This window comes from Paenilisteria riparia FSL S10-1204, from assembly GCF_000525995.1.
Lineage (GTDB): Bacteria > Bacillota > Bacilli > Lactobacillales > Listeriaceae > Listeria_A > Listeria_A riparia.
On the sequence record NZ_AODL01000031.1, the window covers coordinates 1 to 44,239 of the forward strand.

Below are 44,239 nucleotides of genomic sequence, written 5' to 3' on the forward strand. Positions count from 1 at the left end.
TGGTGATATTGAGCTCCGCAGAAATATGCACCAATTCGTTCGCTAAGGCAATATTCACATCGCGGTACGTGTTTTCCATCAATTTTGACATTTCAGCTGTTGATGCTGTCGCTTCAATCAATTCGCCCTGCACGAAGGTACTATAGATTTTCTTTCCAGCTTCAGTACATGCCGGTGTGACACCACCAATAATACGGTTATTGTAGATTAATTCGTGGATAATTTGACCTGGTAGCACACGCTCAGGACAGTGAACAAGAAAGACATCCTTTCCTACAATGAGACCTGTACTTTCAATGAGTGGTAAAATGTGATCTTCAGTAGAGCGGGGAGCAATAGTAGACTCAATAATAATGGTATTTCCTTTTTGGAGAATCGGTAAAATATTGGTTACTGCGGATAAAACGTAGCTTAGATCACATGATTTCAAGGCGTCATTTTTGTTCGGTGTGGGAACCGATACGATAAATGTATCTGCCGGCTCTACAACCAAACCAGCCTTGAATGTACCATTTTGAACAGCTCTATCGAGTTCCGCTTGCAATCCTGGTTCTTCGATGTGGATCTTACCTGTATTCAATTCTTTAATCACTTTCTCATTCACATCAATTCCTAAAACATCTTGATTGTGATTGGCAAACATGATTGCGGTTGGAAGTCCAATATAACCTAATCCTATAACAACTAATTTCAATATATGACAACCCTTTCTGGTTGGTTTTTTTTACTTCGCTTCTGGAATTGTAATAGACCAGCTTGCTTGCTCTTTACCCATTGGGGCGTATAAGAGTGTTCCATTTTTCACATTTTTCGGCAGTTCGAAATAGGCTTTTCCTGTTAGTTTTTCATTTGGTTTGAACTCATCACCAAAGTTATTCCCTTGTGGGAAAATGTCATAAGTTTTGTCACCAGATTTAATTTTGAAATCACCAGCGCCAACACCTACTGGAGCACTATCATTATTTAAGAAGGACATCGCGATGCTGACCATATTTTTGTCTTTTTTCACACTTTCTGTGGTTTTGATGTCACCGATTTTCATATCGATATTGTTGACTGTTTTTGTTTTGAATGTTTGTTTGACTGTTTCTTCTGTTTTTGTCTGTTTAGCTTGATTGTCTTCTGTATTCCCACATGCGCCTGCAAATACGAGCGTTGAGGCTGTTATTCCTGCGATTAAAATTTTTTTTCATTTTTGGTGCACCTCATTCATTTAATGACATAAGGGGAGTAAAGCTCCCCCCCCTTATGCTTCTGTTATCTTATTGTGTAATTGTTACTGGAGTTGTATTAATTTGTCTACCACGGTTATCAAGTCCGATTACTTCTACAACGTCTGTTGGTTGTAGATTGAGGGCTTTGATGTAGTATTTGTAAGTTCCATCTGGTTGAACAAAGGCAACACTTGCTTGATCTGTACCGTTTACTTTTAATGTTACTTTATAAACGTCACCTGTAGCTGTTCCAGTTAGATAGCTATCACCAACTTTTACTCCGTTAGCTGCCACTGTTCCTGTTGCTACGTTAATTGTTACTGGTTTACTGTCTAATAATTTACCTGCTGCATCATAAACGTTTACTTTCACGTCGTCTGTCCCATCTTTTATTAAACCTGCCGCATAATAATGGATAACATTTCCGTTAGCTGGGATTTGGCTGTATTTAACTCCATTAACTTCCAATTCCACTTTAGATACATCACCAGTGTACGTACCATCAACATAGGAATGTGTACCGATTTTGAAAGCTTGTGGTGTGACAGTTCCTTTTGTTTCGTTAGTTGCTGGCTTGCTTACTTGTACAGTAGCTGTGTTAAGAACTTCGCCTATAGCATCATATGCAACAACTTCTACTACGTCTGTCTCTGAAGTAATGAGTGTTTTTGCGTAGTATTGGTATGATCCTGCCGTTGCTGGAATAGCTGATTTCACAACACCGTTCACTTTAAGTGCGACTTTAGCTACATCTCCAGTAACAACTCCTTTGACATATGCATCTGTTCCTAGGACAAATTCGTTCGCTGTCACTGTACCTTCCGTTGCGCTGATTAAGACCGTTTTCGAGCTTACTAGTACGCCAGCAGAATTGTAAGCGTTCAATTTTACTACATCTGTTGTAGAATTGATTTGTGGTTTCGCATAGTATTTAACCTTACCGCCTGTTACCTTAATTTTTTGTAGTTCTGTTCCGTTCACTTCTAGAGAAACTTTCGCTACATCACCAGTGTATGAACCTGTTACATAGCTGTCTTTACCAAGTTTGTATCTGTCTGCAATTACGTTTCCTGCTTGACCGTTGTTTTTTGTGACAGTTACTGGTTTTGTATCTAATACTTTACCTGTTGCATCATATGCAGTTACTGTTACAACGTCTGTAAGATTCAATATTTTATCTTTCGCATAGTATTGGAATGGTGATGTTGGTGTGTTAATTGTTTGTTTAACTACTCCATTCACTGTGATGCTCACTTTCGCTACGTCGCCTGTGAATGTTCCTTTAACATACGTATCAGTTCCTAAAACATATGCATTCGGTGTGATTGTTCCTGTTGTCACTGGTTCGGCTTTCACGTTTACTTTTGTTCTTTGTAGTACTTTACCTGTTGCATCATAACCGATGATATACACTTGATCGGTTGGTTTTGTGATGTTATTTTTTTAGCATAGTATTGGTATGTGCTACCAGATACATTGATTGTTGTGAATTTCTTTCCGTTCACTTCCAGTTGTGCTTTCACTACATCACCAGTTAAAGCACCTTTTACATATCTGTCCTTACCAATTGTATAATCGTTCGCTGTGATTGTTCCTTCGGTTATCTCTGTTTTTCCAACAGTCACTGTTGATACAGAACTTACTTGTCCATTTTTAGATTGAGTGGCATTAATGATATCTCCTTCTTTTATATCATTCAATACGAATGTCGCATTTCCATTCGAATCTGCCGCTTTTGATGTCTCTGTACCGTCTGGGAAAGTGAGTGTAATGGTTGCACCAGGTCTTCCACTCACTGTTACCGACTTATCACTTTCTTTGATTTCTGGAATAGTTGGCTTAGTAATTTCAACCTTTCTTTCATAGTTGTAGCTGCCTTGCCCACCTTCAGTTTGATAAGCTCTAATTTTCTCTCCAGCTACTAGTGAAGGGGTCGTAAAAATAACTTCCCCAGTAGCACCGGCTACTTTATTTAGTATAGTTCCATCTGGTAGAATCATTGAAACCATCGCACCAGGACTGGTATTTGTTATAGTGACTGTTGTATCTCCATCTTTCATTGACTGAACAACAGGCATTTTCGGTCTAACATTCACCTGGATTGTTTTAGTAGTAGTGTTACCACCACCATCTGTAACAGAATAAGTTACATTATAAGATCCACCTTTACTTGTATCTACATTATTATCAATGACTTTAATCTTATTAGTTATATCGCCGTCTTCAACGTCTGTAGCCGAAACCCCATCTAAAGGAGAAAAATTTTCACCAGCGTTAATGGTTTTGTCTGACGCATCAATTATTGGTTCCTTACCAGTATTGACAGTTAATGTTGGATTGTAAAGCACATGTGTATTAGTTCCTTCACCTATAACACCAGTGAATCCAATAATCGCCTCTGTCCCACCGAAAACTTTATCCATATCAGTGACTTTATAGCTTCTGACAATCCCACTATAATCATAGGATAGTGTCTGAGTAGAGGAATTCCAATTAATGGTTAAATCGTAATTACCTCCACTTGGAAAAGAATTAACATAGCCGAAGAATCCAGCATCTTTTGTATAGAAACTCACATTATTTCTTGCCGGAGAGTACCATGTTTGATGACGAAAAGCTATTCCTAGCGTATTAGAAACACCTTTAAGCCTCATATCATCCCCTATAGGCCCAAATGTAGGGGTGTTAGCATTTTGCATAAAAAATGAAATACCATCAGCTTTGGATGCTCCACCTCCAATACCAAGCTTAGTTTTTAAAGTAAAACTATTTTTCAAATTGATTTTTTGCTTTGTTACAATATATCCATTAGAAAAGACTCCATTTTGTGTCAAAGTAATTGCATCAGAATAGGTGGAGTAACCTAATTTAGCGCCATCACCGAGATTACTAATATCAATTAAATTTTTTTCCGTTAATGCTCGAGTATCTGTTGAACTTTTAGAAACTCCAACAGGCGCTATTTCATTTGTACTTGCTGCCATTGTGGTTAAAGGAGCAGATGCTAGTACATTAAATGCCACTAGACCTACTAATATTTTTTTTTGTTTTATTATTCATAATTTCCCTCTTTTACTATTTTTTTTGTTGATAAAGACCCTGTCTCTGTTTCTTACTCATCTGTCGTACCTATATATATATACTACTTTTTCAGCATCACCTCTTTCATTGGCACAAGACCAACTTCCTCTAAATTTAGGTTAAAAGAAAGCCTCTCTTTCTTTATTCATCTCGTCTACAATAGCTAATTCATAAACGGCGTTCTCTTTATTAACTTCAATATCCTGCCCGTCTTTTCCCAAAAAACCTTCTTCTTCTAGTTCTCTACAAATTTTATATACAGTTGTCGATGTTACATTTACAAAATTGGAAATTATCTTTTTAGTAAAAACTTTCGGCAAAATAATATGATGCTTATCTTCTTTCCCATACAGTTTCCCAAGATAAGCAATATTAACCTTAATCCTATCTTTCGCATCAGTAACTTGTAGTAAATCTCGTTGAATCATGTATTGGTTCATGATTTTTATATCGTTATATAAAAAGAAGAGACCTTCTTGTAGGTGAACCAGTTTTAACATCACATCTTCTTTTGTGAATCTCAATAACAAGCTGCCAGTTAAAGCTGTGACAGTAAAAGAAGATTCTTCATTTACTAAGATATTTGTCATACCAATCACCTCAGACTCCTTCAAAAAACCTTTGATTCGTCCTTCTTTCGCTACACTAAATAAGCCAGATTGGATGAAGTACATGTATTTGTGTCTATTACCCTCTTTCAAAATGACATCCTGCTTATTTACTCGGATTATTTCATGATTTATGGGGTATAAGTTGTTGCCTACTAACAATTTTAGTAGCTGGCAACTATTAAATTGTCGACCAATCACATGTTTATCAAATAACTTTTGATATGGCATTTTCTCACCTCCTTTTTTACAAATAAGCACAAGTCACCTCACTTGTTTATCTTAACACTTTTTTTTTTTCAAAAACATAAGTGGTTATGGTTCACATAGCAATATTTCGAACGTTTTGTGAACTTATATACTAACTGTATAGTTCAAATATTTAGTTTTCCTGTTCTTTTTTCTGTTTCTCTAACTTATATTATTATTGTACACACAAAACCTCTTCTCATATGTAAAAAAATAAAGATTAAAAACTAATAATTAATTTAAAATGCATCACTCAAGCGAAAAATTCTGTTGAAATGATATTTTTTGTAAAAAAATGTTAGAATGAATGAGAATGCTACGAATAATTTAGACATATTTATGAAAGGAGTTTTACACATGAATGCCTTATTCGACAAAGAAAAGAATAAAATGATTCAAATCATGCTGTACAGTTTAGACTCACCTAAAATAGCTTTTAAACAAATGTTACGTGATTTAGAGATAAGCACAGCTTCTGCCTACTCCTATTTAGAGCAATTGAATACATTCTTTATTAGCATTGATGATACATCGTATTTTAAAACCGAAAATCATATGTTGCTTTTTGTTCGCTCCAAAAATTTCACACTTCATAAACTTCTCATCCATTTATTTGAAACAAGCCTCTCTTCATTTATCTTCTTCAGTATTTTTTCAGAAGAACAATCATCTGTTTCCGATGTTGCTAAAAAAGCTTCTGTCAGTAGAGCCACCATTTATAATAAGATTAAACAGCTTAATAAATGGCTTATTCCAAAAGAATTGAAAATAATTTATAAACCACTTACAATCGTTGGTTCGGAACAAACAATCCGTCGCTTTTTTCACGAACTTTTTTGGACAATCTATAAATCTGAAAAAATCCCCCTACCAATCGAATATGACAAGGCAACGCTAGAAATTGAGATTATCGAGCGACAATTACACAACACGTTTTCTATCGTAGAGAAGTTATGGTTAATGCACTGGATTACCATACTAGCAAAGAGACGCTCGCAACATCGTTTTGTAGATGGCTTAGTGCCTCTCACTTTCACAAAACGTTCTAGACGTCATGTCATTGCTAAACGAGAGGAGATACCTGACTCTTTTTATCAAAATGAAGTTCATTTTGAGCTATCCATTATCGAAAGTTTTTTAGTGTCTGATCACCCTTTTTCCCCTTTTTTAAATGAATTTATTTTATTTCACCAGGCAAGACACACCGAAGAATGGTCTATCTTTCACGAGATTATGGATGCTCTTTTTCAGCATAATATTCCCAGCTTCATTAGTGGTAATACTTTACTTAAAGCGCGTGTGCTATCCCTAATCATACGTTCCTCTAACCCTCATTTCGATAGCACTGACTTTATTCCTCAACTAGAATCCCCACAAAAAAAATGCCTTTATCTTGGTTTATTTAACAATTTGGAAAAAGCTCTATCCTCTAGCAAATGTTCATCTTATTACTACAAGATTAGAAATAAAAAAGCTCTTGTACTTGGTATATATGATGCTCTCATCACTTGCTCTGAAATCAAAAATTACGAACCACCAATTTATATTAGAGTTGACGTGTTGAGTTGGGATAAGAAGGTACAGATTCAACATAAATTACGCACATCTTTCCCATATAACATCCTCTTTGACACAACAGATGCTTCACCCTTCACGCCGGATTTATTAATCAGCGATTTTTATTTGAGTGAATTTAGTAGTTATCCCTTTGAATACTATCTTGTTAATGAAGCTATCACAGACTTCGATAAAATAGAATTGGAAAAAATTATCTATTCTATACTTCATACAAAAATCAATTAATATACTGGAATGGTTATAACAAAATGGACATAAAAATTAAGAGCTTTTGAAAAAGGAAAAACTATTTGAAATAACTTAAATCTCAGGCTGTTAGGGGTAGAACCAGCATCTCCGAGCAAATCGGACATTACGTAATATTCTGACTATAATGAGTGGAATATCTTATGAATCGAGTTTCTTCTATTATTTACTATTGGCCACAATCTTAATAACGGATAGTGGCCTTATTTTTAATGCGAAGCAAGCTATGTCTACTGATCTTCTGTAGACATCGTGGCTAAGTCTTCTTTAATCCGATATCTCGTCGGTCTTGTTACTCGATTTTTCTCCGCAATGCGTTTGGTTGGCAAACCTTCTTCTAACATTCGCATAATCTGATGGTATACTGCCTGTTTTTGTGGATCTTTTGCATCTGCAGCGTATAAAATCGGCCGGCCTTTATAGACGCCTTTTTCCTTCGCTATCGCAATTCCCTGTGCTTGCCTTCTCTTACTTTCCATTCTTTCTCGTTCCGCAATCATCGCCAAGATTTAATGTGTATTTAACGTACAATGAAATAACGGCGAAAAACATGCTCTCCATACAAAAGCATATCTTTCACCGTTTACTATCATTTAGTCACCCATCAACTGTAAATATAGTTGGTAGTTTTTGTTGCCTCCAGACAAATTATAGACTGTTTGGAATCCCTTGTTTTTCAGTATGTTCTGGGCTGCATTGCCGGTTACGCCTTTATTACAGTAGGTTACTGTAATAACAGTGGGGTCAAGTAATGTTGCCTGTTCTCGGAGTTCGGACAAAGGAATGTGTATAGCATTCTTGACAGAAGATGCTTCAAATTGCTTTTTGGATCGTGTATCAATAATTTGCATTTTCTCGCCTTCGTTTTGCTTCCTAATGAGCATTTCAGGTGTTATCAATGGGTTATCATGTATCGCATTGTCCAAGGCCATCCCAGTATACAACACAGGATCTTTTGTTGTTGCAAATGGTGGAGCATACGCTAAATCTAAGTGAAATAGATCCGCTGCTGTTGCTTTAAAAGTGATGGCTGTTGCTAACACATCGATTCGTTTATCTACACCCTGTGTTCCTGTTATTTGAGCACCTAGAACACGTCCTGTTTTTCGATCAGCGATGGCTTTAATTGTGAGCTCTTTTCCACCAAGATAATCTGCTTTGTCAGGTTTGATATTGTAGAGCACTTCTATTTCAAAACCTTCGTCTCGTGCTTCCTGCTCGGTTAACCCGGTATAGGCAACGACCATATCAAAAACGCGTACAATCCCTGTACCCAGAATTCCACGGTGTTGTAATAATCCGCCAGTTAACGTATCTCCAGCAATCCGGCCCATTTTATTGGCTGTTGAACCTAAAGGTCGATATAACGGTTTTCCAGTGATTAAAGAGTAACTTTCTGCAATATCACCAACAGCTGATATATGCGGGATATTCGTTCGCATCTTTTCATCTATGGAAACAGCACGAGAGCTTCCAAGTGTTATATTGGTTCCATGTAATAAGCTCGTATTTGGTATTACACCAGCTGCTAGAATAATCATATCAGATTCTCTTTCGCATGCATGGTTATCTATCGTTGCCAAACGTTTTTCTTTATCTGTGCGCTTGATTTTCTCTATCGTTGTATTTAAAGTGATTTTGACACCCTGTTTCTCCAATACTTGTTGTACACGAAAAGCCATATCCCTATCAAGATGTTTCATTATTTGATTCCCACGCTGTATGATCGTCACATCGATACCACTCTGCTGTAACTGTTCGGCCATTTCTAGACCGATAAACCCAGCGCCGACAATGAGTGCTGTTTTCGGTTGCGTCTCCTTGATATAGTGGTGTATCGTGCTGGCGTCTTGAATATTTCTAACATGGAAAATATCCTTAGCATCTGTGAATGATTCAAAGGCAACAGGTGTCACTGGTTTTGCTCCCATGGCAAGTACCAATTCGTCGTAGAAATCTTCCACTGTTTCTCCTGTCTTCAGATTTAAAATATCAATTTTTTGTTGGTCAGGATGAATTTTCATGACACGATGCTCCGTATGAATCGCGACGTTATAGCGCTTTTGAAACCATGCTGCATTTCTTGGTGTTAGGGTATCTAATGTTGGAACTTCACCCCCAATATAATAAGGAATCCCACAAACAGAGTAGGATATATCGGTATCCTGATCGTATACCACAATCTCGTCTTCTTCCGTGTTTCTTCTTGCTTTTGCCGCCACACTTGTTCCTGCAGCGACGGAACCAATAATAATAATTTTCATAATACAAGCCTCCATTAATTCCAAATGAGTAGGGATAGATACAAACCTACGAGTGTGATAAATAGGACGGGAAGGGTGATAACAATACCAATTTTAAAATACATGCCCCAGCTTATCTTCACATTTTTTTGCGCTAAAACATGCAGCCATAAAAGGGTTGCCAAAGAACCGATAGGGGTTATCTTTGGACCTAAATCAGAGCCTATCACATTCGCGTAAATCATCGCTTCTTTCATGATTCCGTTAAAAGAAGTGTGATCGATAGCCAAGGCATTAATCATCACCGTAGGCATGTTATTCATAATCGATGACAGGATAGCTGCGATGAACCCCATGCCTATGGTGCCTGCAAATAAGCCATAATTTCCGATATGTTCCAAAGCACTTGCTAACACTTTTGTAATACCAACATTCTGTAAACCATACACCACAACATACATACCAATGGAGAAAAATACAATACTCCAAGGAGCGCCTTTTAAAACCGTTGTAGTATGGACTGCTTGACTATTTCTAGCAAGTAACAAGAAGGTTAGTGCTATGAATAAGGCGATAAAGGAAACTGGGATTTCCAAGAAACTACTTAAAAAATAGCCTGTAACTAGAACAGCTAATATTCCCCAAGAAATATGGAACATTTTCATGTCTTTGATTGCTGAAGCCGGTGTCACGAGTTCCGATGCATCGTATCTTTTCGGTAGCGCTCGTCGGAAATAAAGATACAATACAAGGATACTTGCAATTAAAGAAAAAAGATTGGGTATCCACATAATAAGCGCATATTGAGAAAACGTGATCCCAAAGAAATCTGCAGAAACGATATTTACTAGATTACTGACGACTAGTGGTAGTGATGTTGTGTCGGCAATAAATCCGCTAGCTATAATAAACGGAAATACCTTTTTTTCATCAAACTTAAGTGCACGTACCATGGCCAACACGATAGGTGTCAAAATTAGAGCGGCACCGTCATTCGCGAAGAACGCGGCTACCAAAGCTCCTAAAATGGCAATGAGTACAAACATTAAAATACCATTCCCTTTAGCGAGTCTTGCCATATGTAGCGCGGCCCACTCAAAAAAGCCAATCTCATCCAGGATAAGAGAAATGATGATAATAGCAATAAAAGCTAACGTCGCATTCCAGACAATACCTGTTACTGTTACGACATCTGTGAGCGTGACAACACCTACTAGTAGTGCGATAACAGCTCCTCCACATGCTGACCAGCCAATCGATAGATTTTTAGGCTGCCAGATAACAAATACGAGTGTGATTATAAAAACTAAAATAGCGAGTATGATTTGCATAATTCCCCCTTACTACTAGCGAAAAACAGATATTACTCGCTGGTGTGTTTCATTTATACTGAGTCATAGTTGGGATTCTCTCCAACCAAAATCAGTGGCTAGCATTAGCTTATAGGCTCTTTTTTCTTGTGTATGTTATTACAAACACACACTTCTTTTTCTTGCAAAAAAGAAGCTAGAACTTGTTGTACTTTCAATATAGATGCATCCCTTAAGGAATAGTAATGCCAGATTCCTGATTTTCTGCTTTGTACAATACCCGCTTGCATTAAAACTTTCATGTGATGAGATAATGTAGGTTGCGTGAAATCGAAATGTTCAAGCAAATCGCACGCACACAACTCCCCACAGGAAAGAATATCAATAATTTGAACTCTTTTAGGGTCGCTCATTGCCTTAAAAAGCCGAGCAGTTTCTTCATACGTCACAATAAACCTCCTTATAAATAGATACTTATCTATCTATAAATATAAACATCTGCAAGTGGAACGTCAAGCATTTCTATTCGTTTATGCGAAAAAACAGTCTATATCGTTCATTTTCAAGCAGCTTGTAGTATCTTTATTTATCTGGAAGTAACCTTTGCATACTTTCCTCTATTTGATATAATTTACACAATAAATCTTTGACCTAACAAAATGGATAGGGGAAACATCATGAAAAAAGAATGGACGATTGATGAGGAAATAGAAGCTTTTATATTGAGCGGTCGAGAAATGGCGTTTGTTACAGCGAAATACAGAGCTACGCGTATTGGGTTTGCTGTGATGCTAAAATATTTTCAGATGGAGCATCAATTCCCAGTAGAAAAGAAAGATATTCCACCTGATATGCCTTTGTTTATAGCGAAGCAGTTGCAACTGTCACCGGACGCTTTTACAACGTACCAATTTGATTCCAAAACCGCCTACCGGCAGCGACAGGAAATTTTACAATTTTGCGGTTTTCGAGAAGAAAATGAAGGGGATAGAAAATCATTGCAAGATTGGCTAGACGACAACATATACGAGTACAACCAAGATGTAGACTTGTTAAAAGAACAGATATATAGGAAATACCGCATAGAAAAAATAAGCATCCCTTCGGAATGGCAAATAGAAACGTTAGTACGTGGCCGTATTCGGCAAAAAGAGCAGCAGTTTTATCAAACAACCTACCAGCAACTTTCTGCTACTAGTTTGGAAAAGATGGATGCTTTACTAGCCTACTGGGGAGATTTAGAAGATGAGGAAAACGACAAAGAAGATACAACAAAAATCACATTTAGAAGATTAAGCTTAGGGCCTGGCCGCCTTAGTCAAGCCACCCTAGTCATGGAATTAAATAAACTGCAAACACTGCTCGACTTAGAGTTGCCAGATCATTTGTTTACGGATATTCCTGCTAAGATTTTGCAAAAATATAGACTACGGGCCACATCCGAAGATAAGACAGAAGTGAGTCGGCATAATGAGACTGTTCGCTATACATTACTGAGTGCTTTTTTCTGGCTAAAGATAAGGGAATTGCATGATAGCCTTGTAGAGTTACTCATTACACTCATCCATAAAATCGATGGTCGTGCGGAGAAAAAAGTGAAAATGGAATTAATACTAGAAGTAAAGAAAGTATTTGGTAAGAATAAAATATTGGTCCATTTATTGGAGAGTGCGCTCCAAAATCCCAATGGGATTATCAAAGACACGCTCTTTTCCGTAGCATCTCCAGAAATAGTAGGGGATATTGTCAAGGAATTAAAATATAAAAACTCCATTTATCAAGAGAAAGTACACTGGTGTATACGGAATTCCTATAGTAGTTCCTATCGTTCCGCTGTGACGAATATATTGCAACCGCTTCAATTTAAATCCAATAACCACCTGCACCAACCCGTCATTCAAGCGATTGACTTACTGCGGCAATATCATACATCCAAACAAATCACCTTTTCTTCTTCAGAAGATATTCCACTTGGTCCAGAAATTATCCCTAAGAAATGGTATGACTTGGTCATTAAAGAAGATAGCAATGGTGAGCTAAAAATCAATCGCATTAATTATGAAATATGTGTCTTACATGCGTTAAAAGATAAGTTGAAATGTCGTGAAATTTGGGTATCCTTCGCTTTTCGCTATCGAAATCCAGATGACTATTTGCCTGCTGACTTTGAAGAGAATCGTGTCCAGCACTATGAAACGCTTCAGCTGCCCTTAGATGGCGCAGAAAAAATAGACAGTTTACAGCAGCAGCTACGTGACAAGCTTCATCTACTGGACACAACGATGCCAGATAATAAGAAAGTGAACATATTGACAAAGAAAAACGGTTGGATTGCCGTCGCATCAAATGAATTAAGTCCGGATCCACATCAACTCACCTATCTGAAGAAAGAAATTACCGATCGTTGGTGGATGACGAATCTCATTGATATTATCAAAGAAACAGATTTACGAACAGGATTTTCGACGACGTTTCAAAGCCTTGCTACGTATGAACGTCTGGATCGAAAAACTGTTCAAAAACGGTTGTTGTTATGCTTATATGGTATTGGCACAAACACGGGAATACGACGTGTATCATCGGGTAGTCCGGACATCAGCTACAAAGATTTGCTGTATGTTAAACGGAAGTATATTCATACCGAAAATTTAAAAGCGGCCAACCAAAAAATTGTGAATGCCATTTTAACAGAACGTACAGAGAGTGTATGGGGCAAGGGTAGCACTTCTTGCGCTTCCGATTCTTCTCGTGTCGTAGCTTACGATCAAAATCTACGAACGCAATGGTTCCCAAGATATCGTGGTCCTGGCGTATCTGTTTATTGGCATATTGAAGAAAAATCCATGTGTATTCACTCGCAAGTGAATGCGCCAAAATCATCGGAAGTAGCAGCGATGCTGCATGGCTTACTTCATCATGGCACAGCAAAAGAAGTGGATCGCAATTATGTAGATACACATGGTCAAAGCGCTGTAGGGTTCGCATTTTGCCACTTGCTAGGCTATGAATTGTTATCACGTTTCAAAAATATACATGCGCAAAAGTTATATAAAGCATCGGCTAGTGATCGATATGAGCATATCTCCCCTGTTATTGCGAAGCGAGCCATCAACTGGGATCTTATTCACAGACAGTATAACGAAATGGTGAAGTATGCGACAGCGCTACGTATCAATACCGCAGATACCGAGGCTATTTTAAAGCAATTTTCCAAAAATAGTTCGCACCCTACCTATCTCGCTTTTCAAGAATTAGGTAAAGTGATAAAAACGATGTTTCTATGCGACTATCTCATGTCGGAAGAGCTACGAAAAGAAATTCATTCCGGTTTAAATACGGTGGAAAACTGGCATTCCGCAAGTGATTTCGTCTTTTTTGGCCAAGGTGGCGAAATTCGCCACAACCAATTGGAAGAACAAGAAATAGCGATGCTCAGTCTCCAACTCATACAGAATTGCATGATTTATATGAACACACTAAAAATCCAATCGGTGCTACGTAAAAAAGAATGGCAAAACAAGATGGAAGCTGAAGATTATCGGGCGCTAACGCCCATGATTTACAATCATATCAATCCATATGGAGAGTTTCATATTGATATGAACAAGAGAATACATTTATAATAAAAAGGCATGTCGGGCATCGCGTAGTATTCTGAATATTACGTAATGTCCGATTTACTCGGAGATGCTGGTTCTACCCCTTATAAGTATCAAATAGACCGCAAAACGTTCTATAGGCGAACACAAAAGGCTAACAAATATATAATCTTCGGTCTGAAAAGATACAGCGCTCGTGAGATTGAACATATTTTGCTTGATTCATTTTAAGAAAATGTACGTAATATAATGTATTACTAATATATTATATTACGTATTATTTCTATTTTGAACATTCCGGTCAATAAGACTGATTGAAAAATTAGTTGAATTCTAATTCACTTCTCTACGTAAATGGTGTATAATGGAATTATGATGTTGGCATATTCAGACGGGTTTATGCTACATTCTATGTGCTAGCAGCCAGTATTCTAGATACTGGCTTTTTTAATTGCATAGCAACTATTATTCGGCATTTAAGACGAAAAAGAACCAACGTTGCCGAGTATTGTTCGGATATTTTACGTATTTTGTCCGGCTGTAGCGTGCGATCGACCAGGAGAATTCCATCTAAACACGAACAATGCCCTTTTAAGCTTCGAACCATTTCTGAAACTTACGTTCTTCAACATAACGAATCGATTCTAATTCGATGACTTGAATATTCTCATTTGTTTGCACATGTAGCAAATCACCCTCGACGGCCGCAATCCGGCCAATAATATAAGGACCTGGCGATAAATCAGATGAATGCTGCTGAATAGCAAGTGTAGAACGATTTTGTATGACACTATTTAAGACTTGATAAACTAGTTCCTCGCTCATCACTTCTTCCCATTCATCTTCCACTTTTTCTAATTGCTCAATATGCTGGCTCAAAAAGAAACCACGCCATTTTTTCATATTATGATATTGTTTACCACTCATATTTTTCAGCCTCCAGTTCGAGATCCAATTCCAGCTGAATTCTATTTTCAGGATACCTAATTTCTACAATCTCTTTTGCCATAATTACACGATGATTGACTAGAAAAGATCTCAAGCTTTCATTGAGTAAAAATGCTTTTCCTCGGATAATTTCCTCATATGAGCCAATACATAAAACAAACTCTAGTATAGTATCCGCATGAATCGAATCTTTTACCAAGTTTTCCATTTCAGCCCATCGCTTTTCACTTAGGATTGGTGCCGTCGTTCTATAGTATTTTTTATCTCCCAAAACAATATAATCACTATTCCCCATATTTTCCAATCCTTTCGTAATTAACTGTTTCACCCTCTTATTATACAAACATACGTTCGCTTTTAGTAGTCACTAAAAGAACTATCTTTAGTGTGCCGCTCCTGAATCAAATCAGCTAACACTTTACCAATACAAAACATTTTAATCGCCTTAAAATGCGCCTATACAACACAAAAACTAGACACCTCTAAGGGTATCTAGCTCATTGGTTGCTTTTATGGCCATGTCGTTAAAACATTCTAGCGCTACGAATAACATTCTCAAAATCAGACGCATCATCCTGGCAAAGATATTTTCTCTCCTGAATCAACTTGGCCACGATAGCCTCCCCTGTTCGACTCTCAAAGGATTCATCTAGTTTTCGCTCCAGCTTTTGCATCGTGTGCTGCCATCCGTCAAAACTCGCATTTAATCGCTGGAGTTGTTGCCAATTTTCCTCTGCTATCAGATTCGTTCGCTTCTGCACCTGCTGCTGCATTCTCGCTTTTTGTCTGGCTCTTTCAATTTCCTTTTTATCTGCTTGTAGCGCATATGCCAAGCTACTTGCCCCTGTCTCAAAAGCTTTAGCTATTGCTTTATCTAATTCTTGTATTTGTCTATCCATCTTTACACCTTCCCAACGCTTGCCAACTGACTGCCTAATTCACTTGCTGATGCTTTCAGTGCGCCAACGGTTCCCCCGAGATACCGTGCTAAATCTTGGCCAGCTTCCTGATCATTTCGTTGCATTTCATACGCAGCACGACCGATTGCATCCGAAAACGTTAGCAATTCTTTTTGATGTGATTGCAAATTTTCGATTAGTTGGACCGTTAAATCATCGTTATGTAATCGATAAATCCCTTCGCGTTTGTGTACCGCGACCTCCTGAATCGCATCGTCTATTTCCGAAACCATCAACAAATCATACTCTCCGCCAAAGGTGGCATCTTCCAAATCACGCTGGAGCTTTTTCATATCCCTAGCTTCATCTTCTCGGAAGTCCTCTAGCGCTCGGATTACCTTCGTGATATCCTCGGCCATCGCGTGTAATTCCCGCGCGCTACGTTGAATGTCATCTGGAGATATTTTAAGCTTCACTGATCCGTTGCTATTGAATTGACCACGAAATCCGGTAGGCATGTGTGCATTGTACGGATCGCTACCACTCGCATTTTCACTGATAAATTGTTGATAAAAGACAAAGGCGCCTGGTGGCAGTGATCCAACGACATCGCCAGTATGTCTATAATCCTTAATCTGGTTGAAATAAGCACCATCACGTGCTTGTTGTTGTTCCTCTGCCGTTAATTTATTAAACGATCGCGCTGCGGCAAAAGTGGTGGCTTGCTTATTATATTTTACAGCACCATATTGTGCGAGTGCCCCACCTAGACTATGCCCTGTAAAGCTAAATTCTTCGGTATCATAGCTTCGCAATGTTCCTTTGATAAACTCCTGGTAATCAAAAAACTGATCCCCATACTCCGGCATTTTTTTTGTGGCCAAACTTGCATTGGTTTCCCAATCCGCCAATTCTTGCGATCCACGCGAAACAAAGACGATATTTTCAAATTTTTTTCAATTTCCCATTGCAAACATCGCGATACTCTTTTAAACGCACAACGGCTGCTGCCTGTAGCCCATTGTCTTTATCTACTGACTCTATTACTACCCAGCGAGACGCATCTTCTAAAATCATCGTTGTCAATTTCTCTTCCCGTTCTTTCGTTAATGGAGCCACAACATTGACTTTCAAATATTTATGTTTATAGATATTATCTGACAAGCCAAAATACTGCAATTCGCTTATATTGCTCATAAAAAGACTCCTCCCTATGTTATAATAGTAGTGGGGTGACGCTATGAAAAAATGGATATTGTATACTTCCATAATTTTGCTACTACTTATTATAATAACAGGGGGATGGCTATTTGTGAATCATCAACAAAAAGAAAAAGCGATCGACACGATTGCAAAAGAAGAACAACCTCGTATCGAGAAGTATATTCGCTATAATTACGATGATATTGAATCTGTTCATTTTACCGATATTACCATCAATCCAACTGGTATTCCACATGTGGAAGGCTATGTTAATAACGATAAGGATGCATGGTTTGATGCCGGCATCTATGACAAACATTTTGAAGTAGCATTGAGTCAAAGTGGGAAATTACTGATGATGTTAAAACCTGAATTTGAAGCCGAAGGTGCCGCCAAAAGTGTTTCTGAAATCGAAGCCGAAGAAAAAAATAAATGAAAATAACCCAGGGCTCACGAATTAGTCGATTGCTCTGGGTTATTTTTATAAATCTAACTGTCTATTCCATGCTAAATCTGCATTTTGAAAGTACTTCTATTCCTTTTCTTATGGTACAATAAAAAAGTCGTCTACCTTCAGGCGAACATTTTCGCTGAAGGGAGGTGTGAAATATGAGTATCTTATTTTCAAGTATTATTGCTCCGATTGTGGTTGGATGCGCAATTGCGTTTTTCAAACACATGTTAGAAGGTCGGCGCAATAACAACAAGTAGGCGACACTTCATTCTAACCTCAAATAAACACCCTAGCTGCGGTAACAGCTAGGGTGTTTGGGTGTGAATATGAGTATCTTATTTTCTACTCCATTATAACAACAAAACAAAGAAAAGTAAACTAACCCATATTGAATAAGGTTTAACGGCAAAAAATAATCATCAATCGCTTGACTGTAGTTTGATGGTTATCACTATTGTCGCCATCTTTAACGGTGCTACTATTGAGAAGTAATTTTAGCGCATCACTTCCTTTTCTCGATTTCATAACATGTTTCTTCTATAGTATTTAGCTCTTCCTTGATTCTATAAATCGTTGGCCGTGTCACACGATTTTTTTCTGCAATTTGTTTTATAGGAAGCCCCTCTTCTAACATTCTTACAATTTGATGGTACACTGCCTGTTTTTGCGGGTCCTTTGCATCTGCAGCATATAAAGTTGGCCGGCCCTTATATACTCCTTTTTCTTTCGCGATAGCAATCCCCTGGGCTTGCCGTCTCTTACTTTCCGTTCTTTCTCGCTCTGCTATCATCGCAAGGAGCTGGAGAATTAAATCCTTCACAAAGCGATCTAAAAGTGGATCGCCAATCGGCTCACTTAGCAACGGCATGCTCGTGACCATCAGACCAATGTTCTTTTCTTTAAGCACATTGACCGTTTGAATAATTTCGGCGTAATCACGACCCAGCCGATCGATGGCCTCTACCATCAAAAAATCACCTTCGCGAACAAAATCCAACGCTTTTCGAAATTCTTCCCGATTAATATAATCGGCGCCAGATTTTTTTCTTCTACAAAAATTTTCTCCGCGCCATGACTTTTAAATTCTTCCAATTGCCGATCTAAATTCTGATCAGTGGAACTTACACGTGCATATGCTACTTTCATGCTCAAAATCACTCCTTTTTGTAGCTTATTTATTTTACACCCTAATTTTACATTATAAATTAGCATAAATCAATAAAACGTAAGTGTCTATTTAGGGTACACCCTTATCAGACATATTTTTAGCGCACAAAAAAACCACCGCGGAAAAGGGAGTAACCGCGACGGTCAAAAAGGGAGTTAACATTCTCACGCTTCAGGGGAAAAGTATGAAAATGGATTTTGCTTGTTGTTAGCTTATACATTCATATTACATCTTAAAGAAGAAAAGTAGCTGTGATCCAGGTTAGAATTTCATGAAAAATAAATACTTTCTTTTCTTGTCCAATTATCACAATTAACAGGGCTTCTATTCTAGACAAAAAAATAGACAGAAACATCGCTTATTTCAAAGAGAAAACACGCCTTTTTCAGACGTGTCTATATATCTTAAGTTTTGGACGGCAATACACCACTTTCTTCGTTGAAAAAAATTGAGATAGGCATATTTAGATAATTTTCTTTCTCATCCTCACTTAACTGACCAAAAATTTGATTTGCTTGTTCATTATTATCCAATAAGATGCTTATCCCAAATTGAATTAAGGAGTCCCCTTTGTAATACTCACTAATTTTCAAAAGATCAGAAATCAATTCGATTGGAATGCTCTTCCTTCTTTTGAAAATTTGAGCTTTATTCATCACTGCAAACGCACTATTTCGATCATCTGCAGTCGGAATTTCATTCAATATGTCTAAAGCAATATCCAAAAAATCTTGATTTAATTTCTGATCATAAGCTTTGATAAATTGAAAAGCTAACAAATTAATACCTTCTTTTACCCTTTCATTATTCAATTCACTCATTTTAATTGACTTTTGTATGCCGTCATAATTAATGTATGGAAACCTAACAATACTATCAGCCTTCAACGTAGTATATATGCTAACTCTTACTTGCTCGGAATCATCCCCTGAATCAACAAATATAGCTACTTTATCTATAAATTCTTCATCGAATATATTAAATACATTCTTATCTAGTGTTAAACAATGTAAACGATACCCTGCAAAATCATATTCATTAATCGAATCTTCTCCAGGTATCAAAAATCTATTAACCATTTGAGTTAAAACAGTTCGTTCACTATCACTGAGCGAAAAAAAATTCAAAATCTAACGGCACTTTATTTAAGAGTAACAGCCTCTTTAAATCCGTGAAATATTCCTGCAGATTATTCCCATCATCAAATACACCTGTCTTTTTAACACTATTATTTTTATTAGGTATCAACTCAACACCATCCACATATAAACTTTCGTCATTCTCTAAATCTTCTATTAACTTCAAAATGTCAAGTATATTGTCAATGCTTCCCCTTAGTTTTGTATTAAATTTTATATATCCTGTTTCCAGATTTAATTCAATAGCATTTTCATCCCATTCGCCAAACCAAATTTTCATGATAGATTTATCAAAAATTTGTTTCTTCCCTTGCATAGTTTTAGAATTAGCTGTTTTTATCTTTACTGTTGTTTCCTCACTCATCGTTATCACACGAATGTTCTCAGGCCTAACCCTACCTACAGGGATATTCAAATTTCCATCTTGCTTATATATAGGTACACTATGCTTTTTCAAAAAATCAGTTTGATTAGCCCGTCCAGCCACCCACCTCATTATAAGTTTTTCATTTCCATCTCCTGGATTAATTTCTAAGCTGTGTTTTGTTTGGAAATCTTGATTAAGAAGAAATGTTGCAAGCACATCTCTAAAGTCATCCACATTCTCTCAATATCATCCACTTCTACCATTATAGATTTTTGATGATCTTTGCCCTCCATTATTTCTTTTATATCAATTCGTAATAAATCCTTAACAAATATATGCGTCTCACTCGGCTCATTTGGATTCACATAAATGACAAAATAAATAACTCCATTTTGATTGTAGTAATTTCTTAAATCTGCTGTAGATATAGATATTTTTTTTTGTTTTTTTTAACATTTTTAGATGTCGTCGATTTAATTTGAATAGGAATATTACCCTTCATATCTTTTTTCGCTAGCCCTGGCTTACTATACAATGTAAGACTACCATCAAAAGAAGCCGTTTTATCATTAGTTGGTAAATCACTATCTATTAATGGACACTTTACTAAATACTGTTTCAATCCCGCTATTCCCGATTCTTCTATTTGTTTTTGGTTAAGCTTCATCCCTAATTCAGCCTTCCTTATCTCATATTTTTGATGAATAGTTCCTTCTTTAAACCTATATCAAAAAGTATACCATGAGAGCAACATGTTTCAAAATTCATTTCCGGATATTTTGGGACGCGATTTCCATTCTTTTCTGTATGTATCAAAAAGCATGCTTTTTGACATGCTCTATAAAATAAAGAAACGTACCATTTTCATGATACGCTCTCTTAAACTCATTTCTCGTAACCTTACATGCTTAGCCTATTTAGCTTTAAGCTTGTCGCTTGTCAGCTAAGTGTTCTTCAATCATTTCTTTGTATATTGTAAAATCTAAACCAGCTTCTTTTCTTAGTAAGGTTAGGCAGAGATCTATCAAAGTTTGGTTTGTAATCGTTTCATTTTCTATCTCTGTTCTCATTGCGTCCGCAATAGTAATTTTTTGCTGCTCTGTTCCTTCATCGAAAACTTTAGCGAAGGCCTTATATAACAAGTTGTCTTCTTTTACCATAGAAAAATCTTGAATCCACGTGTAGACGCCATTAGCTACTTCATTCATGTTTGTTGAGCTAGCCCATGCTCTTATTTCTTCATGGGTGGGTATATAAATGTCATCATGTTCTTCATCATCGTCATCTTCCACCGTAAACATTAAGTCCATCAAGCTATCAAAGTCATCACAAATTTTGTGCACATCACCGCGTTCTGTGTCTATATATATAATTTCAGGCGATGAGGGGTTCCTTTCATAATCTAATGCTATAAATGAATGCCCATCCCCCGCAATCAGAATGCTATTATCTTTCGTAATTTCCCACTCTTCTTTAAGATACTCTGTTTCCAGAATACCCTCATCTGGTTCAATTCCGTATAATGAATCAAGTAAGATAAAACCCTCACCATCATCATTAACAAAATCAACATGAACGGCATCCGTTTTTAGATAACCACCATTTTGTTTTTTTAATACCTTAAGATAGCTCTTGGGTAATGTGACACCAAATGTTTTTTCTGCTAATTCAATATTTTTGTGTGTCAACGGGCCTGGCTTGTCACTATCTTTTTCCCAAATACTCATATTATTCACTACCTTCTTCGCTTATTTTGTACCCCAAATAGCTTTACCGCTGGCATCAAATTTAACACCTGTTTTAGGATGTAATTTTCCAGCCAGTCTACCATTTTTTATGGTTATGTTTTTCTTTACACCATTTTTAAGTGTTTCTTTGTTATTTAGATGTCTACTTTATTGACAACTATCCACTTTTTGATACACAAGAAAAGGGGCACATTCTTTCAGTGCCCCTTTCTTTACATCACTTTCGTTTCCCAGTAACAATCATACCAAGAATTACAGCCACTATAACCCCTATCACAGAAAGATAACTTAAGTAGGAAATATCATTGTATATTCCTATAATTCCCATAAAACAAAAGTCTATAACCAAAATAGCTAGCAATATTTTAATTTTTAACAATTAAATCACTGCTTTCCTTTTGAAATGAAATCACTATTTTCTTTTTTTTTTCACGTATCACTTGGAAGAACATCCAACATGATCCAGAGACCATAATAATACTTCCAATTGTAGATAAAATATTATTATGCATCAAAAATCCTATAACCTGAATGGCAGCACCCAGGAATAAGCATATGCCAAATATGACAGCTATTTTAGCGTTTTCCATTCCATCCTCCTTCTACTGTTTCCCATATGATACTCTTTTATTTTTTTTGAATTTGATCCAAATACCATGTTTAATAAATTCTGAACCAGCAACCCAAATTGTTGATACAATACCACCTGCTATAATCCACGTAAGCCCCCCAGTAAGTACTCCTGAAACAGCAATTAAAACTCCGGCGATTGTTGCACTGGTGCCACCTATAACCTTTAACATTGTAGAACTTAGATAGACGGTTACGTAACCATTCTTTTTAACTATCTTTGTTACTCCGGTTTTACGTTGCATAGAGCTTTGTTTTAGCTCAATTGGAACTTCTATATTTTGACTTTCTAATAATTTTACCATCTGAGAATCAGTAATGGCAAGCTCCTCTTCGTTTACTAAGACCCCCATGTCTTCCGCTAAATGTTGCACCTCTTCCACATCTATATTCGCTAAGGTCTCTTCCATTATTTGTTGTTCGATTTCCTCAACATATGCATTACTAATCATTGGAGCAGTAAGCCCTTGCGAAAAGGCTATCGTCTCACCTTCATCATTGTATGCAGATACTTTTGACCATATCATGTTACTACTATACGTCGATTTATTATTGGCATATACTTTACTCGGAGTAGAAGAGATATTGCTGCCTAATCCATCCTCATGTAATTTGCCAATTCCTTGTGCTATTTCTTGATTTGTCGGCCATATGCCTTGATTCTCTGTTGTCCAGCTGTTTACATTTCCTACATCGAAGGACACATAATTTTTACCATCAAACAGCCATACTTTATAGCCTTTTGCATCTACTATTGGTTCCCAATCCCAATAAACTTTACCTTCCTTTTCATCCATTAATTCATGATTAACACCTAAGGTATCCATTTCTGGCAAAGGCATTGTCAAAGTGGTTGCTTCGGATACTGGACTCTCCTCATTTTCAAATACAGCTATCACACGAGTATAGTAAAACAGTCGATCACTATAATTCACGTTTGGATTCGCCTTGTTCGCTGCAGTATATGTCTTCATTGGGTCCATCGGCAGCTCGCTACCTGTTCCATCTGTATGCAATTGATAATTACCATTCGTAATATCACTGCTAGTTGCCCACAATTTCTTCCCTTTGGTGCTCCAGTTCGTTGTTTTACCTACATTTACGTACTGATAGTTAAATCCATTGAATAACCCAACTTTGTAGGAAGTCGCATCGGTTACAGGCTGCCAACTTACATTGAGGTAGCCAGTGCTCTCATCATTTTCTGAGCGATGACTGGTTACCGTTGGTTTTGCCATTTGCTCGATTGGCATGATTGCATCCGTGATATCCGATGTTGGACCGTCTCCCCATGGGTAAACAGCTAGAATACGCACGATGTATTTCTTCTGGTTACGTAAGCCAAAGGTACTTCCTGCTTGGTAGCCGTTTTCATATAATGCACGTGGATCACTCGCAAATTCTACACCTTTGCCATCTTGGTGGAACTTGTATTGTTTATTCGCTATTTCCGCTTGTGTTGGGAATATATTCTTTCCTTTGGTTGACCAATTGGTCACATTTTCTGTATTAAAATATTCGTAGTTGTAACCATTACCGATGACTACTTTATAATCAATAGCACCTGGCACTGCTTGCCAAGTAATATCCATATGCCCCGTTCCCGTTCCCGCACCACTAGATGTCGTTTTGATTGTCGATTTCTCTGGTTTCGCTGGTAACGTTTCTGGTGGCATCACGGCTTCTGTAATATCTGATGTTGGCCCATCGCCACTCGTATACGTCGCTAACACACGCACAATATATTTCTTTTGACCGCGCAATGTCCACGTCGTCCCTGCTTTGAAGGTATTCTCATAGAGTTGAGTCGGATCATTCGCAAGTTCGGTTCCTTTTCCATCGGTATGGAAGCGATACAATCCCTTGTCTAACTCTGCTTTGGTAGGAAAAATACCTTTGCCTTTCGTCGTCCAGGATGTCACATTCCCTACCGTAAAATACTCGTAGTTATAGCCGTTTCCAATAATCACTTTATAACCCGTTGCGCCTGGCATCGCTTTCCATGACAAGTTCATCACACCTGTCCCTGTTCCAACACCATTCGACACGGTTTTAATCGTTGCTTTTTCTGGTTTCTCTAGGGCAACGCTTCTCGTTCTTCTTACGGTATCATAGTAAGGATCTTTCCAATCCCCATCTTCCTTCACGGAAGGTACTTCTGTCACTTGTGCGTCTTGTTGTTCCTCGTTTTCAGTTGGTTCTTCTGCAGCTTCTTTTTTTTCTGGTGTGCTTTCTACCGTTGTTTCTGTTGGTGGTACGCCTTGTTCCGCATGCGGTTCGTATGCTGGAATCGTAGACACGATCATCGCAATGGCGATCATGACTAATAGTACTCGTGATAGTCCCTTTTTCATCTTGTTAATCCCCTTTTTAGTTTGTAGTTTAGCTACATTGCTAAACTAAAATGTAGCATATTATACATGTTGAAGCAATCTCTTTTTTCTTATATATGTAAATATGGGAGAACCATTGTCGCGTATTTCTCCCATTAATCCACTAGAAAACCTTGCTAATATTGGGTTCATCTAAAACTTTCGACTCCCAGTTATGACACTTCAAAGAACACGGAAACACCCCACATGAAAAAGAGTGTCAAAACTTATAAGTTTTGACACCGAAGAACAAAGGAATACTACTCGTGCTAATCATTTGTATTCCTCTAACTCTGTGAACGCCATTTAGCTTAGAAGCTTAACGCCTTTTAAATCCAAAAATGACAGCTATAGGTTCTACCACGATTTTATCCTTATTGTTATGACTAAAGAAAATCATCTATACCACATCTCTTCCTCATAAATATCATTTGTAGAATTTTTAAAGCATGTGTCATAATTGACTCAACTACATTATAATCACTATACTTCAGAGCATAAATTATCCACACCATCAATATAATCTACTAAACTAGGAATATGATAATGGAACGATCCGATTGACTCGGTCCGCAATTTATTCTTAAATTCCTCACTATCAATATTAAAAATACATTTCATTTGTTCAAAATGGTGTTTAGATTTTAATTTTCGGAATAACGTAATATTGTTTTCATCAGCATAAAGTGCGGTTACAGGCCACCACCCTTGCGGATATTGTATAGGGTTTAATATCGGCACATAATACAGCAACAAATCCGCCACAGTTAACTCTTCAAAGAATTTAGGTGAAAATCTCTTTTTTAGAATATCACCATGAATAGATATTCGATTTAACTTCAGACGGGTATTGCGACTGCTCAAACTATCGCTCTTAAACCGTATATATCCATAAGCTACATCTCTTCTTACGCCTTTATAATAGAATTTAGAATTAAGTATATTCCCTATTTCGATATAATTTTTGTACTTAACTAAATAAACTATAATAATTAAAAATGCCTCATGCATCATAAAGTATATATGGTCAAAATAATATTCTTTGCTAGTTGTACTCATTTTTAATTTATATGCCAGCTCAAAGTGTTGTTCCATAAAATCTATAACCATTTCACTGTTTAACAGACCAGCTTCAGATAACACTTGCACAGCCTCTAGCAATGGTTGTTGAAGTTTAATTGTTTTCTCAAGATTTTTCATGGTCACTTCATCTGAAAACTCTTCTTCATTGTCTATACTTTCGGTCTCCTTATATATTACTGTTAGAATTTCAATGTACTCTTCTACGAAGGAAGTAAATAAATTTTGAGCTTTTTGCTTATTAGTATCAATAACACGATGAATATCCTTCCCAATAGATTGGAGTTTAAAAGTGTCTACTGACTCTTCTGCGGACAAGAAACTTGGTAACCCCCCTAAAGCCGGCCTTACTTCCTTCGGCATCTCATAAATATGTCGCACCAGCTTTTCATATTCATCAGCATATGTTATATCATCTGACAAGTTGATATGAATCCGTGATTGAACAAATACTGGAACATCACCAAAGCTTGAGCCCTCAGCAATTATGGCAATAAATTTTGTTTGTGATGTGTTACTGTATATATCAGGAGTAATAATCTGTGCCTCTGTGCCAACCCCTCCCGACCTGCTATCTGCCTTAGCTTTATACTTTGCATCACAAATAAGTAAAACTTTATCAACTTCATTTGACGTCACCATAGATTCCATAAAGGAGTATTTATCCTGGCCTGGCTCTAAATCCCAGACATCGAGTACCACATCTATACCTGCTTCCCTACGAAGTTTTGTTGCAAACTCTAATACCCATTGTTGCTGATTCCATTCATATGAAATAAATACTTTTTTTTCTTTCAGCTACTTGCCCCATATATATTTCCTCCCTATAGTGTTTATTACCTAAGACTCTACTTCATTATATCACTATTATATCTAAATTATGTCATTTCAGATTTTAGTAATCTCCTTCAGACTCTCACATCATAAGTTTTGATACTGAAGGGAAAATCAGTCACATTTTAATTGACTATTATTTTTTTCTTTCAGAGCCTCAAAGTAATAAACTATATCTGATAAATTATCAGTTCTGTCCAAAACTTCGTATGATCGCTTCCCGATTGGAATTTCCTCAATGATCCGTTGAGAGTTTTCATTATAATTATTATATCTATACCTCACTGGAGATAACTGTGCTCTCACCAATAAAAATTCTTGTTTTTTCCTGTACTCTCTCTTCAGAATCATCATTTCAAACCGTTCATTTGTGCTACTAGTTGCATAAAAATTGTTTATTTTTATGTAAAGAGATAGATCATCTGATTTAAGAAATGATTTATTAGTTGTAAATTTAATCTCAAATATAGCCCTAAATATAAAATAAATAGCACACAACATATTCAAAACATAAAGTAAATTCATTGTCGCTAATGCAGATCCTGATAAATATTTGCTCAAAATTAGACTGTTCTCACCAGGGGGTGTTTCACTCAGAAAAAAATTCCCAGCGAAATCATAGGGATTGAAAAGAACGTTTACTGTAAAGTAATATATCCAGAATTGCGTGATTAAACTTACTATAATCGCTAGCAATCTTCTCATAGCGCTATATTGATTCCAAACAACCGTGGTATTATTTGCATACTCTACTTTAAAATAGTGAAAAAAACTGAAAATAGGAGTGTAACGGTCTAACAAAGTTAATAAAAGGAGACATACGAATAGAATAGTCAATATTGTAGCAATATTTCCATAAACTATATTGAAAATCCCTAAAATAATTTCTTCAATATTATTTGGCATCCAGCCAGAAACATTTATTAACTCAATATATCTTGGCTTCCATAACAAAAAGCATGCACCTAAAAAAAGGAGATATGTTAATGGAATGTTAATCATATCCGCAGTAATTTTTTTTATCTCTTTGACTTGTTCAATTGCACCTTTTATCACTAGATTCCCTCCAAAAATATTTTCTCTCTCAAGTTTATCTAGATTATATCATAAAGCAGACTAAATTTTCCCTTTTCTCAAGGTTTCTTTGTATCTAAAATAGCATACACGCCCCACTTTCCTGCTTTCACACCACGTTTTATTATCATCAAACCGAAGAATTTGCATAACGGAAGTCCTTGGTTTAGCGTAGTACGTTTCACATGATTCTAAAATTTGATCTACCGTCATCCATCCATCATTTTTATATTCATATTTCCGCAATTCTTCTCGCAAACATTTCTTGATGCTATTTAGTGTGTATTTATAACTCGTCATCGTTTCTCCACCCTTAGAACCACCAATTTGATCTTTACTAAAAGCCTCAATTCCCTCGCGTATAGACCTCAAGCCTCGTTTACGACGTAACACTGCAGTTCGGTTAAACCTTGCAGAGCGTTCGACACGAATATTACCATTCTCGGTATTAACAAGCAACACACCAATCCCATATTGTTTAGACAACACCTCTAAAACGCTGATCACATGCTGATTTTGACATTGGAACCGCAATATACATATAATGCCCTAAACCGCACATTACACACGCCTTGGATGCCGAGAACATCGACATCCCCAAACCTCTGCGTATACATCTGTACATCCGACTTTTGTGTATAGCCAATTCTTTACTGGTTCATATAAATCCTTTTCTTCCATAACCACCCTTCCTTTCATTGAATATTCAGACGCAATGACTAGCAATTATGTTCTCCAACTACCCAATTCTCTCTACTGGTGGAAACAATGCGTCTTGATAATTAATACGACCAGGGAGTGCAATGTCTGAACAATTCGCTCTAACTATTGCTTCAGCTGGATGTGGGGACACAGAGTTGCCGCATTTGGCTATCTGCTCTGATTTCGATATTTTCTTGCCATAGGCATCATGTTCAATCACATATTCTTCAGGAAAACCTTGTGCCGCAAACAATTCTCGTGGTTGAAGCATCCTCATTTTGATGTCAACGATTCTATATAACGTTCCCTTAATTGTTATCAAGGCAAATCGAGCTTTTCCCGTCACCGTATGTAACGGAATGTTCACCGCTTGACCTATGTCTGCACCATAATATTTCATAAGGAACGCATGTACTTGGTTACTATTATCATTCGCCTGCTGATTGTTACTTTGATGCTTCTCGCCATATTCAGTTAAAAATGCGGCGCCTATAGCAAATTTGTTCCCACCACTAGTTATCGTTCCAATCGGTTTGAATAAATCTAATACTCGCCTGCCCTCAGAATCGCCATACCCCATTTGAATCATAACCGGTGCAATTAACAAATGCTCCGCTTTCATTGTTATCGTCGTTAACGGCTTCTTCATCGAGTAAGTTAAAGCATCTTTTCCAAATCCCGTTTGTCCTATTCTAGCTAAATATGGACTAATCAACGCATGATGGCCTCCTGAAGTGATAGTTCGAAGTGGTTCATTTACCGCTGAACCAGGATGCCCCGAAGTGTTTACCAATAAAGTTAGGGTTACTTCGTCATTTAAAATAAAAGGATCTGGGTTATCCAACACAAATTTTTGGATACCTCGAGCAATACGGCGCATCGTATTTTCTGCTAAGGGCTTTTTCCGGTTAAAAATAGAATTCCCTAAATCTTTCCAATTAATGATTTCAGCTGCTGTTCTCCACGGTTTTAAGATACCCACCCTAACCTCTTCAGACTCAGGATCTCCATGTGTAGCCTTTGGCCAAACAACTTGTTTACCGTCTCTACGAGCTATCAAAAATAGCCGCTTACGCTTTGTTGGCGCTCCATGATCACATGCTGTAATAATTCTATCCTCTACATTATAGCCGAGCCCTTCCACAAGCCGATCAGCGAGCGCGCTGTTTGTTTTTATTTTCAACGCCTTACAACACTGCCTAAAACCAATGTTGTTTCGCTCTATCCCCGTCGAAAGCATGCGCTTGAATGATTCATAAATGACACCCTTCTTATCAGTGTCAATCTTTCCATTTTTAACAGGCCCCCATGTACGAAACTCTTCTACGTTTTCTAAAAACATAATGTTTGGGGGGGCAAGGAGTGCCCATCGGATAACCACCCAAGCCAAACCGCGTATTTCTTTTTTAACTGGAACCGCACCTTTTGCTTTTGAAAAATGCTTGCAATCTGGTGATGCCCAAAGTAAATCTACTTTTTTCCCTTCTGTAACCGCTACAGGATCGATATCCCAGACACTCTCACAATAGTGTTTCGTGTCCGGATGATTCATTTGATGCATCTCAATCGCTTTCAAATCATGATTGATTGCAATATCTACAGGTCTCCCCATCGCTTGTTCAATACCTGTGCTGGCTCCACCGCCTCCAGCAAAATTATCTATAATCAAACCTTGCTTATGCTTCATCCTCATATCTCCTACCTTTGTATTTTTCTCTTCCGAATGTCTATCCATGTAAATATCAATTCCATCGAAAGCCAGGTATAAGCAAAAACTATAATACCCAATAGCAAAAGATGAAGAATCAAATAAAAATTAAGAACTGGTGGTACGGTAGTAAGCCTATATCCTACTAAAATAACGATTAAGCTACATGGTAAAAACTTCAGTGTAATGTCAAACCAAAATTTCTGGTAAAGCGTCTTATACGTCGTTTCATTTGATACTGTGTTTTTATTCATTTCATTCACTCCTTTTTTATTTCAACATCGATTTTCCCGTCGAATAATCAATGTCCACACCCTGCTCTACGTTAAAAACGAAAACATTGAATGCTATCCGGTTATCTTCAACACTCTGCGCCTGCATTTGAACCCCACGTGCCACTAGCTCATTCCCTTTGAAAACTGGCTTCACTTGGTATCTGACATGATTCTTAGTGGTTCTGAGATAGCTTGCTACTTTATTTTCATATGTCAGCATGCCTGGCGTATTGAAACTACGTGTACCGGTCATTAAATTCTTAAGATTGTTATTCTCTCCGGTCAATTGAAAACCAATTAGGTGACACCTATTATAGAGCCAGCCGGAAGCTAATTTTTTGTTTCTCCATCCCGTCGGATCTACATATAGTGCCTCTCTATCCGTTTTTGGCATTAGTTCTCTTCCTAGCATCGCATTGGCGACACCCACTCGGTTTAAATCGTCCAAATTCGAAAACGTTTGCCACGATCCTTTTTCTAGCATTAGATCCTTTGCCTTAAAATCTGGCTTGTTATCATTGATTGCTATCACCTGATTGGTGCCATCGAACGATACATCCGCAAGCGCTTCATTACGATTCACTTGCACAGTTTTATTCTCTCCTTCAAGGAAAGATAAAATATCGCCTTTATACGTGGCACCAACACCTATTAGAATCATTGCTAGCATCACTATAATTCTCTTCATTCTGTTTCTTTTCTTCACCTGCAGGCCCTCCTATATTGTTTTTTCTAAAGATATTTTTCGTTTGTATAAAAAATTCCTTTTGTACACCCATTCTGCCTCTATGTTATTAATATCCTCAATGCCTGGAAGTATTTCCTCCATATCCTTTAGGGACATCACTAAAAATTCTTCCTCATCGATAATTTTGCATTTCTGCTCAATTGCATGACTTGTTAACTCGAAAAATGCCAGCATTTTGTTCCCTTCGCTTTGGTAGTAAACTGGTTTAGGTTGTACAACACCTCGTTCAATAAGTAAACTGATGGCCGAGCTATGCTTTGTATTAATAGCAATAATCAGGTTATAGGCGTGCATCATACGAATTTCGTTATTCTTTGTTTCTGTAAATCCACGAATATCCTTGAAATCCTCAATCTCGTTCGTTTGTGTTGTACAAGTCATCAGGAGTTCGAATGTAGTACTCGCTAAATCGATTCGCAATGAGTCATTATCATACTGACTAAAACATATATTAACCGCTAATGAATTTACCATTATTATTCCTCCATTCACCAAAAATAGATTCCTTCCCTTACGTAGAGTAAATGATTCCCTAGACCAAGTTCACAGTCTTTTGAATCATCAGCACTCTGACAACACGCCGCAACCAGAGACAGCATTTCCTCTCTTTGACATTTCATATTACTATTTCGAATTTCGAATTCTTGTGTGTCGTTTATCAAGCTGTTTCCCATGCTCTACCTCCTCTCCTTCTTATTTTTGCTAGGACTTTACTTATATACTCATCATAACATACCTATATACCCATGTATGTATTGCTAGCATTACCATTCCTTTACAATAATATTACATACCTATATACCTATGTATTTATTTGAATCTACATGCTATATTTAATTCATGGGGGTGTACAAATTGAATAGAGATGAATTCATTCAATATGCAAAAGAAAATCTCATCTCAACACGCGAAGCAAGAAAAATTACGGAGCAAACCATCAAAGCATTCCAACAGTCTGTAAAAAACGAAAAGATAATACCCGCCGTTGAGATTAAAGAATCCGAAAAACGAGTTATACGATTATTCTTTAGGGATGAAGTGGAAGCCTATAAGGATAAAATGAATGATTGGCAAGCCGCTAGAAAAAAAATAAACAAGCATCTGACTGTGATCTAATCCTAGATCATGATCAGGTGCTTCTTTGTTTCTTTCAGCCGACATCGCCAAACAAAACCGTGTTTGGCAATGCCTGCTTCTCTCAACAATCCCCTTCGCTCCAGCCGCCTCCACCGCTGCGGGGAAGACTTACTACGCAAGCCTCTCATTCCTTCTAAATGGTTTTTTACTCATTTATCTTTTCATACCGGATTATAGCACGGCATATACAAAACGATAGGGGCGTAAAACTTTTTTCAAAAACGCTCCGCTGAAAAACTTTTACTACAGCATTCCCTATCTTTTTGTATATGCCGTGCTATGTGACATCCAGGAAAAGCTAAATAAAAAACCATTTAAAAGGAATGATGAAAAAATGGCAAATATGTCAAATGCATTTGGAACGATTACTATACCCGCAAAAATCATGGAAAAATACCCAAATGAGCTCGTATCATTAATACAATTAATGGAGAGCGAATTAGTTCGTATCGATTACAACACAATCCTGTCGGACGAATACCCACAAATATGTGCGCACATTCAAAACACAACTATTCCTCATGATTTTATACTTGGATTTACAGGAACAGGGAAATGGACATACGCTACCAACGTACGCGGATTTTTTGAATCCTTATTACCCGTAAATGAACTTACTGCCGATTTCAGCTGGTTACAAACACTCTTCCAAGAAAAAGAATCCGTTTTAACTTTTTCCTTTCTCGATTACGAACAAGGCGCCGAAATTCTTTATAACGCTACGTTTCAAATTCGCCCTTGTATCTATGAAAAACATCTCGCAACCGAAGTTGTATATGAACACAGCGAAGACCTAGATTTAACCGCTGCAAACTTGATGGCATGCGAATTTTATGAACAAGCATATGATAGACATAATGCGCATGAACTGATAAATAATGACGAATTTATGATGGAACTTTCAGTATTTATCCCTCGCAATTTTATCACTGAAGCTTTTTTAACAGATGCCTGGTCAGAATATGTATTGTATGTTTATGACGACGAATCCATCTTTGACCAAGTCATTCAAGACATTGTAGCGTACTACCATCACACACATAGTTTAAAAGCCTAGGTCTTGCGCCTAGGTTTTTTTCTCTTGTGACATCGCCAAAGATAAACCCTTTTTGGCAATGCCCCAAGAGAAAAAACAGAATTTGCCTTTCCTGCACTCCAACCGCCACCGCCGTTTCGGAAAGGCAAATTCTTAAAAGCACGTTGAACAAAACTAAAAATGAATATGGCTTTGCTTACTATCTAAATTTAGGACATCATAACGGCTCACAGTATTTGCTTAAATAGTCGTCCAAGACATGTTTCTCCGCACACGTCATGCAATGTTGCGAACACTTTCCCTTACCACGTTTAGCAATAAATCGTGTCCCACAGGTACAAAACTTAATTTCGTAAAATGGGGGAGTTTTTCGGGTGATTTGCTCTTTTATAACTCTGTCAAAACACGATTGATGGTAGTGGTACCCTTCGCTTTCATGCATCATAAATGCATCTAATCCGCTTTTACAAAGATCACACGTGTGTTTTTCAATCGACAACACAACGTATCCTGTATCCTCCAGAACGGCTACATCCGTTACCTTTACTGTCATTTGAGCAAACACAAAATGCTGAAGAACCAGCAAATCTCCCTTTTCATAGACTCGTTTTGATGGGCGTACAATCGCTTTCTTTTCGCCAGTAGATATCCCTTCATTCTCTTCTTCCGTTAATAGTAACGTCTCAATAACCATTTTCCTACCTCCATCTATTTTGGTCACTATATTAAAAAAGAAGACTCACAGTAACCTATGAGCCTTCTCTTCAGCAATTCAACCAATCTTGACTTTTTTCCTGAAATATAATAATTTCTGTACCGCTTGTTCTTTTTTACTTCCCTGCAATAAGTGCAGTGGGAACTGGATAAACTGAAGGTCCTTCTTTATGCCTTCTAGTTTTCGCTGTTCATCAGCCGCTTTATATGCTGATTTCTTCGTATGCTGAAAATAATCCCGAACCTTTTGGTTGTAATAATCATCATATGCCGCATCCTCATCCACAATATCCGCTTTTTGATCAATAGCATCTTCCGTCAGATAATAGTAGCCAACTCCAAGGTCCTTATCACAGTAAGCCATGCCCACTTCGATAATCCCCTGTTCTTGCAAGAACACGATAGCTTCTGGATTTTTCAAGTTAATGCCAACGATTAAATTTAATAAATGGCGAACACGATACTGTCTATTCTCCGCTTCCGATAACCCTTTTTGATCCTGATAACCGTTGTGCGCTTCTGTAGCTATCGTACACGTTTCTAACTGTTCAAACGCTTCACTTACAATATCAATTCTTAATGCCTCATTCTCATGTTTACTAAAGCAGATATGGACTTCTTTATTTTTGTACTGCATACACGTATCATCCCTTCGAATCAATGTTTTACTTCCTTATATATTTGATTATAACATATATATGCGTGATTATCAAATATATAACGTTTGATAATCACATATATTTATGTTATACTCATCTATAGAAATTGATCGATGGAAACGGGGCGAAGACAATGGATTTAATGCAGATTCTAGCTGCAGATATACCTCCAGATGAAAAAATACAACAGATTGATGCCTACTACTTGGAAAATCTAATCAGCAAAAAACGTGCATCTGAAATACTCGAAATTCACCCGAACACGATTGATTTATATGTTCGAGAAAAAAAGCTGGTTCCCTTCATTTCTGAGCATCGAAATGTGTTGTTCAAAAAGCAGGATATCCTAGACTTTAAACCTGAAGTAATGGCCAATAAGAAAAAGTTCAAAAAATAGCTAATGGCACATTTAAAAGCACTCTTCCTTCATGAGAGTGCTTTTTTGCATTATCCTAAATGTGTTATACTGATAGAGTCGTCTACCCCTCAGACGAACATTTTCGCTGAAGGGGGGTGCTCAATGTGTTCGTTATATTTTCCAGTATTATCGCTCCAATCGTTGTTGGATGCGCTATCGCGTACTTCAAACACATGTTAGAAGATCGAAGCGATAAGAAGTAGACGGCATTTCTAACCCCATACAAAAAACACCCTAGCTGTTCGCTGCAGCTAGGGTGTTTGGGTGCAAATGTGTTCGTTATATTTCCAAGTTCATTGTACCATGTCTCCAGAATATTTTCAATCTGTTTTATTCTCTTACCTTTTCATCCTATCACTTGAATAGCCAATACTAGAGCGTTTAGCATGATATGAACCGCAATGGGAGCAGTGATGGTTCTTGTCTTGCTGTACACCATCACCAATAATAAGCCCATCCCAAAATAAAGAAAGTAATACATCCAGTCCGCATGGAAAAGGGCAAACAACAAGGAACTACCTATCGCTCTCCATATCCATCGATGACCAAATATATTACTTCCAAACAACACTTTTCTAAAAAATAATTCTTCTACAACTGGACCAGCTATCACTAAATTCAGCATCCACCAGGTGTTTGATAAAAATTGAGCTACATACTCCGTTGTACCATTTCCACCATCATTCATAGGCAACACAAGCGCATATAGTAATTGATATACTAAGATTGCCCCCAATCCAATAACGGCCCATTGGATCGTCTTACGCTGTTTCCATTTTGACCAATGATCGGAAATAGACCCCCTATGTGTATAAGTCATGATAATGACTCCTGATAAAAAAATAGATTTACAACTATCCGTTAGCCAACTAGCATGCATGATGGCATTCACTAATGAATAGCCGTGATTTTGAAAATGTTGTACCAACGGCCACAAAGCTAACGGCGTTAACACCCATAAAACAAAATAAAGTACGGTTATTCCTAATTCTTTCTTTTTCAAATGCCACCTCCAGATATGATTACAGGGCTGCCAATGTTACCAGCGTTATGATGATAGCTACGATCCCAACAAAGACTGGAAAAAAGAAACGTATGGCGCACACCACCACTGTTATAACCATCGTCCATTTTATGAGAAACCAACCAATACTAATTACTCCCATGGCAACGTTCCCCCAAGGGATAAATGCTGCCACACAAACCAAAAACGCCACGATCGCCACAAGGCTTACTTTTTTGCCATTCGTCCAACTTCCAGTAGCTTCTTTGTTGCCCGAATCAACTTTGCGTAATTCTATATTTCCCACTCGCATCCTACATCTCTCCTCTACTTTTCACGCAATAACGTATGGACTATTTATCCATCTTCCGTTTATATGTTTGATTATAACACATATATACATCATAAACAAATATATAACCATTAAATGATCAGCGAGCTTCGTAGCATGCAAATCTCGTATAAAGTAAATCCCCCGCTCCAACATCGCACTAGCGTTCTACAGTGTTGGCAGGCACGGTATCTCTTGCTTGTTGCTGTTGTTGCTGTCTTTGATAATATTGCATAACCTTTTTGATGCCTTTCTCGTTTCACCTGCAGCTCATCACTCCAGTTCTTACCGAATCGTGGCAAGTTACTTTTTATTTTGATATCCTCGTATCCTTCCGCCGTCTTCAGAACTTTTTGATCTGCTTGGTACAACGGATGTTGTGCAAACTGATCTAGAAACTCCATTCCATCACTATCTCTACTCACACACAAATGCATCTCTTTAATTCGACCTCCTGCACGCAAGGTCGTACGAAGTTCTCTCATCACTGTATCTTGATCAAAGCCGGACATCGACATGAGTTTCGCATTCTGAATTTGATTACGATACAACGTCCAAAAACTCATTAGTTCCACTGGATTAGTGAAAAAATAGACCGTCTCAGGCTTTCCAATTTTCACATTGAATCCGTAATGATCCTTTGAGTTGGCCATTACCTTCCGCTCGATTCCTTCCTTTCCAAATCTGTTTTTATCAAATTCAGTACCGAGAATATCGCCACCAACAACCGTTCCTTGTTTCCCCCATAAGAAAACCGCACGATGATAACTATCTTCACGTATCATACCCTTTTGAAGTAACGCCGATACAATTTCTTTGTCTAATCCATATTGATTCACCAAATGTTTATACACATGCTCTGCATTATCCGCATTGGATAAATAGTATTGAAATGGTTTTCGTTGCAGATTATCTTGCTGTAGTTCAAAGAATTCTTCTGATAGCATAAATCCTTCTTGGTTTAAGGTTTCTGTCAAATCTAAGCGATTATGCTGGAGATCATCCTGCCTTTTCTCGTTCCAATCTTTTAATGGTTGCTCACTCACAGCTTCAAACCCTTGCCCCACGTATAAATTGTAATAATGCTCCACCTTGTCAACGTAACTTAACATCTCATCCGTTGGAACATTCTCCTCTTTCAAAAATGATTCTAAGCTCGCTCGACTATTTGGACTTACATCTTTCAATGCGATAGCGCATCTCCCCAAACAAGCGTCTATATCAATAACACTAGGTTTCTCCCTTGCCTTCAAATGCTTCCCAAAATAACGCCCAATCTTAAATCCATTTGTTATTTCATTAGTGTCTGATAAGTTCGTTTCCGCTTTATGAATGGCGGCAAGTATTTCCCAAGGTATGAAATGTTCTTGTGCTAGCTCTTTGTATTTTTCAAGGTACCATTCAGGAATTTGATGGTCGCCTACGAGCAATGGTTTGTAACTTAATGTTTTCCCATCCGGCGTTTCATATCCTGGATCATAGACATACTTATCTGCGAAACGTTGGCCCGCCGGATCGTTATCGACACCTATATACACATTCTCAGGAAACACACCATATTGTCTGTATGTTTCTGCGATGTAATGTCTAACAACGCCATTTTGAACACCTGTCATTGAGACAATACGACAATCTGTTAAATGCTTATTATTACTCCAGAAACTCAGCGCATCAATGGGGGCTTCAAATAGAAATAGTTTTTTCGGTGTTCCTAAAACAACATTAAATCCTGTGTTCGGCGTGACGTTAGCAGCCACTTTCTTTTTTGTTCCACGTGACCCAAAACGGTCATGGTCCCGAATAGTACCTTGCTCGGCTGCACCAATAACCTTACCATTCTCCTTTCCATTTTCTGTCCATACAAAAATAATATCGTCCTCGTCTCCAGCTTGGCGAATAAAGCCTTTGGCAATCAATGTATCTATCAGTTCGGCATCTAATTTACGTTCCTCTACAAGATATTTCCGAGCCTTCGCAGTCGTTTTTTTATCTTTAAAATAGTAATCAAAGGGTTTCTTCTTTTCAGGCTTCCGCTTCACAGCTGGCTCATACTCATTTCCTAGTAGTTTTTCAACGGCTTTACGAAACGAGAGCCCTTCGAAGTAACGGACAAAAGCAATGGCATTGCCCGCTTCTCCCGTTGCATTATGAATAAAATAATTTTTGAATGAATCAATTCGGATTGTTCCGTGATCTTCAAAATTATATTGATAGTACTTCCCCATTTTTTGAAGTAATCCACCATTACCTTCTGATTGAATATATTCGATGATGTCAACATTCGCAGCTTTATCAATCAATTCTGGTGGTATTTTCTGTACTTTTTCCATACATAAACCTCCTATTTGGAACAAGAAAAAACAGAAACCTCGTTTAGGCTTCTGTTAATAACTACGTCCATTTTGTTGTGCTTGCTCAAATTGTTTTTTCCTCCAAACTCGCTCGTCTTCCATACGCTCAAAATCTAGTTTGCTATAAAAGTGTTGGATATCTTTTCGCAATGCTCGACGTATCTGGCTGACATGCCCTTGATGAAATACCGTTGGGTTTGTTTGATTGATTTGTGAGTACGCAGCCATTTGCTGTTTCCAATCTTTTTGTGTTGTAACAGGAGCTTCTTCTCGTCGTCGATATGCACGCTCCATATCTTTTTGTGATATCGGCATCGGTCTATTATCCGTAGCTGGCAATTGCCAAGTTTTCGGTATATCTATGCTTAACGGTGTTGCTTTTTCAATTTTGGATAGCCCTGGTTCCATAAGTCCTTCTAATTTGATACGCTCCTTATCAGCTTCCGACCCAATACTCCCTGTCTTTGTATCTGATGCCGTTACAATCGGCGGACTATATTTATAGCCTTGCTCGTGGTCAATCGTTCGTCGAATTGCTTTTAACTCTTTCAAAATTGTATTACCCATCGTACTGTATAGCTCTTTCATCTTGTTTGCTTTATAATCCTTAAATCGCTCGAACTCTTTGGTACCTTCTCCATATAAGTTCTTCCGAAAATGCATTTCATTATCTAGCGCTTTATTTAACATCTGCAATTCGGTGCCTTTTTTTTCTTTCAAAAACGACTCACTGATGTGGTCAATCGCTTGTCGGTATGGTGCCATTTCTTTTCGTCCATACTGCCACTTCCTTAAATCCGGTGGCAGCGTATTTATTAAATGCACCATTTCTTTTCGTAACATTAAATCCTTCAGTTGACCCTGTTTCCCCAAGCTCCCAGCGAGTTCTTTTCGAATCAAATGATCTAGCATCGCCAGTTCTTGATTGCGATCCACGATATGATTGATAAACTTACTTTTCACTTTATCCAACGTTGATTTCGGTACAGCACCTCGATACATTTCTTCGCCCTTATACGTTACTTTTGGGCGCGTTGGTTGTACCTCCACCATCCCAACATGGACATGGATGTTATCCGTGTTGAAGTGAATGGATGCTGTCCACTTCGCCGTATCCCCAAGATTCATTAATTTTATTTTTTCATCCATAGCAACACGTGTGGCGTCCATAATAATAGCTTCATTCAACGATTTTGTTGTTGGGTTGTAAATGCCCCATTCAATCAAGTCTTGATTATCAAACGAATAGACATCTTGCCACATGGGGCTTTTATTTTCTTGTGCCTCTTTGAACCATTCTCTATATTGCCCTTTTCCCTTTTTGTCTAAATATCCGTAGCCACTTGAGAACAGCCCCGAAGACTTCGATGGGTTATGCATATACTGCTGATACCTATCGAAGGAAAGCGCGTTGTACTCCCCAAAATATTTCGAGCGTTGCGCTTCTGTGCGTCCCATGTAGTTAATATATCCCGCATATTTCTTATCGCTCGCATTAACAAATTTACTCACCTGTACAATAGCTGGACGTTGCTTACTCATCTATCCACCATATTTTCTGTATAACCTTCTGCATCACTATTAGACGTCACTTTGTTTCGGTCTTGCCGATCTGCTTTTTTCACTTTATAACTCGCGATATCGTCTCTTACTTTTTGATGTGCTTGTTTAATTTGCGGGACCTCAAACATGTCTGTCGTCGTTGTTTTTTCGATGCCCATTTGAATAAAGACCATGTTCATTAATTCGATGAGTACCTTACTACTAATATCGGAGTACCCCGTACGGCGCCGTATAATATCAATATTGCCGCCGATGCTCTCCTTGACGAGTTTTGCCGTTTGCTCCGCTATCGCTTGTACAACAAGTTGCTGATTATCCTGACGGTTACCCTCACGTATAATATGTTCCACTGCCTCACCAATCGTGCGGTAACCATTTGCTTTTTGCACACTATCTATCTGATCAATCGCACCTTGCGTTAAATACACTTGTTTCTTAAATGTCCGTTCCTTCACCCGCGTCTCCTCCTTCCATCGTGAAATGCGCATTAAATGTCGCGAGCGCTTCAGAGTTCGCTTGCAAAGCGCGCAACATGATCTCGCTCATTTGCCGATACTTCATATCTAGCTCGTATACTTCGCCTGACTCTGCAACTCGATTGAGAATAGAGAGCAAGAATGCATTGCGAGACTTATAACCATTTTTCCGTGCGAGCTCATCCAATCGGGCTAACTTATCATCTTCCAGATATCTAATACGTATTTCCTTCATTCCCGCAATCCTTTCCACTCTTTTTCTGTTTTAACTAGGTTTTCCCCGAAGACAAATGCACGTCTTACCCCGTTATCTACGAAAAGCAATCTATAGCCTGAGCGAAGATAGTAACTGCGAACGCAGAGAGTAGTTAAGAGCATAAGGGGAAACTGTTCCCACTTTCGTGGTAAACCTCGCAGTGCGAGGTGGTTTCCTTGGGAACAAAAAGCGAAGCACAGCCGACGGCTGAGAGGCGGTCATAACGCTAACCGCCTGCGGTTAAAACACCTATAAACTCCGCTTAGGAGGCGGTTTGGCTGATATCTGATTTCTTCAGTTTCAGCTTCTCCTTCCGTTCTTTTTGCTCTTTTATTTTGATTGTCAGTGCTTCTAGTCCTTGCTTTTCACTGTCAATATCCGTTTGTAATTTCCCTATCTCTGCGTCCGTAACAACGATGTCTTCTGGAATTTCATATCGCTTGCCAGCTTCTTTTTCTTTGATCTCTTGCTCCAATTTTGCGATGTCCTTTTGTCCCTTCAAATAATCCTTCTCCAACGCTTTAATCTCTTTCTCCACAAGTCCAATTCGATAATCTACCGCGTTCACTTCGATGTCGCTTTTTGTTTTCCAAGCGACAGTGGCTGTTTCTTTCATATCGCTACGGTTCATTAGAAAAACAGCTTCGTCCCCATCTTCGATACCTGCCTCGCTAATCCTTATTTGCATGACAGACCAATCACTCGGAATATCTTTTACCAACAATGCATAGAAATTATCGTCACCTTGTATCATTTTTGCCGGAAGATTAACGCCTTGATTATTCTTTTCTTGAACCGTAAAGGAAAGTTTCTTTGCGCTTTCTGCATCCATATTCAGCTCTATGACAAAATCAATTTGAGCCATGTCGCCTGTCATGTTCATTTGACGCTGGAACATCGAAACATTCATATCTTCTAACTCCATCTGTTCTCCCAACGCTGTGCTTTGCACAACTTCTTCACCGCCCAATATAGGTTGTGAAAATAAAAAGAAAACAAATCCTAGTATCACTAGCAACGTAGAAACTTGATAATAAATGGATTGCTTTCGTTTGAATTTCGCTTGTATTAATTCCCACTGATCACGCTTTTTATCTAACCAGCTGTCCTCATTTTGCATGCTATCCGTTCACCTACTTTGTAATTACCACACGTCGAACGCTTCCGTTAAACGTATTTTTCCAATAACCTTTCGTAACTGAAGCAACCGATACACCATACGTATTCTGATCATTCAACATCACACCATCACCTAAGTAAATACCAATATGTGTGTTGGGTCCTTCTGTATCAAAAAATAATAAATCACCACGCTGCATGTCCATGACTGAAACACTTTTCCCTAGCTTAATAATGGTCCGAACTGTCACACTAGACACAGGACCAAGATTCACACCGGCCTGATTGTATGCCCAATGTACAAAGCTGGAGCAATCAAATAACCGTTGATCAATTTGTGACTGATTGCGCCCCGCACCGTAGCTATAAGGTGACTTGCCAACTAAAGACATGCCTGCTTGAATGGCTTTTTCTATTGTGTCATTACTGCCAACAATCGTCGTACCTCCTGAAGCTGTGTAGTCACCACTGGTATACATGTTGTAGTATTTCATGACACGATCCACGTACCAGTCTGCGTGATTGTAAGCAAAAATAGCACCATGTAAATCACCTGGCGCACCACTTGCTTTCAAATAATTGGCTGCAGTGTACGCTGCATCTTTGATGTTATACGGATCTGCTTTTCCATCACCATCTGCATCAATCCCGTAACCACCATATTTCTTTATATTCGTTAGATTCTCCCAATCACTCTTGGACGGAGTGCCAGGAAAACTCCACCCTACCCATGTCTTTGGCATGAATTGAAAATGGCCAACGGCACCCGCAGAAGACACCATATTTGGATCAGAACCAAAGGAAGTCTCTACCTTGTGTACTGCAGCTAAAAGTGTCCACGGGATGCCATAACGCGCAGCCGCTTCTTGATAGACCGGAATGAAGTCTTTCGGTATCTCTTTCTCGCCCACCGCACTAATCGATATGCCACCGTCTTCCTTGCTCCCCTGATCACTCATCGTGATACCGATGGTTATGCATAGGATTAGAATTAGCACAAGAAGCACTACAACTATTTGCCAACCGAATATTTTCGCAATCAATTTAAGCGCCATTTTTTTTTGCTTTTTCTGCCGCTAATTGCTTCGCCTTCTTCTGTACATAACCTTCCTTATCGCTCATCGTCCTGCTGGACAGAGAAGTCAGAAACTAACCATTTGCCGCTCTCCTCATGCCGTAATAGGATGTTATACAACGTTACCGTGTCCATAAATTTCTTACCCTTGTCGTTAAAGAATGTTCCTTCGACTTTGACCTTAAAATACATATCTGCCCCGTCTTCATAATCGCTTGATACCTTCGTAACTTGACGTTGGTACATGTCGACCGTTGGCCTCACTTCTTGACCTTGGTTCTGTAATTTAAGACTGATTTCAGGCGTCGCATACGGAACAGCATTCAATTGGTTTTCGTCGGGCCTCGCGCCGTTAAATGCGGTATACGCACGCGCAAAAGATTCTGCATTTACTTTGGCAGCATCGACATCTTTTTTATAATGATATTTATATGGTTCCTCTTTTTCCTGCTTATCCGTCGCCTCTTTTCCACCGCCAACTTCCACAACCGTTTCTTTTGTCTTAGATGATTTAGGAACATCTGGTTGTATCCATTGATAGAAAATTAAGGCACCAGGTATCAGCAAAATCAAGAAAAAACCGATGATGCCCTTTTTAGGCAACTTCCTTTTGGTTTGCTTCGT

The 44,239-nt window shown here is 38.0% G+C and carries 45 protein-coding genes and 2 pseudogenes; 8 read left to right on the forward strand and 39 right to left on the reverse strand.

What is annotated here, in order from left to right:
- The 5 genes from PRIP_RS13900 to PRIP_RS13920 form a co-directional block, all read right to left on the reverse strand.
- Window positions 1-694 (reverse strand): nucleotide sugar dehydrogenase (locus PRIP_RS13900; protein WP_036101833.1); only part of this gene is annotated, 694 nt, incomplete at its 3' end.
- 30 nt (window positions 695-724) lie between these two features.
- Window positions 725-1,183 carry a DUF4352 domain-containing protein gene (locus PRIP_RS13905; RefSeq protein WP_077913024.1) on the reverse strand — a complete coding sequence of 153 codons (459 nt, stop codon included), beginning with the start codon at window positions 1,181-1,183 and terminating at the stop codon, window positions 725-727.
- A gap of 79 nt (window positions 1,184-1,262) precedes the next feature.
- Window positions 1,263-2,627 carry an immunoglobulin-like domain-containing protein gene (locus tag PRIP_RS13910; protein ID WP_149023838.1) on the reverse strand — a complete coding sequence of 455 codons (1,365 nt, stop codon included), beginning with the start codon at window positions 2,625-2,627 and terminating at the stop codon, window positions 1,263-1,265.
- Window positions 2,573-4,237 carry an immunoglobulin-like domain-containing protein gene (locus PRIP_RS17810; RefSeq protein WP_036101836.1) on the reverse strand — a complete coding sequence of 555 codons (1,665 nt, stop codon included), beginning with the start codon at window positions 4,235-4,237 and terminating at the stop codon, window positions 2,573-2,575. Before PRIP_RS17810 ends, PRIP_RS13910 begins: the two co-directional genes overlap by 55 nt.
- A 177-nt stretch (window positions 4,238-4,414) precedes the next feature.
- Complete coding sequence (locus tag PRIP_RS13920; protein ID WP_036101837.1) at window positions 4,415-5,134, reverse strand: Crp/Fnr family transcriptional regulator; 720 nt, start codon at window positions 5,132-5,134, stop codon at window positions 4,415-4,417.
- A gap of 375 nt (window positions 5,135-5,509) precedes the next feature.
- Between PRIP_RS13920 and PRIP_RS13925 the strand changes: the two genes are divergently transcribed.
- The gene (locus PRIP_RS13925; protein ID WP_036101838.1) at window positions 5,510-6,955 is read left to right on the forward strand and encodes a helix-turn-helix domain-containing protein; all 1,446 of its coding nucleotides are present in this window, start codon (window positions 5,510-5,512) and stop codon (window positions 6,953-6,955) included.
- 251 nt (window positions 6,956-7,206) lie between these two features.
- On the opposite strand, the pseudogene PRIP_RS13930 reads toward PRIP_RS13925, so the two are convergent.
- The 4 genes and pseudogenes from PRIP_RS13930 to PRIP_RS13945 form a co-directional block, all read right to left on the reverse strand.
- Window positions 7,207-7,485, reverse strand: a pseudogene (locus PRIP_RS13930) (helix-turn-helix domain-containing protein); the annotation flags it as partial.
- An 84-nt stretch (window positions 7,486-7,569) separates the two neighbouring features.
- Window positions 7,570-9,240, reverse strand: a complete 1,671-nt coding sequence (locus PRIP_RS13935) for an FAD-dependent oxidoreductase (RefSeq protein WP_036101839.1) — start codon at window positions 9,238-9,240, stop codon at window positions 7,570-7,572.
- 14 nt (window positions 9,241-9,254) lie between these two features.
- Window positions 9,255-10,550: an arsenic transporter gene (locus PRIP_RS13940; RefSeq protein WP_036101841.1), complete on the reverse strand. Its 1,296-nt coding sequence runs from the start codon at window positions 10,548-10,550 to the stop codon at window positions 9,255-9,257.
- A 104-nt stretch (window positions 10,551-10,654) separates the two neighbouring features.
- On the reverse strand, window positions 10,655-10,978 hold the full coding sequence (locus PRIP_RS13945) for an ArsR/SmtB family transcription factor (protein ID WP_036101843.1): 324 nt from the start codon (window positions 10,976-10,978) through the stop codon (window positions 10,655-10,657).
- 228 nt (window positions 10,979-11,206) lie between these two features.
- On the opposite strand from PRIP_RS13945, the gene PRIP_RS13950 reads away from it, so the two are divergent.
- Window positions 11,207-14,152, forward strand: coding sequence for a Tn3 family transposase (locus tag PRIP_RS13950; RefSeq protein WP_036101844.1), 2,946 nt, complete (start codon window positions 11,207-11,209; stop codon window positions 14,150-14,152).
- 567 nt (window positions 14,153-14,719) lie between these two features.
- On the opposite strand, the gene PRIP_RS13955 is transcribed toward PRIP_RS13950, so the two are convergent.
- The 5 genes from PRIP_RS13955 to PRIP_RS16455 all read right to left on the reverse strand — a co-directional run bounded on the left by PRIP_RS13955 (window position 14,720) and on the right by PRIP_RS16455 (window position 17,172).
- A complete protein-coding gene (locus PRIP_RS13955) occupies window positions 14,720-15,055 on the reverse strand; it encodes a hypothetical protein (RefSeq protein ID WP_036101845.1) in 336 nt (111 codons plus the stop codon).
- The gene (locus tag PRIP_RS13960; protein ID WP_052008947.1) at window positions 15,045-15,404 is read right to left on the reverse strand and encodes a hypothetical protein; all 360 of its coding nucleotides are present in this window, start codon (window positions 15,402-15,404) and stop codon (window positions 15,045-15,047) included. Before PRIP_RS13960 ends, PRIP_RS13955 begins: the two co-directional genes overlap by 11 nt.
- Before the next feature lie 196 nt (window positions 15,405-15,600).
- Window positions 15,601-15,975 (reverse strand): hypothetical protein, encoded by a 375-nt coding sequence (locus tag PRIP_RS13965; RefSeq protein WP_036101846.1) that lies wholly within the window; start codon window positions 15,973-15,975, stop codon window positions 15,601-15,603.
- Between the two features lie 2 nt (window positions 15,976-15,977).
- Window positions 15,978-16,916: a lipase family protein gene (locus PRIP_RS13970; RefSeq protein WP_479494824.1), complete on the reverse strand. Its 939-nt coding sequence runs from the start codon at window positions 16,914-16,916 to the stop codon at window positions 15,978-15,980.
- A gap of 4 nt (window positions 16,917-16,920) precedes the next feature.
- Window positions 16,921-17,172, reverse strand: coding sequence for a hypothetical protein (locus tag PRIP_RS16455; RefSeq protein ID WP_052008949.1), 252 nt, complete (start codon window positions 17,170-17,172; stop codon window positions 16,921-16,923).
- A gap of 115 nt (window positions 17,173-17,287) precedes the next feature.
- On the opposite strand from PRIP_RS16455, the gene PRIP_RS13975 reads away from it, so the two are divergent.
- Together PRIP_RS13975 and PRIP_RS17030 are read left to right on the forward strand one after the other, a co-directional pair.
- A complete protein-coding gene (locus PRIP_RS13975; protein WP_241434189.1) occupies window positions 17,288-17,614 on the forward strand; it encodes a DUF1433 domain-containing protein in 327 nt (108 codons plus the stop codon).
- A gap of 173 nt (window positions 17,615-17,787) precedes the next feature.
- Window positions 17,788-17,889 (forward strand): type I toxin-antitoxin system Fst family toxin, encoded by a 102-nt coding sequence (locus PRIP_RS17030; RefSeq protein WP_149023839.1) that lies wholly within the window; start codon window positions 17,788-17,790, stop codon window positions 17,887-17,889.
- A gap of 142 nt (window positions 17,890-18,031) precedes the next feature.
- Here the strand turns inward: PRIP_RS17030 and PRIP_RS18035 are convergent, their stop codons facing one another.
- The 14 genes and pseudogenes from PRIP_RS18035 to PRIP_RS14050 all read right to left on the reverse strand — a co-directional run bounded on the left by PRIP_RS18035 (window position 18,032) and on the right by PRIP_RS14050 (window position 31,951).
- On the reverse strand, window positions 18,032-18,157 hold the full coding sequence (locus tag PRIP_RS18035; RefSeq protein ID WP_277620103.1) for a hypothetical protein: 126 nt from the start codon (window positions 18,155-18,157) through the stop codon (window positions 18,032-18,034).
- Window positions 18,135-18,778, reverse strand: a pseudogene (locus PRIP_RS13980) (recombinase family protein). The gene PRIP_RS18035 and the pseudogene PRIP_RS13980 overlap by 23 nt, the downstream one beginning before the upstream one ends.
- A 426-nt stretch (window positions 18,779-19,204) precedes the next feature.
- Window positions 19,205-19,927 carry a hypothetical protein gene (locus PRIP_RS13985; protein WP_036101850.1) on the reverse strand — a complete coding sequence of 241 codons (723 nt, stop codon included), beginning with the start codon at window positions 19,925-19,927 and terminating at the stop codon, window positions 19,205-19,207.
- Window positions 19,905-20,540 (reverse strand): hypothetical protein, encoded by a 636-nt coding sequence (locus tag PRIP_RS13990; protein WP_149023840.1) that lies wholly within the window; start codon window positions 20,538-20,540, stop codon window positions 19,905-19,907. The genes PRIP_RS13985 and PRIP_RS13990 overlap by 23 nt, the downstream gene beginning before the upstream one ends.
- A gap of 175 nt (window positions 20,541-20,715) precedes the next feature.
- The gene (locus PRIP_RS14000; protein ID WP_036101854.1) at window positions 20,716-20,973 is read right to left on the reverse strand and encodes a hypothetical protein; all 258 of its coding nucleotides are present in this window, start codon (window positions 20,971-20,973) and stop codon (window positions 20,716-20,718) included.
- 256 nt (window positions 20,974-21,229) lie between these two features.
- Complete coding sequence (locus tag PRIP_RS16460) at window positions 21,230-22,033, reverse strand: SMI1/KNR4 family protein (protein WP_052008950.1); 804 nt, start codon at window positions 22,031-22,033, stop codon at window positions 21,230-21,232.
- Window positions 22,034-22,419: 386 nt separating this feature from the next.
- Window positions 22,420-22,644, reverse strand: coding sequence for a hypothetical protein (locus PRIP_RS14010; RefSeq protein WP_036101855.1), 225 nt, complete (start codon window positions 22,642-22,644; stop codon window positions 22,420-22,422).
- A 12-nt stretch (window positions 22,645-22,656) separates the two neighbouring features.
- Entirely contained in the window at window positions 22,657-25,038 is a 2,382-nt protein-coding gene (locus PRIP_RS14015) for a hypothetical protein (RefSeq protein ID WP_036101856.1), read from the reverse strand.
- 501 nt (window positions 25,039-25,539) lie between these two features.
- Entirely contained in the window at window positions 25,540-26,934 is a 1,395-nt protein-coding gene (locus PRIP_RS14020; protein WP_077913027.1) for a TIR domain-containing protein, read from the reverse strand.
- A gap of 150 nt (window positions 26,935-27,084) precedes the next feature.
- Window positions 27,085-28,026 (reverse strand): hypothetical protein, encoded by a 942-nt coding sequence (locus tag PRIP_RS14025; RefSeq protein WP_036101860.1) that lies wholly within the window; start codon window positions 28,024-28,026, stop codon window positions 27,085-27,087.
- 60 nt (window positions 28,027-28,086) lie between these two features.
- Window positions 28,087-28,530 carry a hypothetical protein gene (locus tag PRIP_RS14030; protein WP_036101862.1) on the reverse strand — a complete coding sequence of 148 codons (444 nt, stop codon included), beginning with the start codon at window positions 28,528-28,530 and terminating at the stop codon, window positions 28,087-28,089.
- A 253-nt stretch (window positions 28,531-28,783) separates the two neighbouring features.
- Window positions 28,784-30,439 carry a DNA cytosine methyltransferase gene (locus tag PRIP_RS14035; protein WP_052008951.1) on the reverse strand — a complete coding sequence of 552 codons (1,656 nt, stop codon included), beginning with the start codon at window positions 30,437-30,439 and terminating at the stop codon, window positions 28,784-28,786.
- Window positions 30,440-30,724: 285 nt separating this feature from the next.
- Window positions 30,725-31,435 (reverse strand): DNA/RNA non-specific endonuclease, encoded by a 711-nt coding sequence (locus PRIP_RS14045; RefSeq protein WP_241434190.1) that lies wholly within the window; start codon window positions 31,433-31,435, stop codon window positions 30,725-30,727.
- A gap of 12 nt (window positions 31,436-31,447) precedes the next feature.
- On the reverse strand, window positions 31,448-31,951 hold the full coding sequence (locus tag PRIP_RS14050) for a hypothetical protein (RefSeq protein ID WP_036101865.1): 504 nt from the start codon (window positions 31,949-31,951) through the stop codon (window positions 31,448-31,450).
- A 381-nt stretch (window positions 31,952-32,332) separates the two neighbouring features.
- Here PRIP_RS14050 and PRIP_RS14060 point away from each other — a divergent pair, with 381 nt between their 5' ends.
- Entirely contained in the window at window positions 32,333-32,593 is a 261-nt protein-coding gene (locus PRIP_RS14060; protein WP_420912129.1) for a hypothetical protein, read from the forward strand.
- Window positions 32,594-32,948: 355 nt separating this feature from the next.
- Window positions 32,949-33,671, forward strand: coding sequence for a hypothetical protein (locus PRIP_RS14065; RefSeq protein ID WP_036101870.1), 723 nt, complete (start codon window positions 32,949-32,951; stop codon window positions 33,669-33,671).
- Window positions 33,672-33,867: 196 nt separating this feature from the next.
- Here the strand turns inward: PRIP_RS14065 and PRIP_RS14070 are convergent, their stop codons facing one another.
- Together PRIP_RS14070 and PRIP_RS14075 are read right to left on the reverse strand one after the other, a co-directional pair.
- Complete coding sequence (locus tag PRIP_RS14070; RefSeq protein WP_036101873.1) at window positions 33,868-34,344, reverse strand: hypothetical protein; 477 nt, start codon at window positions 34,342-34,344, stop codon at window positions 33,868-33,870.
- Between the two features lie 78 nt (window positions 34,345-34,422).
- A complete protein-coding gene (locus tag PRIP_RS14075; protein ID WP_036101875.1) occupies window positions 34,423-35,001 on the reverse strand; it encodes a hypothetical protein in 579 nt (192 codons plus the stop codon).
- A gap of 155 nt (window positions 35,002-35,156) precedes the next feature.
- On the opposite strand from PRIP_RS14075, the gene PRIP_RS14080 reads away from it, so the two are divergent.
- Window positions 35,157-35,420, forward strand: a complete 264-nt coding sequence (locus PRIP_RS14080; protein ID WP_036101876.1) for a hypothetical protein — start codon at window positions 35,157-35,159, stop codon at window positions 35,418-35,420.
- Window positions 35,421-35,545: 125 nt separating this feature from the next.
- Window positions 35,546-35,644 carry a type I toxin-antitoxin system Fst family toxin gene (locus PRIP_RS17035; RefSeq protein WP_149023842.1) on the forward strand — a complete coding sequence of 33 codons (99 nt, stop codon included), beginning with the start codon at window positions 35,546-35,548 and terminating at the stop codon, window positions 35,642-35,644.
- 143 nt (window positions 35,645-35,787) lie between these two features.
- Here the strand turns inward: PRIP_RS17035 and PRIP_RS14085 are convergent, their stop codons facing one another.
- From PRIP_RS14085 to PRIP_RS14125, 9 genes are all read right to left on the reverse strand, one after another.
- A complete protein-coding gene (locus PRIP_RS14085) occupies window positions 35,788-36,444 on the reverse strand; it encodes a CPBP family intramembrane glutamic endopeptidase (protein WP_036101878.1) in 657 nt (218 codons plus the stop codon).
- Window positions 36,445-36,463: 19 nt separating this feature from the next.
- A complete protein-coding gene (locus PRIP_RS14090) occupies window positions 36,464-36,757 on the reverse strand; it encodes a hypothetical protein (RefSeq protein ID WP_036101879.1) in 294 nt (97 codons plus the stop codon).
- Between the two features lie 110 nt (window positions 36,758-36,867).
- On the reverse strand, window positions 36,868-39,105 hold the full coding sequence (locus tag PRIP_RS14095) for a DUF3991 domain-containing protein (protein WP_036101882.1): 2,238 nt from the start codon (window positions 39,103-39,105) through the stop codon (window positions 36,868-36,870).
- Between the two features lie 54 nt (window positions 39,106-39,159).
- Window positions 39,160-40,668 carry a MobP2 family relaxase gene (gene mobP2 / locus PRIP_RS14100; protein ID WP_052008952.1) on the reverse strand — a complete coding sequence of 503 codons (1,509 nt, stop codon included), beginning with the start codon at window positions 40,666-40,668 and terminating at the stop codon, window positions 39,160-39,162.
- Window positions 40,665-41,144, reverse strand: a complete 480-nt coding sequence (locus PRIP_RS14105; protein ID WP_036101884.1) for a hypothetical protein — start codon at window positions 41,142-41,144, stop codon at window positions 40,665-40,667. The genes mobP2 and PRIP_RS14105 overlap by 4 nt, the downstream gene beginning before the upstream one ends.
- Window positions 41,125-41,400, reverse strand: a complete 276-nt coding sequence (locus PRIP_RS14110) for a ribbon-helix-helix protein, CopG family (RefSeq protein WP_036101885.1) — start codon at window positions 41,398-41,400, stop codon at window positions 41,125-41,127. Before PRIP_RS14110 ends, PRIP_RS14105 begins: the two co-directional genes overlap by 20 nt.
- A gap of 283 nt (window positions 41,401-41,683) precedes the next feature.
- Complete coding sequence (locus tag PRIP_RS14115; protein WP_036101888.1) at window positions 41,684-42,541, reverse strand: hypothetical protein; 858 nt, start codon at window positions 42,539-42,541, stop codon at window positions 41,684-41,686.
- Between the two features lie 13 nt (window positions 42,542-42,554).
- A complete protein-coding gene (locus PRIP_RS14120) occupies window positions 42,555-43,595 on the reverse strand; it encodes a C40 family peptidase (protein WP_036101890.1) in 1,041 nt (346 codons plus the stop codon).
- Window positions 43,596-43,651: 56 nt separating this feature from the next.
- Window positions 43,652-44,239: hypothetical protein (locus tag PRIP_RS14125; RefSeq protein ID WP_206538207.1), on the reverse strand; the 588-nt coding region annotated here is incomplete at its 5' end.

What these genes read in the sequence shown, in the direction of transcription:
- PRIP_RS13935 (WP_036101839.1), bottom strand. Translation starts at nt 9,240, where the DNA reads ATGAAAATTATTATTATTGGTTCCGTCGCTGCAGGAACAAGTGTGGCG.
- PRIP_RS14070 (WP_036101873.1), bottom strand. Translation starts at nt 34,344, where the DNA reads ATGGTTATTGAGACGTTACTATTAACGGAAGAAGAGAATGAAGGGATA.
- PRIP_RS14115 (WP_036101888.1), bottom strand. Translation starts at nt 42,541, where the DNA reads ATGCAAAATGAGGACAGCTGGTTAGATAAAAAGCGTGATCAGTGGGAA.
- PRIP_RS14110 (WP_036101885.1), bottom strand. Translation starts at nt 41,400, where the DNA reads ATGAAGGAAATACGTATTAGATATCTGGAAGATGATAAGTTAGCCCGA.
- PRIP_RS14090 (WP_036101879.1), bottom strand. Translation starts at nt 36,757, where the DNA reads ATGCGAGTGGGAAATATAGAATTACGCAAAGTTGATTCGGGCAACAAA.
- PRIP_RS14095 (WP_036101882.1), bottom strand. Translation starts at nt 39,105, where the DNA reads ATGGAAAAAGTACAGAAAATACCACCAGAATTGATTGATAAAGCTGCG.
- PRIP_RS13955 (WP_036101845.1), bottom strand. Translation starts at nt 15,055, where the DNA reads ATGAGTGGTAAACAATATCATAATATGAAAAAATGGCGTGGTTTCTTT.
- PRIP_RS16460 (WP_052008950.1), bottom strand. Translation starts at nt 22,033, where the DNA reads ATGAGTATTTGGGAAAAAGATAGTGACAAGCCAGGCCCGTTGACACAC.
- PRIP_RS13950 (WP_036101844.1), top strand. Translation starts at nt 11,207, where the DNA reads ATGAAAAAAGAATGGACGATTGATGAGGAAATAGAAGCTTTTATATTG.
- PRIP_RS14010 (WP_036101855.1), bottom strand. Translation starts at nt 22,644, where the DNA reads ATGGAAAACGCTAAAATAGCTGTCATATTTGGCATATGCTTATTCCTG.
- PRIP_RS14120 (WP_036101890.1), bottom strand. Translation starts at nt 43,595, where the DNA reads ATGGCGCTTAAATTGATTGCGAAAATATTCGGTTGGCAAATAGTTGTA.
- PRIP_RS13940 (WP_036101841.1), bottom strand. Translation starts at nt 10,550, where the DNA reads ATGCAAATCATACTCGCTATTTTAGTTTTTATAATCACACTCGTATTT.
- PRIP_RS14015 (WP_036101856.1), bottom strand. Translation starts at nt 25,038, where the DNA reads ATGAAAAAGGGACTATCACGAGTACTATTAGTCATGATCGCCATTGCG.
- mobP2 (WP_052008952.1), bottom strand. Translation starts at nt 40,668, where the DNA reads ATGAGTAAGCAACGTCCAGCTATTGTACAGGTGAGTAAATTTGTTAAT.
- PRIP_RS16455 (WP_052008949.1), bottom strand. Translation starts at nt 17,172, where the DNA reads ATGAGCAATATAAGCGAATTGCAGTATTTTGGCTTGTCAGATAATATC.
- PRIP_RS14075 (WP_036101875.1), bottom strand. Translation starts at nt 35,001, where the DNA reads ATGCAGTACAAAAATAAAGAAGTCCATATCTGCTTTAGTAAACATGAG.
- PRIP_RS14065 (WP_036101870.1), top strand. Translation starts at nt 32,949, where the DNA reads ATGGCAAATATGTCAAATGCATTTGGAACGATTACTATACCCGCAAAA.
- PRIP_RS13920 (WP_036101837.1), bottom strand. Translation starts at nt 5,134, where the DNA reads ATGCCATATCAAAAGTTATTTGATAAACATGTGATTGGTCGACAATTT.
- PRIP_RS17030 (WP_149023839.1), top strand. Translation starts at nt 17,788, where the DNA reads ATGAGTATCTTATTTTCAAGTATTATTGCTCCGATTGTGGTTGGATGC.
- PRIP_RS14080 (WP_036101876.1), top strand. Translation starts at nt 35,157, where the DNA reads ATGGATTTAATGCAGATTCTAGCTGCAGATATACCTCCAGATGAAAAA.
- PRIP_RS13965 (WP_036101846.1), bottom strand. Translation starts at nt 15,975, where the DNA reads ATGGATAGACAAATACAAGAATTAGATAAAGCAATAGCTAAAGCTTTT.
- PRIP_RS14000 (WP_036101854.1), bottom strand. Translation starts at nt 20,973, where the DNA reads ATGAAGCTTAACCAAAAACAAATAGAAGAATCGGGAATAGCGGGATTG.
- PRIP_RS14035 (WP_052008951.1), bottom strand. Translation starts at nt 30,439, where the DNA reads ATGAGGATGAAGCATAAGCAAGGTTTGATTATAGATAATTTTGCTGGA.
- PRIP_RS18035 (WP_277620103.1), bottom strand. Translation starts at nt 18,157, where the DNA reads ATGAAATCGAGAAAAGGAAGTGATGCGCTAAAATTACTTCTCAATAGT.
- PRIP_RS14050 (WP_036101865.1), bottom strand. Translation starts at nt 31,951, where the DNA reads ATGGTAAATTCATTAGCGGTTAATATATGTTTTAGTCAGTATGATAAT.
- PRIP_RS13925 (WP_036101838.1), top strand. Translation starts at nt 5,510, where the DNA reads ATGAATGCCTTATTCGACAAAGAAAAGAATAAAATGATTCAAATCATG.